The organism is Bradyrhizobium sp. S3.12.5 (genome assembly GCF_040548225.1).
Classification (GTDB): domain Bacteria; phylum Pseudomonadota; class Alphaproteobacteria; order Rhizobiales; family Xanthobacteraceae; genus Bradyrhizobium; species Bradyrhizobium cytisi.
Map to the genome: position 1 here is coordinate 114,022 of NZ_JBEPRF010000015.1, position 57,671 is coordinate 171,692.

Genomic DNA, 57,671 nt, shown 5'->3' on the forward strand with positions numbered 1-57,671 from the left:
CTGATTGAGCGATTGCGCGATCAAAAAGCTCTTGATGCCGTAGCCGGCCATGAAGGCGAGCGCGGATTCGAAGAAATCAAGCCGCCCAAGTGCCGGGAACTCGTCGAGCATCATCAGGACTCGATGCCGGCGGTCGCGGGCGTGCAGGTCCTCGGTCAGGCGTCGACCGATCTGATTCAGCACCAGGCGGATCAGTGGTTTGGTTCGTGAGATATCCGAGGGGGGCACCACCAGGTACAGCGTCGTGGGGTGGCTATCCGCGATCAGATCGGCGATCCGCCAGTCGCACCGGCAGGTCACCTTGGCCACCACGGGATCGCGGTACAGCCCGAGGAACGACATCGCGGTGGACAGGACGCCGGAGCGTTCGTTCTCGGATTTGTTGAGGAGTTCGCGGGCGGTCGAGGCGACCACGGGATGAGCACCCTGCTCGCCAAGATGCGCGCTGGTCATCATCGCCTTCAGGGTCGCCTCGATCGGCCGCTTCGGGTCGGACAGAAAGGCGGCGACACCGGCCAGGGTCTTGTCGGCCTCGGCATAGAGGACATGGAGGATGGCGCCGACCAGGAGCGAATGACTAGTCTTCTCCCAATGATTCCGCTTATCGAGGGAGCCTTCGGGGTCGACCAGGACATCGGCGACGTTCTGAACGTCGCGAACCTCCCATTCCCCACGACGGACCTCAAGAAGCGGATTGTAGGCTGACGACTTTGGATTGGTCGGATCGAAGAGAAGGACGCGGCCATGCCGCGCGCGGAAGCCGGCGGTCAGTTGCCAGTTCTCGCCCTTGATGTCGTGAACGATGGCCGAGCCCGGCCAAGCCAGCAGGGACGGGACGACAAGACCGACACCCTTGCCGGACCGGGTGGGCGCAAAACACAATACGTGCTCCGGTCCGTCGTGGCGGAGGTAGTCGCGGTCGAGCTTGCCCAGCACCACACCATCCGGACCGAGAAGTCCCGCCGCTCGGACCTCTTCCTCATCAGCCCAGCGCGCCGAACCATAGGTCTCGACATTTTTGGCCTCGCGCGCCCGCCAGACCGACATGCCGATCGCGGCCGCGATCGAGATAAACGTCCCCGATGCCGCGATGAAGGCACCCTCGACAAAGACCTGAGGCGCATAGGCGTCGTAGACGAACCACCACCAGAAGAAGACCGGCGGGTAGTAGATCTTGAAGCCAGCCAGTTCGAACCAGGGTCGCCCGAGTTCGGGCTGCCACGCGAGCCGCCAGGCCGTCCACTCGGTCGCGCCCCAGATGGCCAGCAAAACGATCAGGCCGACAACAATTACCTGTCCCCAGAGAACCTTGGTTCCAGACATCTCGAAAGTCCTTTGCGCAACTGCATTGGAGAGAATGCTAGAGGCCGAGGTCGCGCTTGCGGCCAAAGCCCCATTCGATTCCGCCGCCGTCTTTCACGACGCCGGTGACGTGCTGGCCGAGCCTCTTCTCGAGCTCGCGCGACCAGGGCACGAGCTGGAAGCCCAGCCCGTTATCGATCATAGCGAAGCGCCCCGAGGAGAGCGTCAGGCGCTGGCAATACGTACCTGCCACATGCTCCCCAAGGGCCGCCTTCACGTGAGGCAGGCCGGTGTCGGCGGAGACTTTTGTGGCCACCTCGTCCAGTTCACGTCGGCGCAAGGTGTCCAGAAGGTCGCGCTGCAAGATGATGCGTTGGCCCTGCCGCCGCGCCAGACCTTCCTGAACCAGATGCTCAGTACGGGCTTCCATGGCATCGCGGGTCTCGCGGCCGAATCCGCCCATGGCGAACGGCATGGGGTCGCGTTCGACGAGCCTGTGGTCGAGCCACGTCGCTCCTTTAGCCGTTACCTGCGCACCGAGATCGAGATCGGAACGGGTTGCCAGCACAATGGTCGGCCGCGGATCGCCGGCTTGACCGAAGCGTCGCACTTCGACGATTCCGCCGATCGGCGGTGCATGTTCGAAGGCCTCGATCCCTCCAAAGCGGACGTGGTGCGCGCGCCCGTCAGTCCCGTCGATCAGGGCGTAAGCCTCACCCGTCAGTTCATCGTGCAATCCACGATCGACCAGCCGTCCGATGATCTGGGACGACGGCTGCCCACCTTCGATGACGAAGTCGGCAACGCCGCGCGCTTCCCCGCGCTCGCTAAAGGCACGGTGCATGGTGTTGATGATGTCGCCGCGCATCCCGAGGTCACGCAGGCTGCGCTCGGCCTCGAGCCCGACCATCCATTCCCCCGGTGCGGCGGATGCGGCAAGGCCCATCTTCTCCAGATGTTGAAGGCGGCCGACCATCAGGCGCCGGATCTCGGGATCAGACTTGCCGGGATTCTCGGGGCGAAGATCGATGTAGCCGGTGTCATCTGCCGCCAGCCGGATCTCGCGATCGAGTCGGGTCCATCGTTCTGCGGTAACCTCCCTCTCCAGCGAACTGCGGATCTCGTGCTCCGGCTTTGGACCCAGTTCGATGGCGACCAGTTCCTCGGCGCGTGAGCGCAGGCCCCGGCTGATGTAATCGCGGGAGATCACCAGATCGGCCCCATCCTTATCGACGCCCCGAACGAGAAGATGGACGTGAGGGTTGTCCGTGTTCCAGTGATCGACGGCCACCCAATCAAGCCGCGTACCGAGATCGGTCTCCATCTGCCTGGCGACGTCGCGGGTAAAGGCCTTCAGATCCGTCATGTCGTCGGCGTCTTCCGGCGAGACGATGAACCTGAAATGATGCCGGTCGTCCTTGCACCGTTCTGCAAAGGCCGCGCTATCGGCACGGTCGTTGCCGGCATCGAACATCTCGGCTCCCTCGCCGGTTCGAGTCACGCCGTCGCGCTTCAGATATGAAAGGTGGGCGGTCAGGGGGGCTGAACGGAAGGCTCGCCCTTTGTGCCGAACCACGCGCGCCTTCACCACAACGCGCCGTGTCGGGCTGAACAATCTGGCGCGGCTAAAACCGAGTCTACCGCGGCCAAACGTCGAGCGCCCGTACACCGCAGAGCGCCTACCAACCGCAGAGAGACTCGAGGTGTGCCCGGCTTTTTTCGCGGCGCGCAGCACCTGGTTGATGAAGCTCTTGGGCTTCGGCGCGCGGGTGTTGCGGATGCGCCCGGGCCGAATACGCAGATCGCTGTCGCCCGCGGTCACAACCGGACCTCCAAACGAGTGAAGGCGCGTACAGTGCCGAAAGCATCCTTGATATCATTGTTTAGAATCCAAGGCGCGGCACGCGCCCCGACCGACTGGCACGCCAGAACCCAAGCCATGCCAATGGCTTGCGGTTCGACCGGCGAGCCCCTTTTATCTCGCCATCCTGCCATCCTGCCATCCTGCGTAAGCGTCCGGTTTCTGCACATCTTCCTCCTCGTGCGATGTCGTTCCATTTCGGGTTCTCTGCTGCTGTGGAGATTCTCCGGTGGGACCGAAACACTTCCAGAACAAAGCGCGACGTGAATGGTGGTCGCTGCACATCGAGGCATGGCGCCGAAGCGATCTCGGAATCCGTAAATATTGCCTTCAGCAACGCCTCACCGAGAACACGTTTCGGCGCTGGCTGAAACGGCTCGCCGGCGACGAGACTGCGCTTAAGCTCGAGAAATATCAGACGGAATTGCGCCGCGAGCGCTGCCGGGACAAACGCGAAAAGGCGCTGCGAAAGCAGAAGCAGCGCAGGTTCATGGTCACCGCGGACGTCCGCAATCGGGCCTCTCAGGCGTTCTGGGCAATGCATGTGGAGGCGATGAATTGGAGCGGAATGGGCCTGCGCGCCTACGCCGCCGCAATGCAGCTGTCGCCGCATTCGTTGCGCAAATGGCGTGACCGACTGGACGCCGGCGAGTTCGCAATCGACTGGCGCGCGCATCTTCATCCCTCCGCTCGCCCGGGCGTTAGCACTAGTGCTAGGAACTCGGCCTCCGAACGTCGCTTGACAGCCGCGGAAATCGGCGATCCGACGGCGCCTCGAGCGCCCGTTCGGCGCTTCTTCAGCGATGAGGAGAAGCTCGCGATCGCGAAGGAAACCGAGCAGCCGGGCGCCAAAGTCTCTGCCGTTGCGCGCAAGCACGGGATCGTCACCGGGCTGCTGTTCCGCTGGCGTTCGCAATTTGGCATCGCGCAAAAGAAACGCTCGAGGCTCGCCCGAGTGGTGATCCCCGACGACGCTCCGGCAGCGCATGTTCTGCACGATCTCGTGCGTCCGCCGGAGGGCATGATGGTCGTTGGCCTCGCCGATGGAAGTCGCATCTTCGCTCCGGCCGGAATCGATCCGGATGCCTTGCGAGCACAGATCGAAAGCGGAGAAATGACGCCATGATGTTGGTTCCAGCGGGCGTGAAAGTGCACCTGGCGCTCGGTTACACTGACATGCGGAAAGGCATGGACGGGCTCGCGATGCTGGTTCAGGACGTGCTGAAGAAGGACCCGTTCTCCGGTCATCTCTTTGCCTTCCGAGGCAAAAAGGCATCGGTGCTGAAGGTCCTGTTCTGGGACGGCAACGGGCTTTGCCTGTTCACCAAACGCATCGACCAGGGTGGCTTCGTGTGGCCGGTGATGGCCGGTTATGACGGTTCGATCACACTCACACCAGCTCAACTCGCGATGCTGATCGAAGGCATCGACTGGCGCGCTCCAGAGCGTGTTTGGAAGCCTGCATTTGCAGGCTGATCCGCAAAAACAAGTGCTGAACTGAGTTGTGATTCTTCTTCGAATCAGCGTGTTCGAGTACCATCGGACATGCGGTTCGATCTCAACAATCTGCCTGCCGATCCAGAGCTTTTGCGGTGTCTGGTGCGCGACATCGCCACCACCATCGACCACCGCGACAGTGAGATCGAGCGCCTCAAATCGATCATCAAACAGCTGCAACGAATGCAGTTCGGACGCCGCTCCGAGCGCATCGATCCCGACCAGCTGGCGCTGGGATTGGAAGATGTCGACGGCGACATTGCGCGCATCGAGGAAGAGCACCCAACTGGCTCCTCGGAGGCCGCGGCAACACAGCCGCGACGCAGAGCTTTGCCAGACCACCTGCCGCGTGAAGACGTTCTGCTCGACGTCCAAGGCGACGTTTGCAGCTGCTGTGGAAGCGCTCTTCACCTGGTCGGCGAGAGCGTCAGTGAGATGTTGGACTGGGTGCCAGCTCAGCTCCGTGTCATCCGAACCACCCGTCCTAAATACGCTTGCCGATCCTGCAACAAGGTGATGCAGGTGGCCGCGCCAGAACGAGTGATAGCCGGTGGCCTGGCAACACCGGCGCTGCTCGCGCACGTACTGATCAGTAAATATTGCGATCACACTCCGCTCTATCGGCAGTCGCAGATCTTTGCTCGCCACGACGTCGATCTCTCCCGCTCGACACTCGCGAGCTGGGTCGGCGGCGCCTGCTGGTGGCTCGAAGCATTGCACGGACGGCTGTGCAAAAACGTGTTCGCCTCCGACCATCTGTTTGCAGATGACACGCCGGTCCCGGTGCTCGATCCCGGTCGAGGTCGTACCAAAACTGGACGGCTCTGGGTCTACGCCCGTGAGCAGCGGCCGTGGGCTGGACCTGAGCCTCCGGCTGCAGTCTATCTGTTCGAACCGGATCGCAAGGCCGTGCGCCCAGCCACACATCTGGCGAACTTCAAAGGCATCCTGCACGTCGACGGCTACGCCGGCTTTGAGCAGCTCGGCGACAAAGACGGCGTTGTTCTCGCTGCCTGCTGGAGCCACTCGCGGCGCAAATTTTATGAGGTTGCCGAGGCCACCGGTTCGCCTGTGGCAACAGAAGCTTTGCGTCGGATCGGCGAACTCTACGCGATCGAAGCGCGTGTTCGCGGACAATCGTCCGCTCACCGGCTTGCTGAGCGCAGATCGTTCTCGAAGCCGATTGTTGAGGCTCTGCATGCATGGCTCGAGTTGCAGCTTCCGCTCGTCTCCGGCCGCAGCACCCTTGCTGAAGCAACCCGCTATATGCTCTCGCGCTGGCATGGACTGACGCGCTTCCTTCATGATGGCCGCATTGAGCTCGACACCAACCCGGTTGAACGCGCGATCCGGCCCGTTGCTCTTGGCAGGAAAAACCATCTGTTCGCCGGTAGCGATGGCGGCGGCCATCGTTGGGCAATCGCCTGCTCGCTGATCACGACGTGCAAGCTCAATGGCGTCGAACCCTACGCCTACCTGCGTGACGTGCTGCAGCGAATGGTCGACGGACACCCCGTCAACCGCCTCGACGAACTGCTGCCCTAGAGCTGGAAACCAGTCGATCATGTCAAGACCTGACCTCACGTGCACCGGCCGGACGCTTACCATCCTGCCATCCTGCCGTCATGCCTGCCCACTGCGCTCGCCTTTCCGCCCATTCCTCTCCAACGTACGCCACTGCATGCCAGCTTGCGCATTCGATCATCGCGAGCCTCCTGCATCAGGTCGAGCGACGAACAACCCTGTTGCCTGTGGCACGATAGCCGAGATGTCGTGAACGGAGGCCGCCGTCGGCGCCCGATTTGACGACCGCCCAGGCCGCAGCGGGTCAGCGGTGTTCGTACTTTCAGATCGCACGACAAAGAGCGCCGCCGATGGCGGCCGCAGACTGGCGACCGCACCAGAAGCTGCGATGTCGCTACCGATGACAAGTTTCTGCAAATAGGCCTGGGTCTCAGCCGGCAACGGGCGGCCGGCGAGATGTTCTTCGTAGCGACCAGGTCCAGCGTTGTAGGCTGCAAGGAAGCCCGGAGAGCCGTACCGGTCGTGGAGTTCCCGAAGGTACGCGGTGCCCGCAAGAATGTTATCGCGGGGATTGTAAGGATTATTGCCGAGGCCGTACCGCAGACGTAACTCTGCCCACGTCTCGGGCATGATCTGCATCAGCCCCATGGCGCCTTTCCGTGACGTCGCGCGCATGTCTCCGGCGCTTTCGACATCTATCACGGCCAGTACCCAGCGCACCGGGATCCCGAAGCGATGCGAGGCTTCCTCAAAGAAATCCGCCACTGGATCGTTAGTTCGATACCTCGCCGGAGCCACTCCGGGTCGCGTCTCGGCAACAGCAGCCGAGTTAGTCGCGATCAGCGCAACGAGCAACGGAATGACAGTGCGGAGACTCCTCTCGAACCAATGCGAGCGTGCCACCGTGCTCGCGCCCGTCCAAGGTAAAGTTGCTTCGCGCCGGCTGTACGGCCGCTCTGGAGTGCCGCTGTGCACGCCGACCTTGCAGATATTGCGCGGCACGGAGGAATGGTCCCGCAATAGATCGAACAGAGGAACGACGAGGTGGAGACGTGAAAAGCGCACGATCACTCCTCCTCCGTCCACAGGGGGATAGCACGGCCGATCACGGCCGATGCCGGAAGAAATCCAAAATATCGGCCGTCAAGGGAGTCGTCCGACTGCCAGTTCATGAGGAAAAGCTCGCCGTCGCCAACGACGCGACAACCCTGCCATTTCGGCAGTGGCCGGCCGCGTCCATCGCGATCGCGCGCCTCGCCGACTGCAATTTCGTCGACGGAAATCGTGAGGCCGGTTCTGCAAACACTCTGCCCCGAGAGGGCGAGCACGCGCTTCAGCATGGGGACGCCAATGGGCAAGTAGCCGTTAAGGTCGAGGAAAGTCGCGAGCGGCTCCGGCGGCTGCACGGCGACCAATTCAGTGACTTGGAATTGGTCCGCCGGTCGGAGGCGGTAGAGACCGATCGGCACGCTCGCGGATGCGTTCCAGACGTAAAGCGGAAGCGGCTCCAGGACGATCGTCGCGATGAGCGCAGCAGCGACCCCAATCGTCACGGCCAGCATCATTGGGCGGCCCGTCATCGCATCACCTTTTGGCGATGAAGCCAGGCCTGATGGCGCGCTTTCGTATACGGGCGCGGATTTTCGTTGACGGACAGGCGGTTATGAACGTGATGCCAATGATCAGGCGCGACATCAGCTGGATCGATGCCGAGTGCCTCGACGGCGTCAATTTTTTGCAACACACGCTCGACCTTCGGCCAGCCAGAGAGACGTAGCAAAATCTCTCCGCCGGGCTTCACATACGGCACGGTCGAGCAGCGCTGTCCCGGTGCGACCGCGCGCAAGATGTCGACACGCGAAATGATCGTGCCGAAATCGTTGGAGGTCCAACGGACGAAGGCAAAGATGCTGCCGGGTGCAAATGACAGAACACGCCGGTGAGGATCAAGCTTCTGTTCCTTGACGATGCGACCGAACCGAATGCGGTTTTCAATACGCTTCTCGAGCCACAACACTTCCACTTCCGTGAGATCGCTCATGCCGCGGCTCCCTGACGCTGAAGTTGGCAGCCGTGAGCATGGAGTTCGGCGAAGAGCGTGTGCGGCTTGCAGAGCCAAACAGGACTGGCGGCCTGCGGCTGCCGATCACCTCCAACGAGGTTTTCGGCCCGGTGCGTTAGGAGAAATCCGAAGGATTTCTGGTTAGTAAAGTTAGAGCGAACGGAAAGCGCAGGGAAACAAGCACTTAAGCTCGATTCCGGCCCCAGATAGCACGAGAATTGGGTCCCCGATAGCACGAGGGTTGCGGTCCCTGATAGCACGAGCTGATTCACAGGATGTCCTCCGAATTCGGAATGAGACCGCGCCGGCGCAGGCGTGCCGTTAAGGGAGGGACGGGGGTAGGCGCGAAGTTCAGTCGCTCGGCGCCGTTCGGATCGCGCGTGAGCGCGAGCTGATAGCCGGGCAATGTCTGGCGCTGGACGATCTGGTGGATGTCGTAGGCAAAATGCTTGAGCGGGGAGAGGATGCCGGACTTGGCATGGAGGTGCACAAGATCAAAGCCCCAGCCGCTGTCCTGGCGGCCACCATGCTTGCGCACGAGCCGATAGAGCCACCGCTCAAGTCCGCCCGTCAGATCGAAATAGGCGCGGTCGATCGTCAGCACGAGCGCGTCCTCGATGACGCCGGCATAGAACCAATCCGGCAGGATCAGCTCGAGCCAAAATGGACGACCATTTGCATCGGCCGTCTCCTTCCACTCGTTGATCCAGGAGAAGCGATGCCGCCGGCGCTCTGCCGGCTGACGGATCGAGGTCAGCACGGTCGTTGACTGAAGTCTGTCGAGACCGGCCTTGAGGCGATCATAATCTCGCGCGCTGGTGCCGCGGCCGACAAACGTCAGGATCTCATAAGGCGTTGCAGCGATCAGGCGCGAGGTCTTCAAGCCGGCGTCACGGGCTTCGACGATCTGCGACGCGGCCCAGATGAGAACGTCGGCATCCCAGATGGTGGCGATGCCGTGTTCCGGCACGGCTTCGACACGAATTGCGATCGCACCGGCGCGGAAATCGATTGGCGCAATACGCTTTGTTTTTGCGAGCGAGAAGAACGGATAGGCCATTAGATCCTGGGCGTCGCGGGGCGCAAGATCGCCGGGTAGCGCCCGAAAGAGCTCCAGCTGGTCGCGCTCGGAATGTTGTTTGCGCCGCATGGTCACCGCTTTCACGCGCGATCAGCGACGTTCCTGGCCCGCATATGGGCGCAGCACCGGCTGCTTCTTGGCCGGCAGCACGGTCCCCTTCCCGGGGTCAGACGTCGACGTTTTGGCGCCAAGGTCAGCCCAGGCTTTCAGATCATCCACGGCGTAGACGACACGTCCGCCAATCTTCCGATAGGTCGGTCCGGTACCGTACGTGCGGTGCTTCTCGAGCGTGCGACCGGAGAGGCCAAGGTAACGCGCAGCCTCCGGTGTTCGCAGGAAGCGCGGAGGTAGACCGGCCGTCGAATCGGGCATTTGAGAACTCCAAGAGGACAGCGCACCGCGCATGGCGGCGTCGGGGTGTGTGCGGTCATCATGGAGAAGCGCGATCTCGGAGAGGGATGCCGAATGTTGAGGGTATGATTTTCGATACCCCTCGGCCGAGGGCTATTCGTCCCTGCGGCCGGGCCGCAGAAGTTTGCGGTAACCTCCGCGTACCAACGCGAGGCCGCCTTTCACCAGGCGGACCGTTCGATTGCGCAAATCGTGCGTCTTCCAGGCGCGATCAGGGATGCGGTTCTTGCCGAACAGCGCTTCGGCGATAGTGCGATAGCTACCGCCGGCGCGGCGAGCATCGAGCGCACGGATCGCGGCGCTCAGACGTTCGCGCCGCTGTTTAGATAGTTTGTGAAATGCAGGACCTGGCGCGCGCCCATTCATCGCGCGCCACATCCGTCGGGCTGCATACGCGCGAGCTTCCAAATCGCCGTTAAACGGCAATTTGGCTGCGTATGATGCGCCGAGCAAGGGCGGTTCTTTGGACCAGACACGGTGATCCACCGCACCGATGTGCAGCACAGCGTGCCAGCCATCGGCGGCGCGGCGCACCTGCCCCGCTGTAAGGTCGAGCAGTGGCTGAGACGCCGAACTGCGAACGGCGGCCGAGGCAACCGTCACCGGAACGACCGTCGCTAGAACCTCAGGCGCCCAAAAGATCGTCTGCTCGTCGAAGGACCTCTGCGGGTCATGGGCGAAAGCAGATACCCCACCTCCTCCTGAATTGCTCCGTCACCTCGCCGTCTGGACTGTCGACGATCATCGCTTCGTAGGCACGTCGATAGTCCGCGTTGCGGCGAAGACATTCCCAGGCGATGTCGGTGATTTCGGCGTCTTGTAGGCTCTTGTAGGAATCCGGCGACCGCCAGTCGAATTCGGGCATTGCTTCCGTCCCCATTGCACGTAACTAACAATGATTGCGGCGCAATAATTATGAACGATGGGGTTGTGGGAAGCCCCTCGTTTGGCACCACGTGGTGCACGAGAATGACCACCGGTTGGCGAGAGAAAATCGTTTCGGCTGCAAGTCTCTAGTCGGCCATTTTCTTCTATTTTGAGCCAGCGCCGCGTAAGAGGCGTCCCTGCTCGGTCACCCATTTCGCGCGCGCAAGATGACTCTGATATGCGGTCTGCGCGCGGTCCGGTTCTCGCCCCGGGTCCATGTGCAAAACCACTCGAGCGACTTCCCGCCAGTCCGCCCCCTCGCCCTCAGCCTGCAGAAGGCGAATGTACGTGACGACATGCTGTTCGTCATACGCAGTAAGCGCTGGCTCATTCGGCGCACAGTCCGCCACGTCTGGATCGAGGGAGGGTTTCTGCATCATACCCGCTTTAGAACTCCCAGAAACTACGCCATGGTTTGGTCGCAATCCAGACCTCCGTTGCCCGTTGGAATCCTGGATGTTCATTCAGTAGATCGGCGGCCAAGGGCGGCCGCGCTCATAGCGTCGCGACAGTCGATAGCATGATTTGACACGAATAGGAACGATCGTTCCTAGAACGATCGTTCCGGCTCAGTTCCCATATCGCCATGGATCTCAAGGAGATCATGGCTGTGAACCTGCGTCGGAAACGCCACGATCTACAAATGACGCAGGAGGAGCTGGCCGAGCGCGCGAGTTTAAGCGCCCGTTACGTCGGCGCCATCGAGCGCGGCGATGTATCGGCAAGCGTCACCGTGCTCGGGCAAATTGCTGAAGCTTTGGGGGTCGAACCGGGAGACCTGCTCAAAAAGGTTGCGCGGCTTAGCAAATCGTAAGCCGGCTCAGGTCAGCGCGCCCCGCCCGGCGGACCGGACGGGGCTTGGTGGGGCGCTCTTACTCGCCGTTTTTGCGCGGCCGCGACCAGAGGAGCGTGTAGCCCTCGCCGCCCTCGTCCTCGAACAGGTTCGCATAGATCGGCGCGTTGAACGAGGGATCATCGAGCTTGAGAGAGAGGTAATCGCGGCCTTCTTCGGAGCGCTTTGACCAGGCTGCGCCGATCTCGGCGCGGCGCACGTAGATCCGGTGGCTGGGAGCGTTCTCGTTGGAACGGCTGGTCTCGGTGACGATACGAACGCCCTTGGCCTGCAGGCTCAGGGTGACGATTTCGCCCTGGAACTCGTTGCCGACCTTCTTGAAAGAACCGATATTAGCCATGTCACTTCTCCTGTTGTGTTTCGAGCCCGCGACCACCGCGGCCTCGATGGCGATCTGCAGGCCGAAGACGATCGGCGACGCACCCGCTCGCGGGCCGGAGCGCAGCGGAGGATGCCGTTGCGGCGACTTTCTTGCCTCGCGAGGAATGGGCGAAAGCCCAGGGGAAGAAAGTCGCAGCAACGGCGTTGCGGCTCAGACGATCGAGGCGCAGCCGGTCTTCGGCCAGATCAAGCCATCAAAGAGGCCACGTGGTCTGCGTGCTGAACCGCAATCTTGAGGAGAAGACTGGCGAATGTCGGTTCTGCTGAACAAGGGGTTGGTACGGTTCGGCGCAGAAAGAGAAACGATCTGCCGCAAAGGGCGGTATCGTCCCGGAAGGAATGATCGAGCGCGCCGCTCTACCGCAGCTATGTGGGCCAGGCAGTGGTTGGTAGGCTTGCTCGAAGCGCTCCGAGGAGAAGTGCGGTTACCTCTCGCTCAAGCTCGACGATCGCTCGTTCAACGTGACGCCCTATGCGGACTTGCGCGACGGATGAGGCGCCGAAGCTTCATCGCTCATGCGTGGGGCCGTAAGAACTGATCAAGGCGTATTCTCCACCACCCCGCCCGGCTCCAAGGGGCGGCGCTCCGCCAACACGGTCAAGCGCGTCCATGCCGTGCCGCCGATGCAGACCGCACCTAGGCAAGCGAAGGCCTCGCGCCAAGCCAGTGAAGGCACCCCGATCTGCGATAGAGCAAACACCACATGATAGCCGGCGAGTGCCGCAGGGACCGCGAATACGGTTGCGATCGCGACGCGCAACGCCAAGGACCGATTAAGGGCGACGGCGACCTGACCAGCGGCAACCGTCAGCGCACCACCGGCCGTTCCCATAAGCAGCGCGCCTGCTACGCCAGCATCGCTCTGCAATGCCATCATCCCGATACTCAGTGCGACGAAAAACGGCAAGGCATACACCGCCAGCAAGAAAATCAGCCAGCAGAACAAACCGATGCCGAGTGTATTGAGAACAAGCCCAAGCGCGAGCATGGTGGTGGCTCCATGTGCATAGATGTACCGGTCGCGCCTTCCACCACCACCACGGCGCGGATTCGGAGGTAAAATCGAAACGAGGCGGAGTTGCGGCGTGCAACTCCGCCTTGGTTATCTCGATGTCAAGAACGACGGCGCTCATGCGCCGCCGAACTTCCAGACGGGGATGCCGAGCCGCTTCGCCTTGTCGGCGAGATTGTCTTGAATTCCCGTGCCCGGGAAATGCATGACGCCGATCGGCAGGAGTTCGAGCATGGCATCGTTGCGCTTGAACGGCGCTGCCTTGGCATGCTTCGTCCAGTCGGGCTTGAAGGCGATCTGTGGCACCTTGCGATTGGTCGCCCATTTCGCAGCGATCAGTTCAGCGCCTTTCGGGGAGCCGCCATGGAGGAGGACCATGTCGGGATGCTTGGCATGAACCTTGTCGAGCCGATCCCAGATCAGATGATGGTCGTTGAAATCGAGCCCACCAGTGAGTGCGATTTTCGGTCCTGGTGGCAACATGACCTCAGTCTCGGAACGACGCTTGGCGGCGATGAAGTCGCGGGAGTCGATCATTGCTGCGGTCAGGGTGCGGTGATTGACCAATGATCCCGACCGAGGACGCCAAGCCGAGCGGGTGTGGACCTCAAACTGCTCAATGCCCTGGTCCCGAAATAGCTCCAGGCAATTGCGACGCTCGATCAGCGAGATGCCTTCGGCCGTCAGGCGCTCGAGTTCAACCGATCGCACTTCCGAGCCGTTCTGCTCGCGTTGGCTCTTGTGCTGCGCCTGCTCGTTGTCGTCGAGGTGGCGTTCGATGCGATCGACGGCTCGATGAAACAGGTTGACGGTCGACCAGAGCAGATCGTCAAGGTCCGGCTCAAGCCGCGTGTCGTTCAGGGTCGCAACCAGGGCGTCGAAGATGTCGGCCACAGCGCCGGCGATCATCTTGCCCTCGGGGAGCGGTCTTGGATCGGGCTGGTCGTCGAAGGGACGGTAGCCGAAGAGTTGTAATTCGGTGAGGAGGTGGTCGGTTGAAGAAGAAGCGTGCGGCGGTTCGATGTCGTTATGGTCGGTCATGGGAAGAGGCCCTTTGCCGGATCGGCCGCGACCATCGCGGCCTTCGTGGCGATCCTCTGACGGCGGGCGGAACGGGCCAGCACCCGAAAGGGCCGAAGCGGCAGCGGAGGATGGCGGAGGCCGGCTATTTTGCTTCGCGATGCAAAGCGCGCGGCTAACCGCATGATGTGTCTTCACATCGCGGGCGCGCGGCGGAAAATAGCCGAACGCAGCCATTGCCGGCCCGGGCCGCTTGCTGTCCGATCGCCCTCTAGAAGGCCGAGGTCGCGTCCCCTTCCGGTATTGGCCTCGCCTATGACTGGCCTATCAACATTGATCGAACACGGGGAGCTATTCCGCGGCCACCCTCGACGAATGCAGGAAGCGAACGACGTCCTCTGGCGCAAGCTGAAACCGCAGGGCTGCTTGGAGGGCAACGAGACCGAAGACATGCAGATCTTCGTTGAAGTCGCCCAGCCGCGGCGATAGCGGGACCGCTTCAATACCGGCGTCTTCTGCGCGCTGGCTGAGAATAGCCTGCACCGCATCGCCTGCGGCATCGGAGTCGCGGGCGATATAGAGCCGTCGCAGGCTCGAGGGCAGCAACATGGCCGAAAGGTGATTCGCCGAAAGCGCAGCCGCCATCGGCATGCTCGGCAGCACGCAGCGCAACGATAGCATGGTCTCGATACCCTCGCCGGCAACGAGCACGTCATCCACCACGCCGAACCGAACGGCATTGCCGAGCAGGTCACCCATGGCGCGTCGTGGGGTATCGATCGGGGCTTTGCCGAGCCGAACACGATCAAAGCCGTCCGGGTCGAGCCAAGTCCGGTGCACGCCGGTGATCCGACTATCGATATCCGTGACGCGGGCGATCATCGCCGGCCAGGTTTCGGTCGGCAAATCGTCGTCCGGCCGATAGTAGCACCGTGGGTGGAAGCGCAGACAGCCACCATGGTGGATGCGGGTTATACCGCGGCGCTGCAAATATGCCTCGGCTATGGTCCCCTCGATCGGGCTGGATATCGCAAAGAGCCGACGAGCGGCTTGCCGCGATCCAGGCGGTGCGACTGAGGGAACAGGTCTCGGTGCAGGTTGCAGCTCAGAACGAGGAAGCTTGAGAAAGCGCCTCGCCTCCTTGGCAACCTCACGAAAGTCTCGCAAACCCAGACTTTCGCGGATGATGTCGAGGAGATCACCATGTTCGCCGGTTGCAGCATCGGTCCACTTACCCGCCGGCCCCTTCGGCGAGTCCTGGAGCCGCACAAACAGTGAGCGGCCCGGGGTATTGTGCACGTCGCCGACCACCCAGTACCGCCCCGCCCGCTTGCCCTTGGAGAGATAGTGTCGGCACACCGCCTCCGCCTCGCGCGCGAGGCGGCCTGCCAGTTCGGAAGCATCGCGGGACATCACGCAGCCTCCCGCTCACCGATGCGCGCAACCGGGTAGGTGTCGAGCACCTTCGACAGGATCTCGACACCGCTCGCGTCCGTGGGCACGAACATCCGCAGCTTCCAGGAAATGATCTCCCCAAACAGGCCGTAGGCCCGCAAGCGATCGCGCATCGTGTCGGTGAAGCCGGACAATTCGATTCGGTATGCGCCCATCACCCGGGCACGGCGAAGCTGGAGCCCCTCCGCAAGCTCGAGGACAGTCCGCCCCTCCATGAGCGCGGCAAAGGCAGCGTCCGGCGTCAATGCCGGAGCGTCTGCCGCAAGGACGTTCGCGACCCAGGTGGCCGAGACCTTGCGGCCGATGATGCGCTCGCCCGCATTGGTTTGAAGCCGATAGACCCGGGTCGACTCGTTCGGCAGACGTTTCCAGATCGGCAGCAGCAAGCCGGCCACAACGTGGATCGTGCTTTCCGTGAACGCTGGGATCTCGGCAAGTTCCGCCATCCAGGCCGCGGCGAAGCTTTTACGGTCCGCCTCGACCCAATGACTTTCCGCCATCATCTTTAAGGGAACGCTATGCTGTTCGATGGGACGGATCAGGCGGACGCGCTGCTCGATCTCGCCGTCGTCAAGCATGAAGCTCGGAGCTGAGACCTGCACCGCGGCTCGTCCCGAGCGCTCATTGATCAACAGGATTGCGCGACGATCGGAAAGACGATCGAGAGCATCATCCAGGCTCACAGGATGATTGCGCAGGCGCTGGGTGATCGTGAGAAGCCGGGTTTCGGCACCGGTGCCGGGATGAACGTAAATAGTCCGCCGGTCGGTGACGACAAAGCTCTCGGCGCGGAGCGTTTCCAGCCCGATGTCATAGGTGCCCGATGCGACCGCGCCCTCGATCCGGGCGGTCAGGAGCTGCTCGAAGACGGTGAACAGGATGTTCTGAAGATCGATCGTGAGCGCCAACAACCTGTTCAGAAAGGTCGTGATCGGCGGCAGCTCATCCCTGAGCCCGTTGGCGTCCGTCAGCTTCAGGCCGGTCGCATCCTCGAACCTCTCGAGCGAGCAGCCCTCGACCTTGCCGCGGGCCAGGAGAGTGTAGAGTTGTCGCAACGCATCGCGGCCGTACTGGCTTTCGAGATTGTCCTCGGGCCGGAACAGGCCCTGCCCTCCGGTCTGGCGCTGGCCGCGCGTAATCGCGCCCAACGTGTCGAGCCGGCGCGCAATGGTGCTGAGAAAGCGCTTTTCTGCCTTGACGTCGGTCGCGATGGGACGAAACAGCGGCGGCTGTGCCTGGTTGGTCCGGTTGGTGCGGCCGAGCCCCTGGATCGCAGCGTCCGCCTTCCAGCCGGACTCGAGCAAATAGTGGACCCGCAGGCGGCGATTTCGCGCCGACAGCTCGGCATGGTAGCTCCTCCCCGTGCCGCCCGCGTCGGAGAACACGAGGATGCGCTTGACGTCGTCCATGAAGGCGGACGTCTCAGCGAGATTGGCCGAAGCTGCCCGGTTTTCGACGACCAGCCGGTCACGCTTGCGAACGATGCGACGCGAGCGGCCAGTCACTTCGGCGACCATGTCAGTGCCGAAGCGCTGGATGACCTGATCGAGAGCCCCAGGCACCGGCGGCAGCGAGGCGAGTTTCTCGATCAAGCGGTCGCGGCGAGTGACGGCCTCCCGGCTCTCGACCGGCTGCCCATCGCGATAAACAGGCCGGGAGCAGAGATTGCCCTCCGAGTCCGTGAAGGGCTCGTAGAGCTGGACCGGAAAGGAATGGGCGAGATAGTCGAGCACATACTCGCGCGGGGTGATGTCGACCTGGACGTCGCCCCAGTCCTCGGTGGGGATCTCGGCGAGACGGCGCTCCATCAGCGCTTCGCCCGTCGAGACGATCTGGATGACGGCGGCATGGCCGGCGTCGAGATCATGCTCGATCGAGCGTATCAGCGATGGCGTCTTCATCGAGGTCAGGAGGTGGCCAAAAAAGCGCTGCTTGGCGCTCTCGAAAGCAGATCGCGCGGCCGATTTGGCCTGGCCGTTCAGCGTGCCGGTCTCGCCGGTGATGTTGGCGGCCCGCATCGCGGCATCGAGATTGTTATGGATGACGCTGAACGCGCCGGCGTAGGCGTCGTAGATGCGAACCTGCTCCGGCGTGAGCTGGTGCTCGATGAGTTCGTACGCGACGCCCTCATAAGAGAGAGACCTCGCCGCGTAGAGACCGAGCGCCTTGAGGTCGCGCGCGAGCACCTCCATGGCCGCGACGCCGCCCTCCTCGATCGCCTCGACGAACTCGGCACGGGTAGCGAACGGGAAGTCGTCGCCGCCCCATAAGCCCAGCCGCTGGGCGTAGGCGAGATTGTGGACCGTCGTGGCACCGGTCGCGGAGACATAGACGACGCGGGCATTCGGCAACGCGTGCTGGAGTCTGAGCCCCGCGCGCCCCTGCTGGGAGGCCGCCTGGTCGCCCCGCTCGCCCTTCTGGCCTGCCGCGTTCTGCATCGCGTGGCTCTCGTCGAAGACGATCACTCCGTCGAAATCGGAGCCCAACCATTCGACGATCTGCCGCACGCGCGAAAGCTTCTCGCCACGCTCGTCGGTGCGCAGCGTAGCGTAGGTGGTGAAAAGGACGCCTTCCGCAAGCCGGATCGCTGTGCCCTGCCGGAAACGTGATAGCGGCGTCACGAGCAGCCGCTCCATGCCGAGCGCGGACCAATCGCGCTGCGCGTCTTCGATCAGCTTGTCGGACTTGCTGATCCAGACCGCGCGGCGGCGGCCCTTGAGCCAATTGTCGACAAGGATGCCGGCGACCTGCCGTCCCTTGCCTGCACCGGTGCCGTCGCCCAAAAACCAGCCGCGGCGAAAACGCACGTCATTTTCCGCATCGTCGCGTGCGGCCGCCACAACATCAAAGGTCGCATCCACCGTCCAGGAGCCCGCAAGAAACTCGGAATGCGCCTCGCCGGCATAGATGACGCTCTCAAGCTGCGCGTCGGACAGGATGCCATCCGCCACGACATTGGCTGGCAGATGTGGCCGATAAGACGGCTTCGGCGGCGCGACCGAGGCCATCGCGGTGGACTGCACGAGTTTGGTCGGATGCGCATGCGCATCCGGAATACGGATCGCCTGCAATCCGTATTCCTCATAAAGTGCGTCAGTCAGTCGAGCGCCTTCCGGAGGTGTCCACTCCACCGTCTCGTAGATGAGCTCGACGCCCTCTGGCGCGCTGTCTCCCGAAGTGGACGATGAGCTGGGTGCCAAGCCGCCGGCCGGCCGAGACGTCGCGGGGCGTCTGATGACGTCGACCGCGACAGGGGTGGCGACCGGCAGCCTCGGCGGCACATGCTGGATCACCCAGTCGAGCAATGTGGCGACATCGCTTGCCATGCCCGGTGAAGCGGGAAAGACCTTCGGATCTGCGGCCGGCTGCTTGTCGATTACGAGCAGTCGTGTGTCGGTCTGCGTTCCGTGTTTCGCATAGACCGTGCCATCGATGGCGGCAGCAAACACCACCCGCCCGCATTGCTGGAGGCGAACGAAAGCATCTCGCCATGCCGGGTTATCCGGCGCAAGGCTCGCGCCGGTAATGGCGACCAGACGCCCACCGTCGCAAAGACGAGCCAAGGCCGAAGTGACGTGCCGAAAAGCCGCGTCCGCCATACGTCGATCGACATTCACCAATGCCGAGAACGGCGGGTTCATCAAGACGACGCTCGGGACGACACCGGCATCGAGGTGATCATCGATCTGGGCGGCGTCGAACCGCGTGACCTTAACGTTGGGAAAAAGCTGGTCGAGCAGCGCCGCACGGGTCTCGGCCAGCTCGTTCAATACCAAGGCGCCGCCGGCGAGCTCGGCAAAGATGGCGAGCAAGCCGGTCCCCGCAGAGGGCTCCAGCACCCGGTCGGACGGCGTGATGCCGGCCGCGGCGCATGCGGCGAGCCCCAGCGGGATCGGCGTCGAGAATTGTTGAAGGGCCTGGCTGTCCTCGGAGCGCCGCGTGTGGGTCGGCAGACAGTTCGCGATTTTCGCGAGCATCGGCAGCATCGCTGCCGTTGAGCCAGCCTTAGTCCGAATAGCCGGGCCGAACTTGCGAAGGAACAGGACGGTCGCCGCCTCGCAGACGTCATAGGCGGTCTTCCAGTTCCAGGCGCCAGAGGCGTCGGAAGCGCCGAAGGCAGCTTCCATGGCGCTACGCAGCACAGCGGCATTGATGCGACGGCCGCGCTCGAGATCAATCACGAGCTGTCGCGCGGCTCTGACGGCGGCGGAGATGAGAGTTGCAGTGGCGCGCATAGAGAGCGGCGCGGCGGCAGCGCCGCCGGCGAGAGATTCGGTCATGGCAGGATTTCTTTCGGAGAGCAGGAAACGGGTCGAACCATCCGGCGCTCTCCTTAAGACCCGACGGCTCAAACCCTTGCCGGCCCGGCTCTCCCTCTCAGTCCTCGCCCATAAAAATGGGGACCGGCGCGGCACACCGGTCCCCAAGCAATTGCTGGACGGCCACAGCCATCCCGTTCTAGATGTCACTCAGCCGCATCGAGCTGTTGCGGATCATCGTCGCTCGCGTTCTCCTGATCTTCGTCCTCGCCGAGGAATTCGGGCAGCGGGACCGCTTCACTCTCCTGCTCCACTGACGCCGCATTGGGATCGACGAGACGCAGCGGCTCCGGCAACCAGCCCGAACCATCGAGAAGACGCTCGGCCTCCTTGGCCATGTCGGCCTTTTTCAGGTGGTCGATCAGTTGCGCGGAAGATTCGCCTCTTGCTTCCCGCACTGCCTCCAGGATGCGAGGCTTGGTGACGCGGCCGAGATAGTTGTCGACGGAAGGCCTCCAGCCCGCTCGAACCATGTCGAGGTCGACGGCGCGTGCCAGGACGTCGGCGTGATCGAGTCGGGTGCGGACGCCGTGGGCGGAGACACGGCCCTGATTGTAACGGTTGGCCGGCTCAAAGACGGCGTTGACCGCAAATGAGGCACAGTGCGCGAACAGGGATGCCTGTGCGGCGCCGTCGAGGGCCGTGAGCGCATCCCAGAGATCGTTCTCGCTATTCGGCAACCGTGCCTTCCAGGATTCATGCCGCGCCTCAACGGCCTTCGCGGACGCACTTTCCCTCAAGCCAGGCGCTTGAGCCGGAAAAGTCGGCGTGCGAAGCCCGATCTCAAGGCAGCTTCCGGACGATGCGAACCGGTAAAAGGCCGTCAGCACGAAATTGTGCAGCACCGCCTGGAACGCAATGGCGGGATTTTCTGCCAGCGCATCCCGCAATGCCAGCGTGCGATGCGCTGTCAACTCGGTGATCAGCCGATCCGGCAGAGGTTTGGTCGCGTCCACATCATCTTCTTCCGTATCAGCAGCGCCGCCAGCCATCGCGATGACCGCGCGCTGGACGGAAGGGCCAGCCGCCTTCCCCTCGACCGATTGTGTGTCGGCGGACTGCCGGACTTCAGGATCGTCTGCCGGGGCATCATCCTCGGGCCTGACGTAACCCCGATCGACCGAGAGGCGCCCTTCGGAATCAATGCTGACGAAGACGCCAGCGCGGGCGATCTCGGCCGGATCGTAAATCATCGGCCGGTGTTCGAACGCAGCGAGTGCCACCTCGATTTCGCCGAGACGCTGATCGACCTCATCGGGCAACTCGTCGGCATCCTGGTAGTCGAATTCAAGCCTGGCTTGCTCCGCGTTGAGGGCGTCGATGGTGGCCTGATCCTCCGGGGAAACATCGACAGGTTTGCCCTCGATTTCGCGCAGGCCATCCGTGTGGCCGTAGGGGAATGCGACGGCCACCGAAATCCACTTCCAGCCTTCGGCTGCAATCGTCTCGCCTTCGGCCTTGAGCTTTTCCGTCGCGAGACGGTCGAGCAAGGCGACGTCCTGGAGCCAGCCGCCATCATCGTGCTCGAACAGATCCCGCAAAACACCGCCGCCAGCCTGCTCGTAAGAATCCAGTCCAACGAACTGAACGCGGCGATCGGACGCGCGCACGGTATTTTCGGTCAGCATTCGCCGGATCTGATATGGCTCATCATAGCCGGATCGGCTGACGCTCTGCCAGACCTGCTCCTGCCTGGCGTGGTCGGCGGTAACAGAGAAGGCCATGAGCTGCTCGAGAGTCATGCCGTCTTCGGCATAGACGTCGTGAAGCTTTGGCGACACGGACGCCAGCCGAAGTCGTTGCTTCACGACGGCGGGTGTCACGAAGTGACGGGCCGCGATATCCTCGTCGGACATACCGGCGCCACTCAAGGTCTGGAAGGCTCGGAACTGATCGAGCGGATGAAGCCCTACTCGCTCGTCATTTTCTGCAAGCGAGTCGTCTTCAGCGATGCCCCCCTCGCGCACGACACAAGGAACGAGTTGCGTCTTTGCCATACGCTTCTGCTTCACCAGAAGTTCCAGCGCCCGATAACGCCGACCGCCGGCCGGCACCTCGAACATGCCGGTCTCATTGCCTTCGGCGTCCACGACCGCCCGCACATTGAGACTTTGCAGGAGCGTACGCTGCGCGATGCTTTCGGCGAGTTGCTCGATGGAAACGCCCGCCTTCACATGCCGGACGTTGGACTGGCTGAGGACCAGTTTGTTGAACGGAATGTCTCGTGAGGGGGACAGCGTGATCTTTTGGACAGCCTTCGTCATATCGATTCTCCACGACGGGCAGCCGAGAGCCTCTCTCTCGGCCTCCAACCCGTCGCGGAAAACGACCCCGCCCTCTCACTCTCATCCTGCGGCCACCGAGCAGAGCCTCACGCCGCCTGCTGGTCCTCCGGCATATCGGCAGCAGCTCCTGGGAGAAAGCCAAGCAGGTAGTCCGCGGCCTTGCTGGCCTGGGAAGCGGCCCGGATGATTGCACGATTGTCCTCGCGCAAGACTTCAAGCCACGAGCCGATATAGTCGGCGTGCCGCACCGTGGGGACGATACCGAGCGAGGCGCAACCGAACGCAGAGGCGATTTCCGCAACCAACTCCTCAAAGGCGTACTTCTTGGTTCCATAGCTGCCCGACAGGTCGCGGTTGAGACGCGATGGGTGGCCGCTGGCATGCGCCAATTCATGCAAGGCCGTTCGATGCCAATTGATCGGCTCGAAATAGACTTGCGGTGGCGGCACCTGCACATAATCTTCCGTCGGCGCATAGAAGGCGCGGTTGCCGCGGATGCGGAAGTCGATGCCGGTCGCCTTGATCAGGTATTCGACCTGCGGTTCGATCAGACCGGGCGGCGGAGGCGGCGCCGTTGTTGCGATCTCGGGAGGCAGGCCGTCGCATTGATCGCTGTTAAAGACAGTGAAGCGCTTGAGGAACGGAATGGCCTGCGCTTCCTCACCGTTCTCGCTCGCGCGGCGCTTTTCGTCGACTGGCACAAAGCGGTCGGCATAGACGACGGTCGTGCCGCGCTCACCCTTGCGGACGTGCCCACCGAGCGACAGGGCCTGACGGAAGGTAAGCCAGCTCTGACCAGTGAATGCGCGCTCAGTGGCTGCTCCCCAGAGAATCAGAACATTGATGCCGCTATACTGACGGCCGGACGCGGCGCTTTTCGGCATGGCCAAAGGCGCCTTCGCCGCCACGCTGCCCCATGGCTGGACCCACGGCACTCGGCCAGCCTCCAGTTCGGCGATGATCTTGCTGGTGATTTCGTCATAAAGGTTCGCCCGGTCCTCACCGGTGTGCGCCCGAGAATATTGTCTGGACATCGCGGATCTCCGCGACGGGCGCCGCGAGCCTCTCTCGCAGCCCATAACCCGTCACGGCAAATCCGCGCGACACTCTGACTCTCGCCTCTACCTGAGAGAATGCGAAATCTGCGACGCAATCCGCCTTGCATCGGGTGTTCACGGGAATTGCGTTGAGCTACCTAGGGCCGCAGGCCCGACCAGGCGTGCGCCAGGGGCGCATCGCCCAACGGAAATGGCACCCGGAGAGCGTGAGCATAGCGACCCGAAGGGGCACGCGGGTCCGAGTGCAGCGACGAGACCGGTTTAATAGCGGCACCCGGGAACGGGGCAGTGATAGCGGTCGCCGTAGGCGAGCCCCTTTTCCGAGTGCCCCCGGCGAGGAGCTCCGCATCCGCTTGCGCGAGGGATCGAAGCCGGATGGCCGAGACGCAAAGCGGCTCGGTCCACGAGAGCCCGGTGCGGCGACAGCCGCACGCGCGCAAGGAGAGTTCACCAGTCGAGGCGCTTGGTTTCCGCTCGCGCAAATCTATTTGCCGCAACTGGTCGCAGGCTAGCAATTCGTGCCCCAAGGCTCCCCTTCTGGTCCGATTCAAAACAAGTTTGTCATTCCGACAATTGAACTTTCAAAGCTTGCCTCCGCGCAGGGTTGAGCGGCAGATTGTCGGAACGAGTGCTGGCAACTAACGGGAATCACATGCCTCTCGATCAGCGGGCAACCACAAGCCTGCCGAAATAGGATGGCCACATTCTCGAACTATCTGAAGTAAGATTTCGGCTGCTTCTTTTTCGAGGCAGCTCTCAAGCTAAGCCTTCCAAATGTTCATCGCGTCTGATCCGGTCACGCGCGTACACCATCCCAATTGCTCTCCACGCCAGCCGATTTCCATACCAGTCATTGCTACCCCTTGTCTCTTCCAGGGTTCCGACCTCAACGTCAGAGAGCTGGTGAACCAAGCACGGGACGCGCAGAGACCACGAGGTACGGATATCGAAAATGGGAACCCTGAAGCGTTGTGTCCACGGGCGATATATCCACTGAAACCCCTACCATCAAGCTAGATGGAACACTTGGAGCGACGGCCTATTGCGGCCGCGGATTGACGTTAATGGCATCCCGCATTGCGCTTCCTGCTCGTTACCCGCCGATCGGCACATGGCCAGCAGTCATGCGGGCCGACATGGTCGCCGCGTACCTGGATTATCGCGACACCGGTGAACTTGCACGCGCGGTGGCCCGCGGCGAGGCTCCTCCGCCAACGGGCTATCGTGGAACTGGTCGCACTCGACAGCCAGTTTGGTCGAAGGCAACCATCGATGACTCGACCGCACCATACAGGGCCGCGAACTCAATCAGGTCAGACGGACAGGATTTGGCTTCTCTTGTATGAAAACACTCCACACCTCGTCTACACTCCCGCGTTACTGTCGGCAAAAGGCGTTGAAGCGTGGTGGCTGGGCATATTTTTTTGAGCCACCCACTTGGGCTCGCAAACAAGGCTGCACCGTCGAATCCGAAGCGCTGGGGGAGGATCTTGCGGCGGCGGTAGACCGAGTCACGAATGTCCTGTTACCCGCCTTTGACAGCTGGCGTTCCGCAGGTCTAACCGACATGGCTCCGGTTTCGACCGCACCTGGCACATTCGATTGGCTCATATTCGTTTTCAAAACACACCAGAAATGGAACGAGATCGACCATAAAACGCAGCGCCTCTACGACCAAGGCTTGGCACTTTTTGCCAATCATGAGCTGAAGGATGCCAGTCGAGCGGGCTCAAAACAGCTTTCTGCCTTCAACAAAGGATTCGTTGACGCCGTTTATGCGAAATTACTCGTCGTGGAACACAAGGAGCCGGATGGTCGCACCGTCAAGCGCGAACGTCGACGCTTCGCGAATGCAGCGATGACCGCTTGCAGGCGCGCCTGGTTTGTCGGCCAGCGCGCTCAAGAAACAAAAGTACCGGCAATCAACCCGTTCTCGCGAATGGGACTAAAGTCCCGCGCTCCTGGTCGACCTGTGCGAGAGACGCCCACGGCGAGCTGGGACGAGCTTGTCGCGTTCAGACTAGCTGCCAAGAAACTTGGATTTTACTCAATTGGCACAGCCGCTTTGCTGAGCTGGGAGTGGCTACAGCGCGAGGAACATGTGTTCGGAGCCTTCGAGATAGCACACTATCGGCCAGAGGAGCGACCAGACAGCGTGAGGATTGTACACCCGAAGAATGGAGAAGAAGCTTGGTGGCCTCTCTTCGACGAAACGGGCGCGCCTCTTTTCCCCGAGTTGATGGCGGAACTCGATTCGATCAAAGAGAGATTCGTTTCCGGATTGGCCTTTCGACGTGACCATCCTCATCGAAGATCATGCATTGCACTTCCATGGATTACTCCCCGCAAAGATCTGCGCTACCTCCGATCGGTCGTAAAGAAAATTATCGTCACAGCCGGACTCCGAAACGAGCTTTCATTTACATCATTTCGCCACGGCGGGTTCACGGAAGGTGCTGACAGCGACCTCACGGACGCTGAGTTACGGACCGCCGGCCGTCATCGCTCCAGACATCAATTGCCAACGTATGCAAAGCGTACACAGAAGCAGCTAATCGCTGCCTCTCAAAAGCGCCGGCTCCAGCGCTCTAGAACCGCTTCTTCAGAAGATCAGCTCGCGGCACCAACAAATTGAGGTATTTTTCTTGGCTTTCTGATATTCCAAACTCCCGAACATTTACGCCTACCGTCCCGTCCAGACCGGCTTCCTCTTCTCGCCGAATGCTTTCAGCCCCTCCTTGCCGTCCTCGGTCATCGCGAGCAGTGCGATCTGGCTTTCGGTGTAGGCTATGCTCTCGTCGAACGACATCGAGGCGATGGCGCGCATCGCGTATTTGCCGCGGCGGATCGCGGTCGGGGATTTGTCGGCGATGCGGCCGATCAGCCAGTCGACCTTGGCATCAAGCTCGGCCGTGGGCACGACGTAGTTGAGCAGGCCCGCATCCTTTGCGGCCTTCGCATCGAACGGCTCGCCGGTGAGCGCCCATTCGTTGACGAGGCGTCGCGGTGCGATCTCCTGCAACAGGCTCAGCACCTGCATCGGAAACACGCCGACCTTCACCTCCGGCAGGCCGAAGATGACATGATCCGCCGCGACCGCCATGTCGGTCATGCAAAGAAGCCCCATACCTCCGGCCATGCAGACGCCGCCGACGCGCGCGATCGCGGGTTTGGTGGCGTTCTGCGACAGCCGCAGCAGATCGGCATAATCGACGTTCGGCCTGGAATGATCCATCGCGAAAGCCGCACCGGAATTCTGCAAATCGGCGCCGGCGCAGAACGCCTTGTCGCCCGCACCGGTCAACACGATGACGCGGACGTCCTTGTCGTCATGCGCGTCGCGATAGCCACGTGTGATGCCGGCAATGACGTCGCCGTTCAGCGCGTTGCGCTTTTCCGGCCGGTTGATGGTGATCCAGAACGCCTGCCCGCGCTTCTCGGTGATGACGCCTGCGGTGTCGGTCATGACGCTATATCCTTGCTCCCGTTTTGCAGCCATTTGCGGCAGCCTCGGCGTGAGGTGCAAGGGCAAACTGCCATGCGGCGCCGCTTTAGCGCCTCGACGCAAATCTGCACGCGATCAAAGCGCGAGCGCAGCTCAGGCCGCGGCCGCTTTCCTGATCCAGACCTTGTTGTCGTGAAACGCTGCGCCGCCGATCGGGGCAATCGTGTCCGCACCGGTCAGCATGTTGATGCCGCGGCCACCGATATGATTCTTGTTCGGATGCACGGATTCCGCAATCAGCACGCCGCGCCGCACGCCCTCGAACAGCACGGCAATCAGCGTGGTCTCGCCGCGGGGGTTGCCGAGCGTCACCGCATCGCCGTCGGCGATGTCGAGCGCAGCCGCATCCAGCGGATGGATCATCACGCTCGCCCTGCCCTCGCGCGCCTGCGAGGACGGGGTCTCGTTGAAGGTGGTGTTGAGGAAGCTGCGCGACGGGCTGGTTGCAAGCCGGAACGGATGGGCCTGGTCGGTGTGCTCGATCACGGCCCAATGGTCCGGCAGCGACGGCATCTTGTCGAAATCGCCCATGGTCTGGCCGAACGGCGGATGCGCCCAGTCGGCCCTGAAATGGAATTTTTTGTCGGGATGAGCAAAGCCATCGAGATAATGCGAGGTACGGAAGTCCGGCTGCAGATCGCGCCAGATGTCGGCTTCGAGGCCGGCGATGTCGCCGTGGTCGCTGAGCTTCAGCGTCGTGTCGATCAATTCGCGCGGCGTCATCTCGAAGCCGCGATGCTTCGCGCCGAGCCGCGGCGCCAGCGCCTGCATCACCTGGTGGTTGGAGCGGCATTCGCCGGGCGGGTCGATCAGCTTGGGACCGACCGAGATATGCTGATGGCCGCCGCCGTAATAGAGATCGTCATGCTCCATGAACATGGTCGCCGGCAGCACGATGTCGGCCATTTGCGCCGTCTCGGTCATGAACTGCTCGTGCACTGCGACGAACAGATCCTCGCGCGCAAAGCCCTGCCGTACCAGCGCCTGCTCCGGAGCCACTGTCATCGGATTGGTGTTCTGGATCAGCATCGCCTTGACCGGGCCCTTGCCGAGCAGGGCCTCGGCATCGCCGGTAAGGATGCGGCCGATCTGCGACTGGTCGAGCGCGCGGGTGGCCTTGTCGATCGCGTCATGGCCTTCGATGACGGCTTCGTTGAAGTGCCACAGCGCGTAATTGTTGAAGAAGGCGCCGCCGCCCTCGTACTGCCAGGCGCCGGTCACCGCGGGAATGCAGTTCGCCGCATGCATCTGCGTCGCGCCGTTGCGCGAACGGGTGAAGCCGTAGCCGAGACGGAAGAAGGTCCGTTTGGTCTCGCCGACAGCCTTGGCGAAGGCCTCGATCTCCGCCGCCGGCACGCCAGAGATCGCGGAAGCCCATTCCGGCGTGCGCGACTTCAGATGCGCCTCGAGCTCGGCAGGGCAGTCGGTGTACTTGTCCATGTAGGCGCGATCGGCATAACCGTCGCGGAAGAGAACATGCATCACGCCGCAGGCGAACGCGCCATCGGTGCCGGGCCGCAGCAGGATCTTGATATCAGCCTGCTTCATGGTCTCGTTATTGTAGACGTCGACAGCAGCGATTTTGGCGCCGCGCTCCTTCCGCGCACGCGCAGCGTGCGTCATCACGTTGACCTGCGTGTTGACCGGATTGGTGCCCCAGATCACCACGAGATCGGACAGCGCCATCTCGCGCGGATCGACGCCCGCGATCTTGCCGGTGCCGATCGCAAAGCCGATGCGCCCGACATTGGCGCAGATGGTCTGGTAGAAGCGCGAATATTTTTTCACATGCGTGAGACGGTTGAGGCCGTCGCGCATCACCAGCCCCATCGTGCCGGCGTAGTAATACGGCCAGATCGACTCCGCGCCGAACTCGCGCTCTGCCCGGTTGAAGCGATCGGCGATCTCGTCGAGCGCCTCGTCCCAGGAAATCCGCGCAAACTGGCCGGAGCCTTTCGCACCCGTCCGGCGCATCGGAAACATCACCCGCTCCGGGTGATGGATGCGCTCGGCGTAGCGTGCGACCTTGGCGCAGACGACGCCGGCCGTGTAGGTCTGCTTTTTTGAACCGCGGACGCGGCCGATGCTGCGACCCTCGACCACCTCGATATCGAGCGCACAGGCCGACGGGCAATCGTGCGGACAAGTGGAGTGACGGATCTCGATCTTGGCGTGCTGGTTCATGACCAATTTCGTAACACCAAAATATCGGGCAGCCGAGGGCAATTATCCGGCAACGCCCATGCAAAATGCTCAAGCCATGCGCGTGCCCTGTTCCTCCCGCGACCGCGAAAGGCCCCGCCGCCACACCGAAAACGGTCCGATATTCCGGCCGAAATCGACTTTATGAGGCGTCGACAGCCCGCGCGCCCTGTCGCTACAGTGCCGGCCAACAAAAACGAGTTCAGGGAGGTGGGCGTGACGGCTCGACAATTGATGCTGGCGCTCGCCGCCGGCCTGCTCACCGCATGCTCCGCAACTCCGTCCCTGTCGCAAGGCTATCCCGCGCACGGGGTCCGCATCGTCGTGCCCTTCGGCGCCGGCGGGCCGGCCGACGTCGCGGCGCGGCTGATCAGCAACGCGCTCCAGGAGCGCTTTGGCCAGCCCTTCGTGGTCGAGAACCGTACCGGCGCGGGCGGCGTCATCGGCACGATCGAGGCGGCGAAGTCGGCGGCCGACGGCTACACCCTGCTGATGATGTCCAACACCCAGACCGCAAATGAATCGCTGCTGACGCCGGAGCAGCGCAAATACGATCTGATGCGTGACCTCGCACCGATTGCGCCCGTGAACTATTCCGATCTCGTGATCGTGGTGAACCCGCAAGTTCCGGCGAAGACGCTGCAGGAGTTCATCGCGCTCGCCAAGGCGCAGCCGGGCAAATTGAACTACGCCTCTTCCGGCCAGGGCACGCCCTATCACATGGCCGGCGAGCTGTTCAAAGCGATGGCCGGCATCGAAATCGTCCACGTCCCCTACCGCAACAGCGGCGAGGCGCGCAGCGGCGTGATCGGCGGCCAGGTGCAGATGATGATCGACGCGGTGCCGGCGATGGCGCCGAACATCGGAGAAAACCAGGTCCGCGCCCTCGCGACCACCGGCCAGCAGCGGTCCGCGGTGCTGCCCAATGTGCCGACTGCCGGCGAGGCCGGCGTTCCCGGCTACGAGGCGACGATCTGGCTCGGCCTGATGGCGCCAGTGGGCACGCCAAAACTTGTCATCGACAAGCTCAATTCGGCCGTGAACGCGATGGTGAAGCGGCCCGATATCGTAAAACTCTGGACCGAGCAGGGTGCCGTGCCCATGTCGATGACGCCGGAGGAGTTCGACAAGTTCCTCCAGGGCGACATCGCGAAATGGGCCGAAATCGTCAAGAAGTTCGACAAATCCTGAGGCCGCCGATCATGCCCACTATTCGATTCCAGCTCAACGGCGCGACGGTGGCGGTGGATGCCGATCCCGATCAAACGCTGCTCGACGTGCTGCGTGGCCAGCTCGGCACCACCAGTCCCCATTTCGGCTGCGGGGCCGGTGAATGCGGCGCCTGTTACGTGATGGTCGACAACCGCGCGATGGCGTCCTGCGACATGCCGATGTGGTCGGTGGCGGACAGGCAAATCGTCACACTGGAGGGCCTCGGCACGGCCGAACAACCGCATCCGCTGCAACGCGCCTTCATCGCCGAACAGGCGATGCAATGCGGCTATTGCGTCTCCGGGATCCTGATCAGCGCGGCAGCGCTGCTCAAGCGCATTCCATCGCCATCGGAAGCCGAGGTCAGGGCGGCGCTCGACCGCAATCTGTGCCGCTGTGGATCGCACAACCGCATGGTCCGCGCCGTGCTCCGGGCGGCATCGGAGATGGCGACGTCATGACGGTGCCGCCCCCTGCCCCGAAACTGCCGATTAGCCTCGCAGCCAATCCAAGACTGTCGTCGTGGGTGAAGTTCACCGGCGAAGGCCGCGTGGCGATCTCGCCCGGCAAGGTCGAGATCGGCCAGGGTATCATCACGGCGCTGGCGCAGATCGCGGCGGACGAGCTCGACGTCGAGATCGGCCGCATCGACATGATCCGCGCCTCGACGGCTGCGAGCCCGAATGAGGGTGTCACTTCCGGCAGCCTGTCGATCCAGCAGTCCGGCCGCGCACTGCGCCACGTCTGCTCTGAGGTGCGCCAGCGCTTCCTCGCGGCAGCATCCGAACGTCTTGGCGTCGATGCGGCGCTGCTCGGTGTCGAGGACGGCACGATCTCAGGTCCCGGCAATATCAGGACCAGCTACTGGGAGCTCGCTGGCGACGTCTCGCTGGATCGCGATGCGACCGCAGGCGCTTCGGCGAAGACTGCCGCCAAGCGCGCGGTCGCCGGGCATGCGATCCAGCGCGTCGACATTCCCGACAAAGTGTTCGCGCGGCCGCGGTTCATCCATGACTCCGCGTTGCCGGGGCTGGTGCATGGACGCGTGCTGCGGCCGGACGTCTCGGGTGCGCGGCTGATCGCGCTCGATGAAGCGGCCGTACGCGGCGTTTCCGGGCTCATCGGCATCGTCCGCGACGGCAGTTTTGCAGGCGTCGTGGCCGACAGTGAGGTCGCGGCGGAAGTCGCGCTGAAGGCCCTACGCAAGGATGCGACCTGGTCGGCCGGCGAGCCGCTTCCTGACGAAGACGATCTGGCTGGCTTCCTGAGAAGCCAGCCAGTCGAGACCACGGTCATCGACACCCGGGCAGCCGCCGCGACAGAGCAAGCTACACGCACGCTCCGCCGGCAATACACGCGGCCCTATATCGCGCATGGCTCGATCGCGCCGTCCTGCGCGATGGCGCGATGGGATGGCAACCGGGTCCATGTCTGGACGCACAGCCAGGGCGTCTATCTGCTCCGCGCCGATCTCGCGATCGTGCTCAAGCTGCCGACTGAGAACATCGTCGTTGAGCATATGGAGGGCGCTGGCTGCTACGGGCACAATGCGGCTGACGATGTCGCGCTCGATGCCGTGCTGCTCGCCAAGACCGCCAGCGGCCGACCAGTGCGGGTGCAATGGTCTCGCCATGACGAGATGTCACACGCGCCGTTTGGTGCCGCGATGGCCATCGAGATCGAGGCCGATCTCGACGCGGATAACGAGATCATTGGCTGGCGCCACGCGATCTGGAGCAACGGTCACGCGGCGCGGCCCGGGCGTGCGGCGCAGCCAGCGCTGCTGGCGGCAAGCGAGATCGCCAATCCCTTTCCGCGCATGATCTCGACGAATCCGCCCGCGGCCAATGGCGGCGGAGGAGACCGCAATTCCGTTCCGCTCTACGACTTCCCGGCCTGGACGATCACGAGCCATCGCCTCCTGACCATGCCGGTGCGCACCTCGGCGCTGCGAAGCCTCGGCGCGCAGGGCAATGTGTTCGCGATCGAATCTCTGCTCGACGAGATCGCCGCCTTGCGCGGCGAAGACCCGATCGCGTTTCGCCTGCGGCATCTCCGCGACGAGAGGGCACGCGAGGTCATCCGCGCAGCGGCGCGACGCGCGGCCTGGAAGCCCGAGCGGCGATCCGACATCGGCTACGGCGTCGGCTTTGCCCGCTACAAGAACACCGGCGCCTATTGCGCGGGGATCGCCGAGATCGAAGGCACCGACGAGATCCGCGTGAGACGGCTGACGCTTGCGGTCGATGTCGGCGAAGCCATCAATCCGGACGGCGTCATCAACCAGATCGAGGGCGGCGCGATCCAGGCGACGAGCTGGGTGCTGAAGGAGCGCGTCCGCTTCGATCCGTTGCGCATCACATCGACCTCGTGGACGGACTATCCGATCCTGACATTCAGCGAGGTGCCAATGGTCGATGTGGAGATCATCCAGCGGCCGGAGATCGAGCCGGTCGGGGCCGGCGAGGCCGCGCACGGCCCTGTGACGGCGGCCATCGCGAATGCGGTCCATGATTGCCTTGGCGTGCGCATACGCGACCTGCCGATCACACGCGACAAAATCATCGCAGCCATGGAGCTTGCATCGTGACCACAGTGAACATTTTGAGCGGCGGCGCGGCGCAAGGCCTGGTGCGCGGCCTTAACGAGGCCTTCAAGTCGCAGACCGGCTTCGGTATCGACGGCGAATTCGGCGCGGTCGGTGTGATGGCGGACAAGCTGCGCGCGGCCACGCCGGCGGATCTCGTGATCCTGACGCAGGCTCTGCTGGCAAAACTTGCCGCGGAGAAGCTTGTCGTCGCCTCCTCGATAGCCGATGTCGGCCGGGTCGAGACCGCGCTGGCGGTCCGCAGCCGCGATCCCAGGGTAACCGTGAACACGGAGGCCGATCTGCGCGAGGTCCTGCGCTCCGCGGACGCCATCTACGTTCCCGACACCAAGGCCTCGACCGCGGGCCAGCACGTCGCAAAAGTGCTGGATCAGCTCGGCATCGCCTATGAGGTCACGTCGCGGCTGAAGATCTTTCCGAACGGCGCAACAGCGATGCGCGAGCTGGCGGCGTCCACCGCGACGCGGCCGATCGGATGCACGCAGGCGACCGAGATCATCGCAACCGACGGCATCGCACTATCGGGTTCGCTGCCGCCGGGCTGCGAGCTGGTGACGATGTATACCGCCGGCGTGACCACGCAAGCGGCGCATCCGAACGAAGCCGCCGCGCTGATCGCACTGCTGACTGGCGCAGATCACAGGGACCTGCGCCGGCGCGTGGGCTTTGCCGGCTAGATGCGAACCTTATGTGTGCAGCTGGGTAAGGCCGGTCGGCGGACCGTCGACTCCGGTCCAGCCGCCATCGACGAACAGCGTGCTGCCGCTGACATAGCTCGCGGCGTCCGAGGCGAGATAGGCCACCGCCGTCGCGACCTCGTCGGCGCTGCTCCAGCGGTTGAACACGGTGTGGCCGGCGTAGAGATTGTAGATGTCGGGACGCTGCTTGAACGGGCTGGTCAGCGCGGTCTCGGCGATGCTCGGCGCGATCGCGTTAACGCGAACGCCGGAGAGGCCGACCTCGGAGGCAAAGCCCTTCACCAGCAGACCAATCGCGGCCTTGGTCGATCCATAGACGCCGAGGCCCGGCTCAATGGTCACCGCACGCACCGAGGAGCAGGCGATGATGCTGCCGCCCTTTTGCTCGACCATGATGCGGCCAAAGGCCTGGAAGAACCAGACCGTTCCCTTGACGTTGAGGTTCAGGACGCGGTCGAGATCCTCCTCGGTGTAGTCGAGGATGGTCTTGCGGATGTTGAGCCCGGGCGTGGTCACGGCGATGTCGAGCCGCGAAAACTTCTGCATCACGGTTTTGGCGAGCGCGTTGACGTCGGCAGCGCTCGCGGCATCGCATGCGGCCGCTTCGGCCCAACCGCCTTTGTCGCGAATGCCCGCGGCCGTCGCCTCTGCCGCGTCAAGCGCGCGATCGGCGCAGACGACGCGGGCGCCAAGCCCGGCCAGCGCCTCGGCCGACGATTTGCCGATGCCCGATGCGGCGCCGAGCACCACGGCCGTCTTGCCGGTGAGATCGAAGAGCTTGCGATAGTCAGTCACGGACAGATTCTCCCCGTTGCTGTGACGCAAACTATCGCAAGCGCGGTTCGCCGGCCAATGCCGGCGAACGCACGACTGCTATCCCTTATATCCCATCAGCAGACGGGGCAGCCACAGCGAGAAGGCCGGGACATAGGTCACGAACATCAGCGCCGCGATCAGGGCCGCGTAGAACGGCATGATGGTGCGCATCACCGCGCCGACCGAGATGCCGCCAATGGCGCAACCCACAAACTGCGTCGTGCCGACCGGCGGGGTGTTCAGCCCGAGGGCGCAGTTGATCAGCATCAGCATGCCGAACTGCACCGGATCCATGCCCGCCTTCATCGCGATCGGCAGGAAGATCGGGGTGCAGATCAGGATGGTCGCCGCCATGTCCATGAACGTGCCGAGCAAGAACAGGATGACGTTGATGAGCAGGAAGATCATCCAGGGCTGCGTCGAGACCTTGCTCATGAGGTCGCCAGCGAAGTCGGCGACCTCATAGAGGCCCATCAGATACTGGAACATGGTGGAGACGCCGATCAGCAGCAACACCACGCCCGTCGTCTTCACCGCCTTCGCTGCGGCGCGCAGGAAGTTCGACAAGGTCATGGTGCGGTAGATGAAGAACGTCAGCAGGATCGTATAGGTAACCGCGACGGCAGCGGACTCAGTTGCCGTGAAGACACCGGACAGGATGCCGGACAGAATGATGCCGACGATCAGAAGGCCGGGCAGCGCGGCTGTGAACGAGCGAAACACCTCGGCCCAGCCCGGGAACTTGCCGGCCGGATAGCCGCGCTTCACCGCCACCGCGTAGGCGGCGGCCAGCATGCACACCATCAGCACCATCGCCGGCAGGAGGCCGGCGGCGATCAGTGCGCCGATCGAGACCTTGCCGCCGGCGGCGAGCGCATAGATGATCATGTTGTGGCTGGTCGGCATCAGCGCTCCGACCAGCGAGGCATGGGTGGTGACATTGACGGCGTAGTCGGTGTCGAACCCTTCCTTTTTCATCATCGGGATCATCACCGCGCCCATCGCCGATACGTCGGCCACGGGCGAGCCGGAGACGCCGCCGAACAGCGTGCAGGCGACCACGTTCGACATGCCGAGCCCGCCGCGGATGTGGCCGACAAGATTCTTGGCAAGCTGCACGATCTTGTCGGCGACGCCGCCATGCAGCATCAGCTCACCGCTGAACACGAAGAACGGAATGGCCAGGAACGAGAAGATGTTCATCCCCGACATCATCTGCTGGAAGATGACGGCGACCGGCAGGCCTTCGTAAAGGATGGTGCAAATCGCCGACAGCCCGATCGCGAAGGCGACCGGTACGCCGAGGACAAGGAAGCCGAAGAAGGTGGCGCCGAGAATAATCAGTTCCATGAGGGGACGACCTCTTCGCCACGCAGGAGAGCAATGATGTGCTCGATTGAGAAGGAGACGATCAGAACGCCGGAGGCGATCAGTGGCACGTAACGTACGACCTCGGGAAGGCCGAGATTGGGGATCTTCACGGTTCCGACCGACGCGCCGAGGATCCAGCCGTTGTAGACCATCGCAACGCCGAAGATCGCCACCAGGACGTGGATCACGAACTCGATCTTCTCGCGTACATGATCCGGAAGCATCACCAGCAAGCTGTCCATGCCGATATGTCCGGCATCGCGTACGCCGACGGCGGCGCCGATCAGCGTGACGTAGAGGATCAGCACCAGTGCGAGATTCTCCGTCCAGGTCGGGCTGGAATTGAGCACGTAACGCCCGAACACCTGGTAGAACACGATGGTGACGATGACGAGCAGGCCGGTCACGGACAGATACATGCCGAGCCGGGCGATGACGGCATTGATCCGCGACAGCAAGCCGGTGGACGGTCGCCCTTCTACCTCCTGCTCGTGGCTTGCAACGTGAGGGTCTGTCATCATCGTCTCCTAGCAAGGGCCCGCTGCCGCCTCGCGGCGACGCCGGACCGAATGCGCTGTGGTGCTACTTCGTGGCCTGAATGCGCTTGACGAGGCTCTGCAGCTTGTCGTCACCGGCGAACTTGGCGTAGACCGGCTTCATCGCATCGACGAACTCCTGCTTGTTCGCGATCGTGACGACCTGAACGCCGGCTGCCTCGACGGTTTTGCGCGAAGCCTGCTCACGCTCGTCCCAGAGCTTGCGCATGACGGGCACCGATTCCTTGGCCGCCTTGCGGATCATCGCCTGATCCTCCTTGCTGAGCGTGTCCCAGACCTTCTTCGACATCACCAGGACTTCGGGCGCCAGCGAGTGCTCGGTGACGTTGTAGAACTTGGCGGCCTCGAAGTGGCGCGAGGACTCGTAGGAAGGCCAATTGTTCTCGGCGGCGTCCACCAGACCGGTCTTGAGGGCGGTGTAGACCTCGCCATACGGCATCGGCGTCGGGTTGGCGCCGAGGCTCTCGATCATGCCGACCCACAGATCAGACTGCTGGACGCGGATCTTCAGGCCCTTGACGTCTGCAAGCGACTTGATCGGTGCCTTGACGGTGTAAATCGAACGGGCGCCGCTGTCGTAATAGGCGAGGCCGATCAGGCCGGCCGGCTCCATGGCGGCCAGGATCTCGTCGCCAATCGGCCCGTCGAGAACGTTGCGCATATGCTGGGTGTCGCGGAACACGAAGGGCAGGCACAGCGCGACGGTCTCAGGCACGAAATTGTTGAGCGGCGATGAGTTGATCCGCATCATGTCGAGCGCGCCGATCTTGAGCTGCTCGATGGTGTCCTTCTCGGAGCCCAGAGCTCCGTTCGGAAATACCTTCACGCCAAGCTTGCCGCCGCTCGCTGTCGCAAGCTGCTTGCCCAAGAACTTGACGGCTTCGACGGTCGGATAGTCGGCCGGATGGACGTCGGCGGAGCGGAAATCGCGTGCGGTTGCGAGCGGCGCCGACACCGCCAATGCAGCGGCTGCGATGATACCGATTAATGTCTTCATCTGGGGTTTCCTCCTGAGTTGATTATGTCGTCGTTGGGCACGTGCTGCGGGCCGCCTTGGGTCGCTCCACTTCGGGTGTGAAGTCAAGCGCTGCAACTGCACCACCTTCGTAGGGTTGCGTAGCGGAGTCGAGGGGATTTGGCTCGTTGGTAGTGTCTGCCCGGGACAGTGCGACGCTCATCGCGCCCGCTCCTACGGGGGACCTGCGCGGCAAGTGCCGGCTCCCCGGCAATCGGGCCGCGTCACCGGCCAATGCCGGATGCGCGGTAGCGATGCTCATCGTATCCATGGACATTCCTCTGGTGTTGTGCTCGACCGCTATTGATTGCGGCTTGAGGTTCGGGCGAGACGATCGCCTCATCCTGTACGAACGCACCGCACCGGCGCGATATCGCCAGCGTCGTCCCTAGGGCGGGCGGCATTCTGAGTCCAAGCCAAATGCGGCATTGATCGATGCTGGAGTTGCATCGATCAACCACGCGGTGCCCCCGCGGACAATCGGCAGAAAGTTCAATTTTTCCGAATACAGACACGAGGGAGCGCTACGTGGGCAGAGCGCCCCACCGCGAGAAGCTCACTCGCCCTCGAGGCCACTCTCGGCGAGCGCGCGCAGCGCATCGGTATCAAGCACGACGATGGCGCCATGCTCGAGGCGCACCCAGTTGCGTCCGGACCATGCGCGCAATTGCTTGTTGATGCTCTCGCGCGTCATCCCCACCATCTCGCTGATCTCCTGCTGGGTAATCGCGAGTGTGCCGCTGCCCGAGTCGAACTTGCGCTCCTCGGTGAGGCCGAGCAGCGCGCTTGCCAACCGGCCCGGCAGATTCTGCAAGATCACCTGCTCGACCTGCTGGCTGGTCCAGCGCAGCCGCGCACAGAGCAGTTCGATGAATTTCATCGCGAGCGCCGGCTGACTCTTCACGAACGGCAGAAAGTCGCGGCGGTCGATGATGTAGAGTTCGCAATTGGTATTGGCGGTCGCGTCCGCCGACCGCGGTGCACCATCGAGCACGGCGATCTCGCCGAAGATTTCTCCGGGACCGATCAGATTGAGAATGGCGTTCCGGCCGTCGGGCGACGAGGAGGAAATCTTTACTGTTCCGGAGATCACCGCGAACAGATTGTTGCCGGGGTCGCCCTTGGCGGCGATGGTCGAGCCACGCTTGACCGTGGTGTGCTTGGCATAGCGGCAGAGCTGATCAAGCGCGTCCGGTTCCAGATCTGCGAAGATCGGGTGCTTGCGCAGGACTGAGAGTTTGTTGCCCGACGACTGTCGGGGGTCGCCGGTCTTGTCCTGAGGCACGCCGGGACTCCTAAGACTGCGAGGCATTGGAGTTCCTGCGTAGTCAGTGTTGCCGGGCTTTTCAACCGGAAAGCACAGGCACAGTTTTAGTCAAACGTCGTTAAAATGCCGCGGTCGCGTCATTAAAGCGCATCCGCAGGGTGCGTCGATGCATTTCCGACCATGCAGAGTTGCAGAGACGGCAAGTCTCAGCCGAACTCGTGGCACATCGGAACGGCGGGAATCGGCCGGGCGCCTCCGCGTGCCGCGGACGATTCAGGCCGCAGCCGGGGCCTCGACCCGTGCTCAGAGCTTCAGCCGGACGTCGCGGATATCAGGCTCCGTCGGATCCGGCTTGATCTCGAATCCGAGCTGCCGGCACATTTCGATCATCACAACGTTCTCCTTGAGCACGTCGCCCGAGATGGTCCTTAGCCTTTCCGACTTGGCGTAGTCGATGATCAGCTCCATCAGGGCCTATCGAGCCCCCTGCCCTTGAGAAACGCCCTAGTGCGACATCATCACCCAGCACGGTGGCTGGCCGATGACGGTCTTGGTCACGCCGCCCCAAACGACCTCATTCAGACGCGAATGGTGGTAGGCGCCCATGACGATGGCGTCGACGGCGTGGGACTGTGCCCAGCTCCCCAGCACCTTGCCGATCGAGCTGCCGCTTTCCTTCACGGTCTCGAAGGACGCATAGATCCCGTGTTCCCTGAGATGATCGACGAGGCTGGTGCCGGATTGCGTGATCGCGTCGTCTTTGTCATCTGCCGCCGTGATCACGCGCACCACAGCAGCGGCTTGCAGGATTGGCAATGCGTCGCCGACCGCACGCGCGGCGCGGGCCGAAGAGTCCCAGGCAATCACGACGCTCTCGAATTCCGGTCGCAGCGCCTCCACATGCTGCTCCGGACAAAGCAGCAGCGGCCGGCCGGATTGGAACAGGAAGGTCTCAACGATGTTTTCGGTTCGGCTGTCGTGCGGCTTCACTGGGATCAGGGTGAGGTCACTGAAGCGCGCATGTTCAGCCAGAGTCGATGCGATCTGGTCCGCCGGGACCCTCCCCGATCGGCTTTGGGCCCGAATGCCGGCACGCGAGGCCGCATTGGTGAATGCATTCAGGAGCTGCTGCATGTCGCCCACCTCGCGCACAACGCTGAGTTCGGCGGATTCCGGGTCATCAGGAAACATCACTTTCGGCCGAACAAAACCATCGTCCTCGAGCGCGAGCCCGGTCACCCTGGCACCGAGATCGGCCGCAACGGCTATGCACTTCTCGATCGCGGCCAACGTGGGGGCACGCGGCTCGCCAAAGAGCGGCAGAAACACGTCCTTGATAGGCATCGGATTCTCCTTGCCGGCCAAAATGGGCCGCCTTTGGTCCGGGCGCTTGATCCTCCTCAAGCCGGGAAAGCTCCGCATCGCCAACCGACGACAGGCCTTGACGGAAGTCAAGGACTGGTCGCCGTCCCGACTTAAGCGTTACCCTGGTTTGCGACCGGACCGCTTGGCGCCCTCATCTGCAATAAGCCGGCAGGGATGACAGACAATACTGCGACCCAGGAACGGATCTTCGCGACACTGACTGCACGTCCCGGCGTGAAGCGGATCGACACGCACGCGGCTTCAGTTTTCCTTGACGGGACGCGCGCGCTGAAGATCAAGCGGGCGGTCAAATATCCGTTTCTCGATTATTCGACACTCGAGAAACGCAAGGCAGCCTGTGAGGAGGAGGTCAGGATCAACCGGCCGCATGCGCCGCAGATCTATCATCGCGTCGTGGCCATTACAGAAGAGCCGGACGGATCAGTGAAGGTCGACGGCCGCGGCCGGCCGATCGAATATGCCGTCGACATGTCACGTTTCGACGAGAGCCGGACCCTGGATCATCTGGCGAAGGCCGGACAGTTCGATGCGGACTTTGCGTCGGCCGTCGCCGACGCGATCACAGCTTCGCATGCTGCGGCGACGCGCGCTGACGGCAAGCCCTGGACGTCCTCCATCCCCGCCCTGATCGACGGCAACAGCAATGGCCTGCGGAGCGGCAATCATTTCCCGGCCGCGGGGATAGAGCAGCTTGCACAAGTCTCGCACGCGGCATTCACGCGCGTCCGTCCCTTGCTTGAAGAACGCGGCCGCCAGGGTTTTGTGCGCCGCTGCCACGGCGATCTGCATCTTGCGAATATCGTGCTGATCGGGCAGCAGCCCGTGCTGTTCGACGCCATTGAGTTCGACGCGCAGATGGCGACTGTCGACGTGCTCTACGACCTCGCCTTCACCCTGATGGATCTGCTGCGCCACGATCAGCCGCTGGCAGCCAACACCGTTCTGAACCGGTATCTTGCCGCGACGCCGCTGGAAAACCTCGACGCCCTCGGCGCACTGCCGCTATTCATGTCGGTTCGCGCCGCGATCCGGGCCCAGGTGGCGCTCGCGCGGCTGAAGCCTCCGCATTCCGACGATGCCGGCATTCTCGACGAGGCGCGCCGCAATTTCGACCTTGCCCGGGCGCTGATCCAGCCTCCCGCGCCCCGTCTGATCGCGGTGGGTGGACTATCCGGCACCGGCAAGACAGTTTTAGCACGCGCGCTCGCGCCGACCGTCGCTCCGCAGCCGGGCGCCGTCGTGCTGCGCAGCGACGTCATTCGCAAGCAGATGTTTGGTGTCGCCGACACGGAGCGGCTGCCGCCATCCGCATACACGCCCGAGCTCGCAGCGCGGGTCTACGCGACGTTGGCTGAGCATGCCCGGCGTGTGCTGCCCCAAGGCCATTCCGCGATCGTCGATGGCGTGTTTGCCCGCGATGTCGAGCGAGACGCCTTCGCCACACTGGCTCGGGATTGTAACGTGCCTCTCACCGGCCTCTTCCTCGTCGCGGATCTGGCGACCCGGCAGGCCCGCATCGGCGGTCGCCGCGGCGACGCATCCGATGCGACGCAAGAGGTTGCGGCGTTGCAAGAGCACTATAATATCGGCCACATCGGTTGGACGACCATCGATGCATCCGGGACACCAGCGCAGACGCTCCAGAGCTGCCGGGACGCAATCGCTAAGGGCAGATAGGGCAATCTGATTGGCGCGGGCTAGGATAGCGCGACCCACCACAAACTCGACGGCGACCGCCCGCGCAAACTCGGCAGCGAGCCGCAATACGCTGCCCGGTCGCCTCAGCCCCGGCATGGCCTGCGACACCGCCTTTCGGATCATCGCCCGCCGTCACCTCGCCGCCGTCCTCGCCCAGCATGACGGGACCTGTCGTGGCGATCCGGAGGCGTTGCATCAGATACGAATCGCGCTGACCCATCTGCGGACCGCCATTCGCTTCTTTTCGCCCATGGTCGACGATGCGCTGCGTCCCAAAGTCTGGGCCGAGTTGAAATGGCTGAACAGCCAGCTTGGCATGGTGCGGGACCTCGACGTCGCCATCGAACGCGTCGTCGCCGAGACCGGCGACGAGCTCGCGGTGATCGCCGAGCTCCAGCACTGGGACGAGAAGCGGGCCGAAAGCCATCGCCTCTTGGCCCGCGCGCTGCAGTCGGCGCGATATCGTCGTCTGGTCGAACAGACATCGAGCTGGATCGAGAGCGGCCCCTGGTCGACCAGGCCCAGCAAGGAGGCCATCAGGCTGCGCCGCTGCCCGCTCGCCGACCACGCGACGGAGCAACTGACCGAATGGGAGAAGACGCTGCTCAGGAAGGCCAGGAAGCTGCGCAAGCTCGACGTCGAGAAACGGCACAAGCTGCGGATTCTCAACAAGCGACTGACCTATTCGATCGAGTCGCTGCCGGACTTGTTTGCTGACGACTCACTGACGAAGCAGAAGTCGATCCTCAAGCAATTGCGCAGGGCGCAAAAGTCGCTTGGACAGTTAAATGATGATGCGCGCGGTCAAACGCTGGCCGCGTCGTTGAACGAGGCCGTTCCCAAGGCCGGCATTCGCTTTCTCGACCCCAAGCGAGAAAAAAAGCTGTTGCGAACGGCATCGACGGCCTATCGCAAGCTCGACAAGGCCAAACCATTTCGCTCCTCCGACCTGACGCCGAATTCGGAGCCGAAGGACTAACTCTACGCTGGGTCGACACCATGTCCGACGTCTATCTGAACTCACCCGAGGACGACGATCTCACCAAGGCGAGCTGAGCGTAGTTCAGCGTGGAATGACGGCGGTGGCTTCGATCTCGACGCGCGCCGCTTTCTCGACAAGGCGGACGACCTGGACAAGCGCCATCGCCGGATAGTGCGCACCGAAGACGGTACGGTAGATCTTGCCGAGCTCCTTCAGGTTCGTCAGGTATTCGTCCATATCGACGACATACCAGGTCAGTCGCACGAGGTGCTCGGGCCGCGCGCCCGCCTCGGCAAGGATCTCCGCAATGTTGCTCAGGGTCTGGCGCACCTGCGCGACAAAGCCGTCCGCGAGACGCTCCTCGGCATCCCAGCCGATCACGCCTCCGGTGACGACGATACGCCCTTCGGCAGCCATGCCGTTGGCATAGCCCTTCGGCATCAGCCAGCCGGACGGCTGGAGCACCTGTGCCCCAGGGCTGGAGTCGTCCTCGGCGGCACCTGGCAGCACCGCGAGTTGTGGGCCTTTCGGCGTCATCACGGACAATTCTTGATCCTCATCTCACTCTGCCGCGACGCCCGAAGACGTCGCCGCCGCCTGCGCCAATTGCCGCAAAGCAAAGCGCTTCAATTTCCCGGTCTCGGTCTTCGGCAGTTGGGTCACGAACTCAATTGCGCGCGGATACTTGTACGGCGCGATCTCGCGTTTGACATGCTCCTGCAACTCGGCTGCGAGCTTTGCATCCGGCGTCACGCCGGGCGCGGCAATGACATAGGCCTTTACAATCATCCCGCGCGCCTCGTCCGGCGCACCGACGACACCACACTCGGCAACCGACGGATGCGTGAGCAGCGCTGCTTCCACATCCGTGCCCGCGATATTGTACCCGGATGACACGATCATGTCGTCGGAGCGCGACTGGTACCAGAAGTAGCCGTCGCTATCCATCAGATAGGTGTCGCCGGTGATGTTCCAGCCGTTCTGGACGTATTTCCGCTGCCGCTCGTCGGCGAGATAACGGCAGCCGGTCGGTCCTCGCACCGCGAGCTTCCCCATCATGCCCGGTGGCACGTCGTTGCCGTCATCATCGACGATCTTCGCCTCATAGCCGGGCACGGGCTTGCCGGTCGCGCCGGGACGAATTTCGTCCTCGGTCGCGCTGATGAAGATGTGCAGCAGCTCAGTCGAGCCAATCCCGTCCATCAGCTTGATGCCGGTGGCCTTCAGCCAGGCATCGAATGTCGGCTTGGGCAGCGTCTCGCCCGCGGAGACGCATTTTCGCAGAGAGGAAATGTCACGGCCCGGAAGCTTGCCGATCATGGCGCGATACGCGGTCGGCGCCGTAAAGCAGACGGTGGTCTTGTACTGCTCGACAGCTGAGAGGATATCATCAGGAGTCGTCTTCTCCAGCACGACGAAGGAAGCGCCGATGTGCATGGGGAACAGCACGCCGCCGAAGCCAAAAGTGAAGGCAAGCGGTGCCGAGCCGACGAAACGGTCTTTCTGCTCGGCCCGCAAAATGTTGCGCGCGTAGCCGTCACACACCGCCAGCATGTCCCGATGGAAATGCATGGTGCCCTTGGGATCGCCGGTCGTTCCCGACGTGAAGGCGATCAGGCAGATGTCGTCAGAGGCGGTGTCGACCGCCCCAAACTCCGGACTCGCATCCGCAATCAGCGCCTCGAGCGAGTCGGCCGCGCCATTGCCCCAATAGACCACGTGCTTGAGACACGGCGTAGCCAGCTTCGCCTTCTCCATCTCATCGGAGAGTTTTCCGTCGCAGAGCGCGAGCGTGATCTCCGCCTTCTGGATCGGATAGGACAGCTCTTTAGCGCGCAGCAACGGCATCGTCGCCACGCAAATGCCGCCGGCCTTGATCACCGCGAGATAGGTCGCAACCATCATTGGGCTGTTGGCGGAACGCAACAGCACGCGCCCACCGGTGACAAGACCAAGCTTGCCGACCAGCACGTTGGCGATGCGGTTCACCAGCGCCTGCAGTTCGCGATAGGTGTAGCTGACAGCGGGACTGATGACGCAAGGTGCGTCACCGTGCCCCTGCTCGACCCAGCGATCGAGGAAATAGCTGACGCAATTCAATCGTGATGGATAGCGCAGCTCTGGCCGCGTGAAGATGAACTCCGGCCAGAGCTCAGGGGGCGGCAGATGCTGCCGCGCGAATGTGTCGACATGGGCCGTCGCAGCGTTGCCGTTATGCGAGCCCGAGACTTGAACCTTGGCGGCGTTGGCCATCGCACGCTCCTTTGCGCATGGAAAGCACCCGGCAGCACTAACTCGGCAAACATTTTAGGCTTAAAACAATTTGGCGCAATAGCGGATTTTGGGCATCCCCTGCATTTTCGTGCGGCAAGATGGGATTGACGGGCGCGTCGGCCCTGCTTAGGGCCGGCGACGCGCCGCCGATTTCTGCGCCGACGCCTTGGTCTTGGCCAGCAACCGCATCAGCTCGCGCACGTCCTTTGGTGTAAGGTCGGCGAAGAGGTCGGCGATCCACGTTTCGTGTTCCGCAGCCATCCTGCGAAACTCGGCTCGGCCGAGTTTCGTGAGACGGATCACCTGGACGCGACGGTCGGTCTCCGAGGTGCGGCGGTCGAGATGACCGGATTCCACCAGGCGCTCGACGAGGCCCGTGACGTTGCCGTTGGACACCATCATGCGCTTGGAGACATCCGACAACGTCATGCCGTCGGGCGCCTTGTCGAGCTGCGCCATCAGATCAAACCGCGGCAGCGTGACGTCGAAGCGCTGCCGCAGCCGGCCGCGAACTTCTCCCTCGATCAAGGTCGTGCAGGTGAGCAGGCGCAACCACAGCCGAAGCTCTTCGGCATGGTCCTCCGGCGTTTCGACGGCCTTGGTCTCGGAATCGAGCATCTCGATGCAATCACTCACGGCCGGCATTCGCGCCGGCACGGATTCCCAACGTTTTGAGCTTCAAATAAATCGATGCCGACCGCAAGCCCAAAGCTGCAACAATCGACCGCACGCCAATTTCTTTAGGCTTCAAATAATTGGCGCGCCGCTTGCATGCACCGTTGCCCACACGATGGTGGCGCCTTGAGCTTGGCTTGCCGCGAGCGCCGTCATCGGCATAAGCTTGGATCGGTGTACGCGGCTTGCTGTGCAGGCCCGATCGACACGGGGGACGGATCATGAAGACGCAACTGACCTTGGCCGCAACTGCCTTGCTGCTCGGCACCGCGATGAGTCCTGCCCTCGCCCAGGAGAAGCTCAAGGTGGGCGTGATTGTAACCCTATCGGGGCCCGCCGCCGCGCTCGGCCAGCAAGTCCGCGACGGCTTTGCGCTCGCGGTGAAGGATCTCGGCGGCAAGATGGGTGGCCGCGATGTCGAGGTCGTCGTGGTCGACGACGAGTTGAAGCCCGACGTGGCGGTGACGAAGGTCAAGGGGCTACTCGAACGCGACAAGGTCGATTTCGTAGTCGGGCCGATCTTCTCCAACATCCTCCAGGCTATCCACCGGCCGGTCACGGAATCGAAGACCTTCCTGATCAGCCCCAATGCCGGCCCGTCGACATTTGCCGGCAAGGACTGCAACCCGTTCTTCTATGTGACGTCGTACCAGAACGATCAGGTCCACGAGATCCTCGGCAAGGTGGCGCAGGATCGCGGCTACAAGCGGATGTATCTCATGGTGCCGAACTATCAGGCCGGCAAGGACTCGGTCGCCGGCTTCAAGCTCGACTACAAGGGCGAGATCGTCGAAGAGTCCTACATGCCGCTCAACACGCTGGACTTCCAGCCGGAGCTTTCCAAGATTTCGTCGCAGAAGCCAGATGCACTATTCACGTTCATGCCGGGCGGCCTCGGCGTCAACTTGGTCAAGCAGTACAAGCAGGCCGGTCTCGCCGACAGCATTCCGGTGCTCTCGGCCTTCACGGTGGATGAATCGACCCTGCCGGCGCAGCAAGATGCGGCCGTCGGCATGTTCGGCGGCGCGAACTGGGCGCCCAATCTCGACAATCCCCAGAACAAGAAGTTCGTTGCCGCCTATGAGGCCGCCTACAGCGGCGTGCCCGGCACCTACGCCTTCCAGGCCTATGATGCCGCAATGCTGATTGACAGTGCGGTCAAGGGTGTGAAGGGCGACCTCTCCAACAAGGACGCCGTTGCTGCAGCCCTGAAGAAGGCGGACTTCACGTCGTTGCGTGGTTCGTTCAAGTTCAACACCAACGGCTATCCGATCCAGGATTTTTACCTGACCAAGGTCGCCAAGCGTCCGGACGGAAAATTCCAGACCGAGATCGTCCAGAAGGTTTTCGAGAATTACGGCGACCGCTATGCCAAGGACTGCAAGGCGAACTAAGGCGGCGCGGCGCGTTAAGGGAGGACTGCAATGAAGAGCGAAATCACCGGCATCACGCGGGCCAACGAGGGAATCCAGGGCATTTCCTGGAACATCCTTGGCCAGACCTATGTGCCGAAGAGCAACACCGAGAACAGCTTCTCCTGGCACGCCACGCTACCGCCGGGCACGTTCGTGCCGCCGCACATTCATCCGGATCAGGACGAATATCTCTACATGCTGGAGGGCAAGCTCGACTTCATGCTCGGCAATTCGGAAGCGCAGGCAACCCCCGGCGATCTGATCCGGCTCGGCATGGGCGTGCCGCACGGCATCTTCAACAAGTCGGACCAGACCGCAAAAGTGCTGTTCTGGGTCTCGCCGACCAAAAAGCTGTTCGACCTGTTCTGGGGCCTTCACAACATGAAGGAACAGAAGCCGGAGGATGTTGTGGCGATGGCCGCCGAGTTCAACATCCACTTCCTGCCGCCGCCTCCCGGCGCGGGCTAGCGGCATGACCCCGGAAAAGTGCGCAGCGGTTTTCCGAAAGGGTCGTGCTCAATCAAAATTGGAGGCCGATGATCATTCATCGGCCTTCAGCTCACATCAAGCGCGCACCGCCGCGAGTCCCGGCACCGCGGCGAATCCGGCCTTGGTGGCGTAGCCGCGCACGATCGCCTCGCGCTGAGAATAGCTCAGCACATTGTCGACATTGTCGAAACCGTCGGGCGCGAGCTGCTCGACGGCGTCGATGACGCCCTCGGGGCCGCCGCGGCGGTTGGAGCGGACGATGTCCGCCGTCATCGGCAAGCGCTTCTTCTCATATTCCATCAGCGCTTGACGCGGATGCTCGGCGCGCACCAGCGCGTCCGCAAGACAGCGCGCATCGAGGATCGCCTGCGAAGCGCCATTGGAGCCAACCGGATACATCGGATGTGCGGCATCACCGAGCAGGGTGACACGCCCGGACGACCAATAGGGCAACGGATCGCGATCACAGGTGGGATATTCGTAAAACTCCGGCGTCGCCGAAATCAGGCTCTTCACGTCGATATAGGGCACCGAGAAGCGCGCGACATGCGGCATCAGCTCCTCGCGCCGGCCCGGGCGTGACCAGTCTTCCTTCCGCGGCGGCGGCGCGTTGCCCTCGCCTACTTTCACCAGCACCGCCCAATTGGTGAGACGGCTAGCCGGGCTCGATCCCTCCGCGATCGGATAGATCACCACCTTGGCGTTGAGGCCACCCGCGACGATCATCGACTTGCCGGTGAGGAACAGCGGCCAGTCGCGCGCGCCGCGCCACAGCATCAGGCCGTTCCAGCACGGCGGCCCCTCGTTCGGGAACAGCGTGTCGCGGACACGCGAATGGATGCCATCGGCGCCAATCAGAATATCGCCGCGCGCGGTATGGACATGCGAACCAGTGCGATCGAAGAAGTAAGCGGTGACGCCGCCCTCGTCCTGCGTGAAGGCGCCAAGCCGGCAGCCGGTGTGGATTGCATCCACTCCAAGCCGCTCCTCGACGGCGCGATGGATGACGCCCTGGAGGCGGCCGCGATGGATCGAGAACTGCGGCACGTCGTGACCGGCGTCCACGCCGCGGGCTTCGCGCCAGACCTCCTGGCCATGGCGGTTGAGGTAGTAGAGCTGGTCGGTGCGGATTGCGACGTCGTCGAGCTTCTGCAGCAGGCCAAGGCTGGCAAGCTCACGCATGGCGTGCGGCAGCGTGTTGATACCGACGCCGAGCTCGCGGATCGTATCGGACTGCTCGAAAATCTCGCAGCCGATGCCGCGGGCCCGCAGCATCAATGCCGTCGTGAGACCACCGATACCGCCGCCCACGATAATCGCCTTCATCGCCCTTAACTCCACTCAATACACAGGCAACGAGGTTAACGTCGCACGGGCGGTCACTCCGCCGCAAGCGGCTTTGTCGCCTCCGCCTTGAGTTCAGCCCGGGTCTTGGGCTTAGCCTTAATTCTCAGCTCCTCGAGATCCTGTCGGTCGCGCACGCTGTTGCGGAAAATCTGATCTTTTCCGGGCAGGTATTGCGGCGGGCAGAACGCATCATTCGCCTCGTACCAGGCCGCCGCCTTCATGGTGAAGAATGGGTCGACCAGATGCGGCCGCCCGAGCGCGACGAGGTCAGCCCGGCCGGCGGCCAAAATGGTGTTGGCCTGGTCCGCGGTCGTGATGTTGCCGACGCACATGGTCGCCACACGCGCCTCATTGCGGACCTGGTCAGAGAACGGCGTCTGGAACATGCGGCCATAGACCGGCTGCCCATCGCGAACGGTCTGGCCCGTCGAGACGTCGACCAGATCGACACCGGCATCGGCGAACGCACGCGCAATGGCCACCGCATCATCGCCGATGATGCCGCCATCCGCCCAATCGGTCGCGGAAATGCGCACCGACATCGGCTTGTGCTTCGGCCACAAAGCCCGCAGGGCCTCAAATATCTCAAGCGGGAAGCGCAGCCGGTTTTCGAGCGAACCGCCATATTCGTCCGTACGGCTGTTCGTCAGCGGCGAGATGAAGCTCGCTAGCAGATAGCCGTGCGCGCAGTGCAATTCGAGCATGTCGAAGCCACAGCGCTCGCCGCGCTCGGCCGCCGCGACAAACGAATCTCTCACCGCATTCATGCCGGCGCGGTCAAGCTCGCGCGGCACCTGGCTGTCGGGAAAGTAAGGCAGCGGCGATGCCGAAACCACGTCCCAGCCGCCTTCGTCCAGCGGGCGGTCCATGCCGTCCCACATAAGTCTGGTCGCCCCCTTGCGGCCGGCGTGCCCGAGTTGCAGGCAGATTTTTGCAGCCGAGTTGCCGTGGACGAAATCCACGATGTGCCGCCACGCCGTCTCCTGCTCGTCATTCCACAATCCGGCGCAGCCGGGTGTGATCCGCGCGTCGCGGCTGACGCAGGTCATCTCGGTGAAGATCAGGCCGGCGCCACCGATTGCGCGCGAGCCGTAGTGCACGAGGTGGAAATCACCGGGGACGCCCTCCTTCGCCGAATACATGCACATCGGCGACATCACGGCACGATTGGCGATCTCCATCTCGCGCAAGCGGAACGGCTGGAACAGCGGTACCATCGGCTTGTCGGTGCTGACGTCGAAGCCTTTGCTGCGCACCTGCCTGGCGAATGACTTCTCGACTTCGGCGACGAAATCGGGCGCGCGGAGCTTCAGATTGTCATAGGTGATCGCCTTCGAGCGCGTCATTACGCCGAAAGCGAACTGCACGGGATCGAAATCCCAGAAGCGGTCGACATGCTCGAACCAGACCAGCGAGACGTCGGCCGCGTGCTGGGTCTTCTCGACCTCTTCGCGGCGGCCGTGCTCATAGACATCCAGTGCAGCTTTGATGTCGGGTGCCTTCGCCATGGCGTCAGCCAGCGCGATCGCATCTTCCATCGCGAGCTTGGTGCCCGAGCCGATCGAGAAATGCGCGGTCGCCTTGGCGTCCCCGAGCAGCACCATGTTGTCCTTGACCCAGCGCTTGCTGCGGACCATCGGGAAATTGCGCCACATCGAGCGGTTGGTGAGCAGCTTGTGCCCATCGAGGAACCAGCCGAAGATATCGGCCATCCGTGCAGCGGACTGGGTCTCATTCAGTCCCGACAGGCCCGCACGCTCGAAGGTCTCCGGATCGGTCTCGAAAATCCAGGTCGAGTGACCGGCTTCATATTGGTAGGCGTGGGCGATGAAAGGTCCCCACTCCGTCTCCTGAAAGATGAAGGTGAAGGCATCGAGCGGCCTGGTCGAGCCCATCCAGGCAAACTTGTTAGTGCGGAGGTCGACTTCCGGCTCGAAGTGATCGACGTGCTTCTCCCGGAAACGGCTGTTGATCCCGTCTGCAAGCAAAACAAGATCGGCATCGGCAAAGCGCGACTCGTCATCGATATCCACTTCGAAATGGAGGCTGACACCGAGCTCGCGCGCACGCTCCTGCAGGATCAGCAACAATTTTTGCCGCGAGCAGCCGCAAAAGCCGTTACCTCCGACCCGATGCACCGTGCCGCGAAAATGCACGGCGATATCGTCCCAATAGGCGAACTCCTGGGTGATGCGGCGGTAGCTCGGAAGATCGTGCTTTTCGAAATTGTCGAGCGTGGCATCCGAGAACACCACGCCGAAGCCGAAGGTGTCGTCGGCGCGGTTGCGTTCATAGACCGCGATATCGGCGCTTGGGCGCTGCTTCTTGAGCAGGATTGCAGCGTAAAGACCCGCAGGTCCGCCACCGATGATCGCGACTTTCATGGGAGCCTCGCCAATTCACCCGGCCACAAAAACTATTTTAAGCCTAAAATAATTTCTGGCAAGTCCCCATTCCAGGAAAGGGCCGCTCAGTCGCCCCTGAAGACCGGCTTGACCTTGTTGGCGAAGGCCTCGAAAGCGCGCTCGAAATCAGCCGTCGTCATGCACAGGGCTTGGGCAACGGCCTCCGCTTCGATCGCTTCCTCCACCGACATCGCCCATTCCATGGCCAGCATCCGCTTGGTCATGGTGTTGCCGAAGGTCGGCCCTTCCGCGACCTGCTTTGCCAGCAGCTGCGCCTGGGGCAGCACCTGCTCCGGCGTGACGATGCGGCTAAAGAAGCCCCAGCGCTCGCCCTCCTCCGCCGTCATGAACCGGCCGGTGTACAGAAGCTCGGAGGCGCGAGACTGGCCGATGATCCGCGGCAGGATCGCGCAGGCGCCCATGTCGCAGCCGCCAAGACCCACCTTGTTGAACAGGAACGCGACCTTGGCCCCACTCGCGGCAAGCCGCATGTCGGACGCCATGGCAATGATGGCGCCGGCGCCGGCGCAAATGCCCTCGACCGCAGCCACGATCGGCTGCGGGCAGGCCCGCATCGCCTTGACGAGATCGCCAGTCATCCGCGTGAACGCCGTCAGCCCCTTGGTGTCCATCTTCACCAGCGGGCCGATGATCTCGAACACGTCGCCGCCGGATGAGAAATTGCCGCCGGCACCGGTGACGACGATCGACTTGACCGCGTCGTCGAACGCGCATGCACGGAAGAAGTCGGTCAGCTCGCGGTAGCTCTCGAACGTCAGCGGATTCTTTCGTTCCGGACGGTTGAGCGTCACGGTAGCAACGCCGTCGACCGCGGCCAGCAGGAAGTGTTGCGGCGAATAGTCTGCGAGCGGCACGGTGACGGGATTGGCTGGTCTACTCATGAGATTTCCTTCCTTGTTCCGCGCGGTTAGATCTCGCCACCGGCAACGGCAATCGCCTGCCCCGTGATCGCACTGGCGTTCTCGCTGCACAACCAGAGCACGGCATTCGCCACTTCCTGCGGCGTGATCAGGCGCCCCTGCGGATTGTGCTTTGCGAGCTCGGCGATCGCCTGCTCACGGGTTCGCCCGGTCTTCTTCATGATGTTGTCGATGCTGCCGGCAACGAGATCAGTGTCGGTGAAGCCCGGGCAGACCGCGTTCACGGTTACGTTGCTGCCGGCCATTTCCAGCGCAAGCGAACGCACGAGACCGATCACAGCGTGTTTCGCCGCCGCATACGCGCTCACATAAGCATAACCCTTGAGCCCGGCCGTCGATGCAATCGCGACGATGCGCCCGTAGGGGCGATCCTTCATCCCGGGCAACACTGAGCTGATAGCATGGACAACGCCCATGAAATTGATCTCCATCATGCGCGAAAAAAGGGCGCTGTCCGATTTCGCAAACGGCGCGGATTCGGCGCTGCCGGCGTTGGCGATCAGGATATCGATCGGCTTTCGCGCATGCGCTGCGGCGATCGCTGCCCTTAGTGCAGCTTCGTCCGAGACGTCGGCAACCGCCGCATAATGTGCGGCGCCTGCGCTCACCGCCTCTTCGAGAGTAGCCGCGTTCCGCCCGAGCACCGTCACGGTGGCACCAGCGCCGACAAGGGACGCAGCGATCGCGCGGCCGATGCCGCGACCACCACCGGTCACCAGCGCGTGCGGCGAATGCGGCAATGCGGACATGCGCGGGCTCCCTCAAGGTCTGCTGTCGTTCCTCCGATATATTTTAACCTTCAAAGTTTTGCAACGAAAGCGCGGATCGAGGCCGCAAACGTGTGCGCGCGCGAGAGAGCGGCCTGAAAATTGCTTTAAGTATAAAATTATCTCTTCCCATCCCCCACAGGCCTGTTAGCATCACCGGGCAAAGCAAAAGGATGTCGCGTGTCGCAGCCTGCGCCAATGATAACAAGGGACGGACGCTTCGCCTATGAAGCTGCGGGCGATCCGGGTGCGATGCCCCTGATTTTCCTGCATGGCATTGGCGGCGCGGCGCGGGCCTGGGGGCAGCAGCTTGCCACATTCAGCAATCGTTTCCGCGCGATCGCGTGGGACATGCCGGGCTATGGCGGATCAGTGCCACTCGCCAGCGTCAGCATCGCTGCCCTGGCCGATGCACTCCAGCAATTCATCGAGCAGATCGGGGCGGCAAGCCCCATTCTGGTCGGGCATTCGATCGGCGGCATGATCGTCCAGAAATGGCTGGTGCAATCGCCGAAACGGGCGCGTGCGGTCGTCCTCGCGCAAACCAGCCCGGCCTTTGGCAAGTCTGACGGCGACTGGCAAAAATCGTTCATCGCGGCACGCCTGGGTCCACTCGATCGCGGCGAGACCATGAAATCGCTGGCACCGTCCCTCGTGAAAGAGCTCGTCGGCGACGATCCTGATCCCAAGGGCATGGAGCTTGCGCGCGAGTGCATGGGGAGTGTGCCCGAAGCGAGCTATCGCGCAATGGTGCTGGCGTTGATCGGGTTCGACCAACGCAGCACGCTCAAGGACATTTTCGTGCCGACGCTGCTGCTGTCTGGTTCCAAAGACAACAACGCGCCTGCGCCAATGATGGCAAGAACGGCATCCTATATTCCCGCGGCCGAATATGTCGAACTCCCCGGCGTCGGCCATCTCGCAAACCTTGAGCGGCCTGGTGCCTTCGACAAGGCTCTCGGCAGCTTCGTCGATTCCGTCGCTGCAAAACACGGATGACTGCGCCATGACCATGCAAGTCAGCAAGACCATTGGCACGAGCGACAAGGTCGCGTTGGACGCGCCAATCTTCGATCCCGTCGCGTTCCGCTTGAGCGACGAACAAGCCGGGATCGTCGCGCGGGCGCGCGAGATCGGCCAAAGCGTGTTCGCGGGTCGTGCGGCCACCTACGATCGCGAGGCGGTCTTCCCGACCGAGAATTATCGCGACCTGCACCGCGTCGGCTTGCTCGGCATCGCCGTGCCGAAGAAGCACGGCGGGCTGGGAGCGAACTACCAGACCTACGCCCTGGCAGCGGCGGAGATCGGCCGCTATTGCGGCGCGACCGCGCTGACCTGGAACATGCATGTCTGTTCGACGCTGTGGTCGGGGCCTTTGGCTGATGATCTCGACATGGATGCGGAGACCCGCGCGGAACACGAAAAGCGCCGGGCCGTCCACTACAAGCGCATCGTCGAGGACGGTGCGATCTATTCGCAACCTTTTTCCGAGGGCGGCGCGGCGGCCGCGGGTGGCGTTGCCTTCGGCACGCAAGCAAAGCCTGTCGAAGGCGGCTGGATCGTCAACGGCAAGAAGATCTTTGCATCGCTGTCCGGCCACGCCGACTATTACGGCGTGCTCTGCACGGAGATCGAGGAAGGCGAAAAGGCCTCGCGCCGCAATACGCTTTACCTCGCGATCCCAGCGAAATCGCAAGGCGTTTCCGTCGTCGGCGACTGGGATCCGCTCGGTATGCGCGGCACAGTCTCGCGAACGCTGCTGTTCAAGGACGTCTTCGTGCCGGAAGATTCTGCGCTAATGCCGCGCGGCGTCTACTTTCAGGCGGCGATGCGCTGGCCGCATATGTTCCTGACGCTGTCGCCCACCTATATGGGGCTCGCGCAAGCCTCTTACGATTTCACGGTGCGCTATTTGCGCGGCGAGGTGCCGGGCATGCCTCCGGTCAAGCGCCGGATGTACCCGACCAAGCAGATCGCGGTCGCGCAGATGCAAATCAAGCTGGAGCAGATCAAGGCGATCTGGTTCCAGGCCGTTACCGATGCGCGCGCTAATCCGAGCAAGGAGCAGGTGCTGCGGGCCTACGCCGCGCAATATTCGGTGATGGAAGGCGCCAATGAGCTCGCCACGCTCGCGATCCGCACCTGCGGGGGACAGGCGATGCTCCGCTCGCTGCCGCTGGAGCGCATCTATCGCGACAGCCGCTGCGGCTCGCTGATGCTGCCCTGGACGGCCGAGCTCTGCCTCGACCGAATCGGTCGCGAGGCGCTGTACGAGGCAAGCGAAACGGACGACTGACGGTGGACCTCTGCAGTCTGATTGATCGCAACGCGGCGTTTTCGCCAGACAAGACCGCCATCGCCTTTGAAGGGGAGCGGCTGAGCTACGCGACGCTCGCCGAGCGGATCGAACGGATCGCAACAGGCTTGAAGCAGGAGTCCGGTGTCGGCCGTGGCGACCGCGTCGCGATCCTGAGCCTGAATCGGCCCGACTATCTGGTCCTGCTCTATGCATGCGCGCGGCTCGGCGCGATGCTGGTGCCGCTGAACTGGCGGTTGGCTGTCGCCGAGCAGATCTTCATCCTCACCGACGCCAGCGTCAAGGTGCTGGTGCTCGAGCACGCATTTGAGGGAGTCCTTCCGGAACTCGCGCGGGGCACCACCGTCGTCGGCCTCGATTTTACGCCACCGCACGGCACGACTTTCGAAAGCCTGCTGGCGCGTAAAGGAAGCAGCGGACGCAATCCGCAGACCGACCTCTCCTGCCCGCTGCTCATCGTCTACACGTCAGGAACAACCGGGCGGCCGAAAGGTGCTGTGCTGCGCCAGGAGGCGCTGTTCTGGAACGGCGTCATGAGCCAGCACATGCACAACATGACGTCCGACGATCATGTGCTGACGGTGTTGCCGTTCTTCCATGTCGGCGGGCTCAACATCCAGACGACTGCGGCACTGCAGCTCGGCGCGACCGTCTCAATCCACGCTCGTTTCACCCCGGATACGGCGCTTGCGGCCATCGAACGGGATCGGCCGACCCTGACGGTCATGGTGCCGGCGATCATCCAGGCTCTCAGCGAGCACCCTGCCTGGGCCACGACTGATCTCTCATCGCTGAAGGCCGTCGCCACCGGCTCGACAATCGTGCCGCCACACCTGATTGATCGCTTCGTCGCGCGCGGCGTGCCAGTGCTCCAGGTTTATGGCTCGACGGAAACCTGCCCCATCGCAGTCTATACTCGCCTCGGCGGCGACCTGTCGCGCACGGGATCGACCGGGCTTGCCGGCCTGTGCTGCGAAGCAAAAGTGATCGATCAGGCCGGCAACGAGGTGCCGGCGGGCGCGCCGGGCGAGATCGCGGTCCGCGGCCCCAACGTCTTCTTCGAATATTGGGGCAATGCGGACGCCACACGCGATGCGCTGCACGACGGCTGGTACCGCACCGGCGATATCGGCCTGTGCGATCCGGACGGCTACTTCTGGGTCCGCGACCGCAAGAAGAACATGATCATTTCCGGCGGCGAGAACGTCTATCCGGCCGAGGTCGAACGGGTGCTGCTCGAACATCCAGACGTCAGCGAATGTGCCGTGATCGGCAGGCCGGACCCGCGCTGGGACGAGGTACCTATCGCCTACGTGATTCCGCGATCCGGCTGCCGTCTCGAAGCAGACGAGCTAAGAGCACACGTTCAGGCGCAGCTCGCCCGCTACAAGGTTCCACGCGACTTTGTCTTCGTCGCCGACATGCCGCGCACCGCGCTTGGCAAGGTTCAGCATTTCCTGCTGAAGCAGCTTGATGCGCAATCGCGCGCGCAAGGAGAAGCATCTTGAAAATTGCGGTTCTAGGTGGGGGAAACGGCTCTTTCGCGGCCGCGGGCGATTTCGCGCTATCAGGACATGAGGTCCGGCTGTGGCGGCGCGACGCAGAACAGGTCGAAGCACATCGTGCCGGTGGCTCCCGCATCCTCGTCAAGGACCATAATGGCCAGCACGACGTGAAGCTGGCGCTGGTGACCACCAACATCGCCGAAGCCGTCAGCGATGCCGAGCTGATCCTGTGCCCTGCTCCCGCCTTCGCTCAGCAGGATATCGCGCGGCTCCTCGCCCCGCATCTGCGGGATGGCCAGGTCGTGTTTCTGCCGCCCGCGACATTCGGCTCGATGATCTTCGCGCAGGCTGCGCGAGATGCAGGCAATCGCGCCAAGGCAAGCTTCGCTGAGACCGGCACGCTGCCATGGCTCACGCGCAAGCATGGGTCATTCGAGGTCGCAATCACCATCCGCGCCAAGCGGCTGCCGGTCGGCGTGTTCCCGCTTGACCTGGCACCACATGCGCTCGAGGTGATTGGACGGGCTTTCCCCGATGTGATCGAGCCGTGCGGCGACGCGCTATCCGGCGCGCTGATGAACGCGGGCTGCATCATTCATCCGCCGCTGATCGTGATGAACGCAGGCCCAATCGAACATTTCGAGCGGTGGGATATCCATAAGGAGGGAACGCAAGCCGCAATCCGGCGGGTGACCGACGCACTCGACGCCGAGCGGATCGCCGTGCGCGAGGCGCTTGGTTATGGCGCACCGCATTTTCCACTCGCGCACCATTACGCCAAGGACGGCGAGATCTGGATGTATGGCCGCGGCTCGCATGATCGCCTGACGGATTCCGGCGACTGGCGCGAGCGGATCGTGCTGACCGAGCACCGCTACATGCGCGAGGATCTGCGGCTTGGGTTGTCGTTGCTGGTGTCCATCGCCGGGTTGGCGGGCGTGGCCGCACCGCTCGCCAAGGCTTTCCTGGCCCTCGGCGGGGCAATCTGCGGCGAGGATTTTGCGCAGGGCGGCCGGACGTTGGAGACGCTGGGGCTTGGCAAGCTTCACAAGGCCGAATTGCAGATGCTGCTTCGTGAGGGATTCTGACCGATGACCCGTCGCGCCAACATTGCCTGTCTCGGGGCCGGACGCATGGGCCGCGGTATCGCCGTCGCGTTCGCCTATGCGG

The 57,671-nt window shown here is 63.0% G+C and carries 50 protein-coding genes and 2 pseudogenes (2 of these 52 only partly in view); 19 read left to right on the top strand and 33 right to left on the bottom strand.

Annotation, left to right across the window (positions count from 1 at the left end; all coding sequences use genetic code 11):
* Positions 1-1,323 carry the 5' portion of a conjugal transfer protein TraG gene (locus tag ABIC09_RS23030; protein ID WP_354110651.1) on the bottom strand. Its footprint begins 666 nt before the window's first position, so the window shows 1,323 of its 1,989 coding nt (coding positions 1-1,323); the start codon lies at positions 1,321-1,323; its stop codon lies beyond the left edge, outside the window.
* Between the two features lie 37 nt (positions 1,324-1,360).
* Complete coding sequence (locus ABIC09_RS23035; RefSeq protein ID WP_354110652.1) at positions 1,361-3,124, bottom strand: relaxase/mobilization nuclease domain-containing protein; 1,764 nt, start codon at positions 3,122-3,124, stop codon at positions 1,361-1,363.
* Positions 3,125-3,392: 268 nt separating this feature from the next.
* Between ABIC09_RS23035 and tnpA (ABIC09_RS37470) the strand changes: the two are divergent.
* The 4 genes and pseudogenes from tnpA (ABIC09_RS37470) to tnpC all read left to right on the top strand — a co-directional run.
* Positions 3,393-3,548: pseudogene (gene tnpA, locus ABIC09_RS37470) on the top strand (IS66 family insertion sequence element accessory protein TnpA); the annotation flags it as partial.
* A gap of 39 nt (positions 3,549-3,587) precedes the next feature.
* Positions 3,588-4,289, top strand: a complete 702-nt coding sequence (tnpA, locus tag ABIC09_RS23040) for an IS66-like element accessory protein TnpA (protein WP_354110653.1) — start codon at positions 3,588-3,590, stop codon at positions 4,287-4,289.
* Positions 4,289-4,639, top strand: coding sequence for an IS66 family insertion sequence element accessory protein TnpB (gene tnpB / locus ABIC09_RS23045; RefSeq protein WP_502917698.1), 351 nt, complete (start codon positions 4,289-4,291; stop codon positions 4,637-4,639). The genes tnpA (ABIC09_RS23040) and tnpB overlap by 1 nt, the downstream gene beginning before the upstream one ends.
* Before the next feature lie 69 nt (positions 4,640-4,708).
* Positions 4,709-6,205, top strand: a complete 1,497-nt coding sequence (tnpC, locus tag ABIC09_RS23050) for an IS66 family transposase (RefSeq protein WP_354110655.1) — start codon at positions 4,709-4,711, stop codon at positions 6,203-6,205.
* A gap of 156 nt (positions 6,206-6,361) precedes the next feature.
* Here the strand turns inward: tnpC and ABIC09_RS23055 are convergent, their stop codons facing one another.
* The 8 genes from ABIC09_RS23055 to ABIC09_RS23090 all read right to left on the bottom strand — a co-directional run bounded on the left by ABIC09_RS23055 (position 6,362) and on the right by ABIC09_RS23090 (position 11,042).
* A complete protein-coding gene (locus tag ABIC09_RS23055) occupies positions 6,362-7,255 on the bottom strand; it encodes a lytic transglycosylase domain-containing protein (protein ID WP_354110656.1) in 894 nt (297 codons plus the stop codon).
* Positions 7,252-7,764 (bottom strand): S26 family signal peptidase, encoded by a 513-nt coding sequence (locus ABIC09_RS23060; RefSeq protein ID WP_354110657.1) that lies wholly within the window; start codon positions 7,762-7,764, stop codon positions 7,252-7,254. The genes ABIC09_RS23055 and ABIC09_RS23060 overlap by 4 nt, the downstream gene beginning before the upstream one ends.
* Positions 7,761-8,225 carry a DUF2840 domain-containing protein gene (locus tag ABIC09_RS23065; RefSeq protein ID WP_354110658.1) on the bottom strand — a complete coding sequence of 155 codons (465 nt, stop codon included), beginning with the start codon at positions 8,223-8,225 and terminating at the stop codon, positions 7,761-7,763. Before ABIC09_RS23065 ends, ABIC09_RS23060 begins: the two co-directional genes overlap by 4 nt.
* Before the next feature lie 289 nt (positions 8,226-8,514).
* Positions 8,515-9,396, bottom strand: coding sequence for a replication initiator protein A (locus tag ABIC09_RS23070; RefSeq protein ID WP_354110659.1), 882 nt, complete (start codon positions 9,394-9,396; stop codon positions 8,515-8,517).
* A 21-nt stretch (positions 9,397-9,417) separates the two neighbouring features.
* Complete coding sequence (locus ABIC09_RS23075) at positions 9,418-9,699, bottom strand: helix-turn-helix transcriptional regulator (protein ID WP_354110660.1); 282 nt, start codon at positions 9,697-9,699, stop codon at positions 9,418-9,420.
* 132 nt (positions 9,700-9,831) lie between these two features.
* Entirely contained in the window at positions 9,832-10,341 is a 510-nt protein-coding gene (locus tag ABIC09_RS23080; protein ID WP_354110661.1) for a DUF2285 domain-containing protein, read from the bottom strand.
* Positions 10,342-10,408: 67 nt separating this feature from the next.
* Positions 10,409-10,603, bottom strand: coding sequence for a transcriptional regulator domain-containing protein (locus tag ABIC09_RS23085; protein WP_354110662.1), 195 nt, complete (start codon positions 10,601-10,603; stop codon positions 10,409-10,411).
* A gap of 166 nt (positions 10,604-10,769) precedes the next feature.
* Entirely contained in the window at positions 10,770-11,042 is a 273-nt protein-coding gene (locus ABIC09_RS23090) for a DUF2285 domain-containing protein (RefSeq protein WP_354110711.1), read from the bottom strand.
* A 209-nt stretch (positions 11,043-11,251) separates the two neighbouring features.
* On the opposite strand from ABIC09_RS23090, the gene ABIC09_RS23095 reads away from it, so the two are divergent.
* On the top strand, positions 11,252-11,479 hold the full coding sequence (locus ABIC09_RS23095; RefSeq protein WP_354110663.1) for a helix-turn-helix domain-containing protein: 228 nt from the start codon (positions 11,252-11,254) through the stop codon (positions 11,477-11,479).
* A 58-nt stretch (positions 11,480-11,537) separates the two neighbouring features.
* Here the strand turns inward: ABIC09_RS23095 and ABIC09_RS23100 are convergent, their stop codons facing one another.
* From ABIC09_RS23100 to ABIC09_RS23130, 7 genes are all read right to left on the bottom strand, one after another.
* Positions 11,538-11,858 (bottom strand): DUF736 domain-containing protein, encoded by a 321-nt coding sequence (locus tag ABIC09_RS23100; protein WP_354110664.1) that lies wholly within the window; start codon positions 11,856-11,858, stop codon positions 11,538-11,540.
* Positions 11,859-12,438: 580 nt separating this feature from the next.
* Positions 12,439-12,888 carry a hypothetical protein gene (locus ABIC09_RS23105; protein ID WP_354110665.1) on the bottom strand — a complete coding sequence of 150 codons (450 nt, stop codon included), beginning with the start codon at positions 12,886-12,888 and terminating at the stop codon, positions 12,439-12,441.
* A 141-nt stretch (positions 12,889-13,029) separates the two neighbouring features.
* Positions 13,030-13,953, bottom strand: coding sequence for a DUF2493 domain-containing protein (locus tag ABIC09_RS23110; protein ID WP_354110712.1), 924 nt, complete (start codon positions 13,951-13,953; stop codon positions 13,030-13,032).
* Positions 13,954-14,283: 330 nt separating this feature from the next.
* Positions 14,284-15,345 carry a DUF7146 domain-containing protein gene (locus tag ABIC09_RS23115; protein WP_354110666.1) on the bottom strand — a complete coding sequence of 354 codons (1,062 nt, stop codon included), beginning with the start codon at positions 15,343-15,345 and terminating at the stop codon, positions 14,284-14,286.
* Positions 15,345-19,667, bottom strand: coding sequence for a strawberry notch-like NTP hydrolase domain-containing protein (locus ABIC09_RS23120; protein WP_354110667.1), 4,323 nt, complete (start codon positions 19,665-19,667; stop codon positions 15,345-15,347). The genes ABIC09_RS23115 and ABIC09_RS23120 overlap by 1 nt, the downstream gene beginning before the upstream one ends.
* Before the next feature lie 185 nt (positions 19,668-19,852).
* Entirely contained in the window at positions 19,853-21,970 is a 2,118-nt protein-coding gene (locus tag ABIC09_RS23125) for a ParB/RepB/Spo0J family partition protein (protein WP_354110668.1), read from the bottom strand.
* Positions 21,971-22,077: 107 nt separating this feature from the next.
* Positions 22,078-23,025, bottom strand: a complete 948-nt coding sequence (locus ABIC09_RS23130) for an ArdC family protein (protein ID WP_354083181.1) — start codon at positions 23,023-23,025, stop codon at positions 22,078-22,080.
* 1,366 nt (positions 23,026-24,391) lie between these two features.
* On the opposite strand from ABIC09_RS23130, the gene ABIC09_RS23135 reads away from it, so the two are divergent.
* Positions 24,392-25,684 (top strand): hypothetical protein, encoded by a 1,293-nt coding sequence (locus ABIC09_RS23135; protein ID WP_354037479.1) that lies wholly within the window; start codon positions 24,392-24,394, stop codon positions 25,682-25,684.
* Between the two features lie 48 nt (positions 25,685-25,732).
* Here the strand turns inward: ABIC09_RS23135 and ABIC09_RS23140 are convergent, their stop codons facing one another.
* Entirely contained in the window at positions 25,733-26,515 is a 783-nt protein-coding gene (locus tag ABIC09_RS23140; RefSeq protein WP_354110669.1) for an enoyl-CoA hydratase/isomerase family protein, read from the bottom strand.
* A 132-nt stretch (positions 26,516-26,647) separates the two neighbouring features.
* A complete protein-coding gene (locus tag ABIC09_RS23145) occupies positions 26,648-28,738 on the bottom strand; it encodes a molybdopterin oxidoreductase family protein (protein WP_354110670.1) in 2,091 nt (696 codons plus the stop codon).
* A 252-nt stretch (positions 28,739-28,990) separates the two neighbouring features.
* On the opposite strand from ABIC09_RS23145, the gene ABIC09_RS23150 reads away from it, so the two are divergent.
* From ABIC09_RS23150 to ABIC09_RS23165, 4 genes are read left to right on the top strand one after another with little or no spacing between them, the layout of a single operon-like run.
* Positions 28,991-29,947, top strand: a complete 957-nt coding sequence (locus tag ABIC09_RS23150; protein ID WP_354110713.1) for a tripartite tricarboxylate transporter substrate binding protein — start codon at positions 28,991-28,993, stop codon at positions 29,945-29,947.
* An 11-nt stretch (positions 29,948-29,958) separates the two neighbouring features.
* A complete protein-coding gene (locus ABIC09_RS23155) occupies positions 29,959-30,429 on the top strand; it encodes a (2Fe-2S)-binding protein (protein WP_354110671.1) in 471 nt (156 codons plus the stop codon).
* Positions 30,426-32,558 (top strand): xanthine dehydrogenase family protein molybdopterin-binding subunit, encoded by a 2,133-nt coding sequence (locus tag ABIC09_RS23160; RefSeq protein WP_354110672.1) that lies wholly within the window; start codon positions 30,426-30,428, stop codon positions 32,556-32,558. Before ABIC09_RS23155 ends, ABIC09_RS23160 begins: the two co-directional genes overlap by 4 nt.
* Positions 32,555-33,253, top strand: coding sequence for a molybdate ABC transporter substrate-binding protein (locus ABIC09_RS23165; protein ID WP_354110673.1), 699 nt, complete (start codon positions 32,555-32,557; stop codon positions 33,251-33,253). Before ABIC09_RS23160 ends, ABIC09_RS23165 begins: the two co-directional genes overlap by 4 nt.
* A 9-nt stretch (positions 33,254-33,262) precedes the next feature.
* Here the strand turns inward: ABIC09_RS23165 and ABIC09_RS23170 are convergent, their stop codons facing one another.
* From ABIC09_RS23170 to ABIC09_RS23200, 7 genes and pseudogenes are all read right to left on the bottom strand, one after another.
* On the bottom strand, positions 33,263-34,069 hold the full coding sequence (locus ABIC09_RS23170) for an SDR family NAD(P)-dependent oxidoreductase (protein ID WP_354037468.1): 807 nt from the start codon (positions 34,067-34,069) through the stop codon (positions 33,263-33,265).
* A gap of 78 nt (positions 34,070-34,147) precedes the next feature.
* Positions 34,148-35,440 (bottom strand): TRAP transporter large permease, encoded by a 1,293-nt coding sequence (locus tag ABIC09_RS23175; protein WP_354037467.1) that lies wholly within the window; start codon positions 35,438-35,440, stop codon positions 34,148-34,150.
* Positions 35,431-35,979: a TRAP transporter small permease gene (locus tag ABIC09_RS23180; RefSeq protein ID WP_148751186.1), complete on the bottom strand. Its 549-nt coding sequence runs from the start codon at positions 35,977-35,979 to the stop codon at positions 35,431-35,433. The genes ABIC09_RS23175 and ABIC09_RS23180 overlap by 10 nt, the downstream gene beginning before the upstream one ends.
* Before the next feature lie 64 nt (positions 35,980-36,043).
* A complete protein-coding gene (locus ABIC09_RS23185) occupies positions 36,044-37,015 on the bottom strand; it encodes a TRAP transporter substrate-binding protein (protein ID WP_148751185.1) in 972 nt (323 codons plus the stop codon).
* A 574-nt stretch (positions 37,016-37,589) separates the two neighbouring features.
* A complete protein-coding gene (locus tag ABIC09_RS23190) occupies positions 37,590-38,318 on the bottom strand; it encodes a Crp/Fnr family transcriptional regulator (RefSeq protein WP_148751183.1) in 729 nt (242 codons plus the stop codon).
* Between the two features lie 285 nt (positions 38,319-38,603).
* Positions 38,604-38,806: pseudogene (locus ABIC09_RS23195) on the bottom strand (hypothetical protein); the annotation flags it as partial.
* Complete coding sequence (locus tag ABIC09_RS23200) at positions 38,805-39,644, bottom strand: universal stress protein (protein WP_354110714.1); 840 nt, start codon at positions 39,642-39,644, stop codon at positions 38,805-38,807. The pseudogene ABIC09_RS23195 and the gene ABIC09_RS23200, both read right to left, overlap by 2 nt.
* 195 nt (positions 39,645-39,839) lie before the next feature.
* On the opposite strand from ABIC09_RS23200, the gene ABIC09_RS23205 reads away from it, so the two are divergent.
* A complete protein-coding gene (locus tag ABIC09_RS23205) occupies positions 39,840-41,363 on the top strand; it encodes a bifunctional aminoglycoside phosphotransferase/ATP-binding protein (protein WP_354110675.1) in 1,524 nt (507 codons plus the stop codon).
* Between the two features lie 25 nt (positions 41,364-41,388).
* Complete coding sequence (locus ABIC09_RS23210) at positions 41,389-42,363, top strand: CHAD domain-containing protein (protein ID WP_354110715.1); 975 nt, start codon at positions 41,389-41,391, stop codon at positions 42,361-42,363.
* 84 nt (positions 42,364-42,447) lie between these two features.
* Here ABIC09_RS23210 and ABIC09_RS23215 read toward each other — a convergent pair whose 3' ends face one another.
* The 3 genes from ABIC09_RS23215 to ABIC09_RS23225 all read right to left on the bottom strand — a co-directional run bounded on the left by ABIC09_RS23215 (position 42,448) and on the right by ABIC09_RS23225 (position 45,285).
* Positions 42,448-42,906, bottom strand: coding sequence for a RidA family protein (locus ABIC09_RS23215; RefSeq protein ID WP_502917696.1), 459 nt, complete (start codon positions 42,904-42,906; stop codon positions 42,448-42,450).
* Between the two features lie 21 nt (positions 42,907-42,927).
* Entirely contained in the window at positions 42,928-44,619 is a 1,692-nt protein-coding gene (locus ABIC09_RS23220) for a benzoate-CoA ligase family protein (RefSeq protein WP_354110677.1), read from the bottom strand.
* A 147-nt stretch (positions 44,620-44,766) separates the two neighbouring features.
* Complete coding sequence (locus tag ABIC09_RS23225) at positions 44,767-45,285, bottom strand: MarR family winged helix-turn-helix transcriptional regulator (protein ID WP_027531946.1); 519 nt, start codon at positions 45,283-45,285, stop codon at positions 44,767-44,769.
* A gap of 251 nt (positions 45,286-45,536) precedes the next feature.
* Here ABIC09_RS23225 and ABIC09_RS23230 point away from each other — a divergent pair, with 251 nt between their 5' ends.
* Together ABIC09_RS23230 and ABIC09_RS23235 are read left to right on the top strand one after the other, a co-directional pair.
* Positions 45,537-46,709, top strand: a complete 1,173-nt coding sequence (locus ABIC09_RS23230; protein ID WP_354110678.1) for an ABC transporter substrate-binding protein — start codon at positions 45,537-45,539, stop codon at positions 46,707-46,709.
* A 30-nt stretch (positions 46,710-46,739) separates the two neighbouring features.
* Positions 46,740-47,198 carry a cupin domain-containing protein gene (locus ABIC09_RS23235; protein WP_148752669.1) on the top strand — a complete coding sequence of 153 codons (459 nt, stop codon included), beginning with the start codon at positions 46,740-46,742 and terminating at the stop codon, positions 47,196-47,198.
* Between the two features lie 96 nt (positions 47,199-47,294).
* Here the strand turns inward: ABIC09_RS23235 and ABIC09_RS23240 are convergent, their stop codons facing one another.
* The 4 genes from ABIC09_RS23240 to ABIC09_RS23255 form a co-directional block, all read right to left on the bottom strand.
* Entirely contained in the window at positions 47,295-48,545 is a 1,251-nt protein-coding gene (locus ABIC09_RS23240; RefSeq protein WP_354083194.1) for a flavin-dependent oxidoreductase, read from the bottom strand.
* 53 nt (positions 48,546-48,598) lie between these two features.
* Positions 48,599-50,950 (bottom strand): bifunctional salicylyl-CoA 5-hydroxylase/oxidoreductase, encoded by a 2,352-nt coding sequence (locus tag ABIC09_RS23245; protein WP_354110679.1) that lies wholly within the window; start codon positions 50,948-50,950, stop codon positions 48,599-48,601.
* 86 nt (positions 50,951-51,036) lie between these two features.
* Positions 51,037-51,873: an enoyl-CoA hydratase family protein gene (locus ABIC09_RS23250; protein WP_354110680.1), complete on the bottom strand. Its 837-nt coding sequence runs from the start codon at positions 51,871-51,873 to the stop codon at positions 51,037-51,039.
* 26 nt (positions 51,874-51,899) lie between these two features.
* On the bottom strand, positions 51,900-52,661 hold the full coding sequence (locus ABIC09_RS23255) for an SDR family NAD(P)-dependent oxidoreductase (protein WP_354110681.1): 762 nt from the start codon (positions 52,659-52,661) through the stop codon (positions 51,900-51,902).
* A gap of 198 nt (positions 52,662-52,859) precedes the next feature.
* Here ABIC09_RS23255 and ABIC09_RS23260 point away from each other — a divergent pair, with 198 nt between their 5' ends.
* The 5 genes in view from ABIC09_RS23260 to ABIC09_RS23280 are tightly spaced (at most 7 nt apart) and all read left to right on the top strand, a layout consistent with a single transcriptional unit that may run on beyond the window.
* A complete protein-coding gene (locus tag ABIC09_RS23260) occupies positions 52,860-53,678 on the top strand; it encodes an alpha/beta fold hydrolase (RefSeq protein ID WP_502917697.1) in 819 nt (272 codons plus the stop codon).
* Between the two features lie 7 nt (positions 53,679-53,685).
* Positions 53,686-54,975 (top strand): acyl-CoA dehydrogenase family protein, encoded by a 1,290-nt coding sequence (locus ABIC09_RS23265; RefSeq protein ID WP_148752675.1) that lies wholly within the window; start codon positions 53,686-53,688, stop codon positions 54,973-54,975.
* Positions 54,976-54,977: 2 nt separating this feature from the next.
* Positions 54,978-56,504: a class I adenylate-forming enzyme family protein gene (locus ABIC09_RS23270; protein WP_354110683.1), complete on the top strand. Its 1,527-nt coding sequence runs from the start codon at positions 54,978-54,980 to the stop codon at positions 56,502-56,504.
* Positions 56,501-57,589, top strand: a complete 1,089-nt coding sequence (locus tag ABIC09_RS23275) for an NAD/NADP-dependent octopine/nopaline dehydrogenase family protein (protein ID WP_354110684.1) — start codon at positions 56,501-56,503, stop codon at positions 57,587-57,589. The genes ABIC09_RS23270 and ABIC09_RS23275 overlap by 4 nt, the downstream gene beginning before the upstream one ends.
* Before the next feature lie 3 nt (positions 57,590-57,592).
* On the top strand, positions 57,593-57,671 hold the 5' end (the start) of the coding sequence (locus ABIC09_RS23280) for a 3-hydroxybutyryl-CoA dehydrogenase (protein WP_354110685.1). The gene runs 914 nt beyond the window's last position; the window shows 79 of its 993 coding nt (coding positions 1-79); the start codon lies at positions 57,593-57,595; the stop codon falls past the right edge of the window.

Excerpts from the sequence above, each read along its gene's own strand:
- tnpB (WP_502917698.1), top strand. The coding sequence starts at position 4,289 with ATGTTGGTTCCAGCGGGCGTGAAAGTGCACCTGGCGCTCGGTTACACT.
- tnpC (WP_354110655.1), top strand. The coding sequence starts at position 4,709 with ATGCGGTTCGATCTCAACAATCTGCCTGCCGATCCAGAGCTTTTGCGG.
- ABIC09_RS23060 (WP_354110657.1), bottom strand. The coding sequence starts at position 7,764 with ATGACGGGCCGCCCAATGATGCTGGCCGTGACGATTGGGGTCGCTGCT.
- ABIC09_RS23065 (WP_354110658.1), bottom strand. The coding sequence starts at position 8,225 with ATGAGCGATCTCACGGAAGTGGAAGTGTTGTGGCTCGAGAAGCGTATT.
- ABIC09_RS23070 (WP_354110659.1), bottom strand. The coding sequence starts at position 9,396 with ATGCGGCGCAAACAACATTCCGAGCGCGACCAGCTGGAGCTCTTTCGG.
- ABIC09_RS23075 (WP_354110660.1), bottom strand. The coding sequence starts at position 9,699 with ATGCCCGATTCGACGGCCGGTCTACCTCCGCGCTTCCTGCGAACACCG.
- ABIC09_RS23085 (WP_354110662.1), bottom strand. The coding sequence starts at position 10,603 with ATGCCCGAATTCGACTGGCGGTCGCCGGATTCCTACAAGAGCCTACAA.
- ABIC09_RS23090 (WP_354110711.1), bottom strand. The coding sequence starts at position 11,042 with ATGCAGAAACCCTCCCTCGATCCAGACGTGGCGGACTGTGCGCCGAAT.
- ABIC09_RS23095 (WP_354110663.1), top strand. The coding sequence starts at position 11,252 with ATGGATCTCAAGGAGATCATGGCTGTGAACCTGCGTCGGAAACGCCAC.
- ABIC09_RS23100 (WP_354110664.1), bottom strand. The coding sequence starts at position 11,858 with ATGGCTAATATCGGTTCTTTCAAGAAGGTCGGCAACGAGTTCCAGGGC.
- ABIC09_RS23105 (WP_354110665.1), bottom strand. The coding sequence starts at position 12,888 with ATGCTCGCGCTTGGGCTTGTTCTCAATACACTCGGCATCGGTTTGTTC.
- ABIC09_RS23110 (WP_354110712.1), bottom strand. The coding sequence starts at position 13,953 with ATGACCGACCATAACGACATCGAACCGCCGCACGCTTCTTCTTCAACC.
- ABIC09_RS23115 (WP_354110666.1), bottom strand. The coding sequence starts at position 15,345 with ATGTCCCGCGATGCTTCCGAACTGGCAGGCCGCCTCGCGCGCGAGGCG.
- ABIC09_RS23120 (WP_354110667.1), bottom strand. The coding sequence starts at position 19,667 with ATGACCGAATCTCTCGCCGGCGGCGCTGCCGCCGCGCCGCTCTCTATG.
- ABIC09_RS23125 (WP_354110668.1), bottom strand. The coding sequence starts at position 21,970 with ATGACGAAGGCTGTCCAAAAGATCACGCTGTCCCCCTCACGAGACATT.
- ABIC09_RS23130 (WP_354083181.1), bottom strand. The coding sequence starts at position 23,025 with ATGTCCAGACAATATTCTCGGGCGCACACCGGTGAGGACCGGGCGAAC.
- ABIC09_RS23135 (WP_354037479.1), top strand. The coding sequence starts at position 24,392 with ATGAAAACACTCCACACCTCGTCTACACTCCCGCGTTACTGTCGGCAA.
- ABIC09_RS23140 (WP_354110669.1), bottom strand. The coding sequence starts at position 26,515 with ATGACCGACACCGCAGGCGTCATCACCGAGAAGCGCGGGCAGGCGTTC.
- ABIC09_RS23145 (WP_354110670.1), bottom strand. The coding sequence starts at position 28,738 with ATGAACCAGCACGCCAAGATCGAGATCCGTCACTCCACTTGTCCGCAC.
- ABIC09_RS23150 (WP_354110713.1), top strand. The coding sequence starts at position 28,991 with ATGCTGGCGCTCGCCGCCGGCCTGCTCACCGCATGCTCCGCAACTCCG.
- ABIC09_RS23155 (WP_354110671.1), top strand. The coding sequence starts at position 29,959 with ATGCCCACTATTCGATTCCAGCTCAACGGCGCGACGGTGGCGGTGGAT.
- ABIC09_RS23160 (WP_354110672.1), top strand. The coding sequence starts at position 30,426 with ATGACGGTGCCGCCCCCTGCCCCGAAACTGCCGATTAGCCTCGCAGCC.
- ABIC09_RS23175 (WP_354037467.1), bottom strand. The coding sequence starts at position 35,440 with ATGGAACTGATTATTCTCGGCGCCACCTTCTTCGGCTTCCTTGTCCTC.
- ABIC09_RS23180 (WP_148751186.1), bottom strand. The coding sequence starts at position 35,979 with ATGACAGACCCTCACGTTGCAAGCCACGAGCAGGAGGTAGAAGGGCGA.
- ABIC09_RS23185 (WP_148751185.1), bottom strand. The coding sequence starts at position 37,015 with ATGAAGACATTAATCGGTATCATCGCAGCCGCTGCATTGGCGGTGTCG.
- ABIC09_RS23200 (WP_354110714.1), bottom strand. The coding sequence starts at position 39,644 with ATGCCTATCAAGGACGTGTTTCTGCCGCTCTTTGGCGAGCCGCGTGCC.
- ABIC09_RS23205 (WP_354110675.1), top strand. The coding sequence starts at position 39,840 with ATGACAGACAATACTGCGACCCAGGAACGGATCTTCGCGACACTGACT.
- ABIC09_RS23220 (WP_354110677.1), bottom strand. The coding sequence starts at position 44,619 with ATGGCCAACGCCGCCAAGGTTCAAGTCTCGGGCTCGCATAACGGCAAC.
- ABIC09_RS23225 (WP_027531946.1), bottom strand. The coding sequence starts at position 45,285 with ATGCCGGCCGTGAGTGATTGCATCGAGATGCTCGATTCCGAGACCAAG.
- ABIC09_RS23230 (WP_354110678.1), top strand. The coding sequence starts at position 45,537 with ATGAAGACGCAACTGACCTTGGCCGCAACTGCCTTGCTGCTCGGCACC.
- ABIC09_RS23235 (WP_148752669.1), top strand. The coding sequence starts at position 46,740 with ATGAAGAGCGAAATCACCGGCATCACGCGGGCCAACGAGGGAATCCAG.
- ABIC09_RS23240 (WP_354083194.1), bottom strand. The coding sequence starts at position 48,545 with ATGAAGGCGATTATCGTGGGCGGCGGTATCGGTGGTCTCACGACGGCA.
- ABIC09_RS23245 (WP_354110679.1), bottom strand. The coding sequence starts at position 50,950 with ATGAAAGTCGCGATCATCGGTGGCGGACCTGCGGGTCTTTACGCTGCA.
- ABIC09_RS23250 (WP_354110680.1), bottom strand. The coding sequence starts at position 51,873 with ATGAGTAGACCAGCCAATCCCGTCACCGTGCCGCTCGCAGACTATTCG.
- ABIC09_RS23255 (WP_354110681.1), bottom strand. The coding sequence starts at position 52,661 with ATGTCCGCATTGCCGCATTCGCCGCACGCGCTGGTGACCGGTGGTGGT.
- ABIC09_RS23265 (WP_148752675.1), top strand. The coding sequence starts at position 53,686 with ATGACCATGCAAGTCAGCAAGACCATTGGCACGAGCGACAAGGTCGCG.